Raw genomic sequence first — 57671 nt, 5'->3', positions numbered from 1 at the left:
GGCACACCACTGGACTCGACCTCACGGTAGACCCGCCCGGCCTGCTGATTGACCTCCCGCAGTCCGACAGTCCTGCTCCCCGGAGAAACCGGCACACCCGCTGCACTCATGACACGAGAATACGACAAAGGTTCTACATGTACTACTTTGTGGCTGCGGTGGCGGAGGCAGGGCCGAAGGCTCGAGGAGCAACGCAGCGCCGAACTACCCCCTGGTGTAGTGGGCGACGTAGTCGATCTGAATGTCGGAGACGGCCGGAGTGAGCGGGCCGGGGACACCGCCGTCGACGGTCTCGTACCGGTTCGCCTTCCCATTGGGATCCATCGCCCCAGTCTGAACCCCGAACCACATCCGCTTGTCAGTGATGCCCTCGCCGACATCGTCGCGGGTGACCCGCCCCCACTCCTGGCCATCGAAGGTGAAGACGATGTAGTCCTCCTCCACGATGACACCGTAGGTGTGCCAGCCGCCCATGTCCGTGTTGTCGAAGACCCGCTGGTCCTGCTTGTGCCCCTCCTCAGTGGAGTCACCCCAGTGGTAGGTGCCCGACACCCGCGGCCCGTTGACGCGTCCCTCAGCGAAGTCAACCTCCGGCGGCCAACTCTTATCCTCTGGCCACAGCAGCATCGCATAGCCGATCCCCTTGGCCCGGGGGAACTTGGCCCGCACCTCCCACCGGCCGCGCGAAGCCGCAAAGGCATCAGCGCTCGAGGCGCCACCGGCGCTCCACTGCCCATCCCGGTACTGGGTGCGGATAATGAGATTGCCGTTCTCAACAAGTGAGTTCTCATCCGACATGATTCCCATGGCGCCATGGTCGACGGCAGCCCTATCCAAGCCGTAGTGCCCCCACTTCGTGTCCTCGAAGGAGCCGTCGAAGCCCTCGAAGTAGTCGACGTTCCAGCCGTCGATCTCGACCTCGGAGCGCCCCCGCCCCGAGCCCTCGGAGGGCTGCGAGGGCGAGGCGGTTGCGGCGTCGGACGGGGAGGCGGCGGTCTCGCTCGGCAAGGCGGAGGGCTCACCGGACGGGGCAGCAGTGGTCGCCTCCCCCATGCTCGACGACGGTACCGCCGGTGCGGAGGCATTACCGGCCGGCACCGCCGAGGCCGCTGCACTGGCCGGGCCGCCGGGGGGTGCCTGCTCGGTGCCGACACTGGTCGACAGAGCAGCAGCCCCCGGGTCTGCACCCTGGGGCTGGACCGGGAAGCAGGCGGTGGCCGTCGCCACGGCAAGACCTGCGGTCATGAGAAGCTGGGTTGCTCGTGCGGGTTTCACGGTCGTCTCCTTTGATGCGGGAACCCTTCCAGCGGATACGAGGAGCCTAACCAGTCGGTCGTTATCGGACAAGACACCCGCGCTTATGAGAGGTCCGCGTGGCGCCGCGGCCCCGCCCGCCGCTACGGCCGGACGATCGAACTGTCGTCACTGACGTAGGCGACTGCAAGCCGCTGCGTCCAGGCCATCTGGCCGACGATCTTGACGAGCGCGTTCGCGTCCGACCAGCCGACACTGATGTAGATGTGGTCGGCGCCGATGGTGTATTCGGCGACCGGCAGCCCCTTGTCCTCCCGCTCTTCGAGCTCCTCCTCACTCAGCGCGTCGGGGCCGTTGAACGGGGGGAAGGAGCGGATGAGGTCTCGGTAGAAGGACCTGATCGCCGGGGTAGAGCCCTCGGTGGTGTCGTAGTCGCGCGGCTCCTCCCACCGGGAGACCTGTTCCCACCACTGCGGGAATTCCTCGTCTGAGACCGCCGCCGGCTCGAAAATCAGGATGTCGTAGCTCATGCCCCGAGGCTAGTAGCGCACCCACCGCCCGACCATGGACACCGCTCCCCACACGAGCCGCCCTATGCCGGGCGGTAGGTGAAGCGTTCCCAGCCCAGGGCCTCGATGCGCTCGGCCATGCGCTCGCACATCCCGTCCCAGCCGGGTGCCACGACGTCGAACTCGCCGCTCGTCCCCTCGGCGCGAGCCTGCTGGAGGGCGTAGACCCTCGCCCCCGCTGCGTACACCCGCCGGGCGACCTCGACGGCGTCGTCGGCCGTCACGTCCCCGGGCACCACGGTGGTGCGCACCTCAAAGTCCGGGCCGCCGCGGCTGGCCGCCTCGACGAGCACCTCCAGGCTCTCCCAGGCCTTCGTGGCCGCCTTCTCCCGGCCGACCACCTGCCCGTAGTGCTCGGGCAGGGCCTTGATGTCCAGCCCTACCCAGTCGACGAGCCCGGCCGCGATCATGTCGCGCAGCCGCCGCGGGTAGGGCCCGGCCGTGTGCAGCCCCACCTGGAAGCCCATGTCGATGACCTCGCGGGCGGCGTCGGCCAGGGCGTCCTGGCGCAGCGCCTCGCCGCCGGTGAGGACGACGCCGTCGAGCAGCCCCCGCCGACGGCCCAGCAGGGCGCGCACCTCCTCCCACGCCACCTGGCCGGGCGTGCGGGCGGGGATGAGGGCCTGGTTGTGACAGTAGAAGCAGTTCCAGGGACAGCCCTGGCAGAAGACCGTCGCGGTCAGGTGATCGGGCCAGTCGACCGTGCTCATGGGGACGAGCCCGGCGATCACCAAAGCATCAGCAGGGCAGGACAACCGGAATCTCGTCTCCTCAGTCTCAGGCATCGAGGCCGAGCGCCGCCGCGATCTCATCAAGGCGACGCGTCTTGATCTCACCGCGCCGCACCGCCTCCGCTTCCGCCTTCAGCGCGTACGCGTACTCCAAGTCATCGATGTAGGACTCGACGGCCTCACGTACGTAGAACGTTGCCGAACGACCAGTCTGGCTCCCGAGGTCATCGAGCCGACGCTTGAGGTCCTCTGGCAGCCGTACGCTCAGAACTGCTGTAGACATGTTTACAGCATAAGTGCCAGCCATTCTCTTCACAACCATCACGGACATAGAGTTCAGGCATCCCCGAGACAAGGCGTCGGGGCGTCCACCACAGAAATGATGGGCGCCCCGGCACTTCGGTGGCCCATTCACGAGCAATCCTTGTGATGTCACCGGCCATAGACAACCGAGCGGTGGCCAACATCGAGCGCGAGGATCACACATCGCTCGCCCTGGATGTCGATGATCACCCGATAATCCCCAACCCGGAGTCGGAACATTCCCGCGAGCGGACCTGTCATCGGCTTCAGGAAGTCTCGCGGATCGTCAACCCCCTGAATCTCCCGCAGCTTGTCGACCACACGCTTCTTGACACTGTGATCAAGTCGCTTCACAGCCTTCTCGGCGCGAGGAGTGAACTCAACGCTCCAGTCCGCCACCTACCCTTCCTTTCCTTCTCTGTCGCGGATCCTCAGGCGCTGACCGCGCTCAGGCGCGAGACGGCCGGGCCGTGGCCGCCGGCGGCGGCCTCGGTGAACATCTGCCGCTCCATGTACTCGCCCTTCTTGCCGATGTTGAACGAGCGCACCGGCCGGAAGTAGCCCATGACGCGGGTCCACACCTCGCACTCGACCGGTTCGGCCTCCGGGTGGAGCTCGGCGCACTTGTCGCAGGTGAGGTGCTCGCCCACGAGGTATCCGTGGACCGGGCAGATGGAGAAGGTCGGCGTGATGGTGATGTAGGGCGTGCGGAAGGCGGTCAGGGAACGGCGCACGAGCTCCTTGCAGGCGGCGGCCGAGGAGATGCGCTCGTTCATGTACAGGTGCAGGACGGTGCCGCCGGTGTACTTGGTCTGGAGCTCCTCCTGCATCTCCTGGGCCTCGAAGGGATCGTCGGTGTAGCCCACGGGGACCTGGGAGGAGTTCGTGTAGTAGGGGTTGGTCTCCGTGCCGGCCTGGAGGATGCCGGGGTAGCGCTTGCGGTCCTCCTTGGCGAAGCGGTAGGTGGTGCCCTCGGCCGGCGTGGCCTCGAGGTTGTAGAGGTGGCCGGTGGCCTCCTGGAACTCGATCATCTTGTCTCGCACGTGGTCCAGGAGGCGCACGCACATGGCGTGGCCGCGCGGGTCGGTCAGGTCGTAGGCGTCGTGGGTGAAGTTGCGGACCATCTCGTTCATGCCGTTGACGCCCAGGGTGGAGAAGTGGTTGTCCAGGGTGCCCAGGTACCGCTTGGTGAAGGGGAACAGGCCGGCGTCGATGTGGTGCTGGATGACGGTGCGCTTGAGCTCGAGGGTGTCGCGGCCGATCTCGAGCAGCTCGTCGAGCCGGGCGGTCAGGGCGGCCTCGTCGTCGGCGTAGAGGTGGCCGAGCCGGGCCATGTTGATGGTGACGACGCCGACCGAGCCGGTCTGCTCGGCCGAGCCGAACAGGCCGTTGCCGCGCTTGAGCAGCTCGCGCAGGTCGAGCTGGAGGCGGCAGCACATGGAGCGGATCATGCCGGGGTCGAGCTCAGAGTTGATGAAGTTCTGGAAGTAGGGCAGGCCGTACTTCGCGGTCATGGTGAACAGCAGCTCGGTGTTGGGGGCGTCCCAGTCGAAATCCCGGGTGATGTTGTAGGTGGGGATGGGGAAGGTGAAGACGCGCCCCTCGGCGTCGCCCTCGGTCATGACCTCCATGAAGGCGCGGTTGATGAGGTCCATCTCCGCCTGGAGGTCGCCGTAGGCGAAGTCGCAGACGTCGTCGCCGATGAGGGGGTGCTCGTCGGCCAGGTCCGCGGGGCAGGTCCAGTCGAAGGTGAGGTTGGTGAAGGGCGTCTGAGTGCCCCAGCGCGAGGGGACGTTGAGGTTGAAAATGAGTTCCTGCATGCACTGCTTGACCTGGGCGTAGGTCATGTCGTCCAGGCGGACGAAGGGCGCCATGTAGGTGTCGAAAGAGGAGAATGCCTGGGCGCCGGCCCACTCGTTCTGCAGGGTGCCCAGGAAGTTGACGATCTGCCCGACGGCGGAGGAGAAGTGCTTGGCGGGGCCGGCGGCGATGGCGCCGGGGACGCCGTTGAAGCCCTGCTGAAGGAGGTCCTTGAGGGACCAGCCGGCGCAGTAGCCGGCGAACATGTCCAGGTCGTGGATGTGGAGGTCCGCGTTGCGGTGGGCCTGGCCGGCGGCGGCCGGGTAGACCTGGCTGAGCCAGTAGTTGGCGACGACCTTGCCGGAGGTGTTGAGCATCATCCCGCCCAGCGAGTAGCCCTGGTTGGCGTTGGCGTTGACGCGCCAGTCGGAGCGGTCCAGGTACTCGGTGATGGTGGCGATGGCGTCCACGGTGGGGCGCTCGCCGCGGGCCACGGCCGAGTCGGCCGAGCCGCGGGCCACGAGGCGCGAGTCGGCGGCGGGCGCCGGCGTGGAAGCGGGGGTGGCGACCGGAGTCGAGGCCGGGCCGTCGACGGGGCTCGGGGTGGCAGTGTCGGTGGGGGCGGGGTGGTTCTCGAGCACGGGTCTCTCCGATGGTCCTTCTCGTTCCTGTTCGCGGCCCTGTCGAGCGTGGATGGGGCCGGTTCTTCCCGGCGCCGCCAGCGACTGCGCACTACCTGCTGAGAGCGGGTCGGTCGGCGGCACCGGTGCCGACCCTACGCCCGCATGCACCGCAGGAGCCGCATTGAGCCACATCATCTTGTGTCTTGATTGTATCTGGACCACAACATCTTGCGATAGAGGTAAGGACTTTTGTCCTGATAGGCAACACCTTCTCGCGCGATCCCGCGGATGCCGTCGAAGCTGGAACACGAGCCGGCAGAACCGCCCGGAGCGCACATATGAGGCCCAGATCACTCCTGCCCGGCGTGTTGGGACGGGGGCGGGAGCGCAACCCTCACCTCTACGCGTGATCGCTCTCCGCACGACCCACTTGCCCCAGCATCATTGCCGCCGGCCGCCTGCCATCCCCCGACGAAGAGGCATCACCAGAGCTGTGGAAGACCCTCCGAGGGAGGTTCATGTCCAAATCGGAGACAAAGGAGCCCAACCACTTTTCGCCGAGCCACGCGAACCGCGGAATCATGCGGTTTTTTCAAGCGCACTCAACGCCTGCAACCGCCTTTGTCACCGATTTGGACACTCCCCACCGTTCCAAGGCCCTCTGCACGTCCGGGACGACCTGATGCGCGTAGACATCCTTCCTCGTGAAGCGCAGTGGCAGGAAGCCGCGGGCAACAAGCCGGCGGTCGCGCCATCGGTCGAGGCCGAACTGGTACTCGTCGCAGTGGTAGGTGTAGCCGTCCAGCTCCACGACCACCCATCCCTCGACCACCAGGTCCACCTCGCCGACGCCCTCGATCTCCACCCCGTCCTCGAAGCTCAGTCCTGCAGCCTCGAGGTCCATTCGCGCCAGCGTCTCCAACGGGGAACGGGCCCGGTCGCTGGCACGATCGAGCCGAGCGAGCGCACGGGCCGAACCAGGGCCGCGAAGCAGGTCGCGAACCTGCCCGACAGTGACGCGCTCATCGTGAAGTGCTGCGTCAAGAGCGATGAGCGGAGACTCGTCATGAACGTGGCAGCGCAGAAAACGAGCCAGCGCCTCAGGAAGTGACTGCACCGGGTAAGAGGTTGGCGATAACCGAGTCCGATGCCGGTCTGCATGGAGCACCTCCCGCCCAACAACTGAGAATCGCCTACCTGTCGCGACCACAAGATGAACCTGTTCGGCCCCTTGTGTCACCGGCAGGTCGTAGTAGCGCATAGCGGCCTGACAGGAGAGAAGTCCACCGTGGATACGCGCCAGAACGACGGCACGTTCCACCCCCGGAAGACTGACGACACCGTGCTCATGGTCGATGAGCTCACCGACTCTCACAAGAGAGGCGATATGACGGCGCTGAGTGCGAGACAGGTCAAGGTCCCGAACGCGCACCGCGCCGTAGCAGCCACGAACAACGGCGAGCAGGTCTGTGTCCAAGGTGCTCATGGAGCCCATTGCCGCCCACCTGCGGAGTGGGCGCAACCCGGTCGCCGGCGCCCTGTGGACAACTGGCACATCCGTCAGCCTGTGGTCTCCAGGACCCATCGAAGTCCTGACACAGAACTGTCACCCATGTCCAGAGACATCACGCCCTGGTAGCCCGAGCATTGTGTCCAAATCGGAGACAAAGGAGCTCAACCACTTTTCGCCGAGCCACGCGAACCGCGGAATCATGCGGTTTTTTCAAGCGCACTCAACGCCTGCAACCGCCTTTGTCACCGATTTGGACACTCCCCACCGTTCCAAGGCCCTCTGCACGTCCGGAACCGCATGGGAGGTTGTTCATCAGCGTCCCCGTCACCGGCGCTCACCCAGATCAGGACGGGGCGCCCCATGTCACCCCGCCGACCTGCCCTCCTCGCGGACCGTCATTCTTTTGTCGGGCTGACCCGACATCGAGCGACCAGGTGGCCGGATCGTGTGGGCGATCACGCTCCGACAACCTGGCTCCATGAGCACTGACACCTCTCCCCTCCGCCGTTCCCGCCCTCCGTCGCAGCAGGTCAGACCCACGTCTCCCATCCGGTCACACGGCCTTCTGCCCCGCTGGGCCTGCGCGGTCCTGGCGGCCTGCCTGGCCTTGACGGTCTTTGCCGTCGGGCCGCACGCGCCGAAGGCCGACACCTCCTCCATCACGGGAGACAAGGACCTGGCCAAGCAGGTCATCGACCTCCTGCCCGATGACTACCAGGCCCAGGGCATCCACGTCTCCGTCATCACCGCCGAGGGCGCCCGCCACGCCGGCATCGGCACCGCCACCTCCGGCCAGCAGTACACGTCCACCACCCCCATGGAGATCGGCTCGATCACCAAGACCTTCAGCGGCCAGCTCCTGGCCGATGCCATCGCGCGCGGCGAGGTCAAGGCGAGCGACCCGCTGTCTACCCACCTGTCCGAGCTCGCCGGCACTCCGGCGGGCGAGGCCACCCTGGAGGAGGTCGCCTCGCACCGCTCCGGCATCCCGGGCGTCCCCTCACAGGACCTGAGCAAGTTCGTGCTGCGAGGCGACATCCTGGGGCTCAACCCCTTCACCGACAGCACCGACCAGCTCATCGAGAAGACCCGCACCACCGAGATGGGCAAGCGCGGCGAGTTCGCCTACTCCAACTTGGGCATCTCGCTGCTGGGTGAGGCCCTCAGGCGCGCCGCCGGGGCCGACTCCTGGAAGTCCTACGTCTCGGAGCGGCTCTTCACGCCGCTGGGCATGGAGCACACGACCCTCACCGCCAACCAGTCCGAGATTCCCGACGGCGCCATCCACGGGGTCCAGGCCAATGGGCGCCGCGGCCAGTCGCTCAGCGGCACGGCCTCCAACCCGGCCGGCGCCGGGGTGTGGAGCACCCCGGAAGACATGACCCGCTACGCGCAGGCGGTCCTGACCGACACCGTCCCCGGCGGGGTCGCTCCTCAGGAGGCTCGGTGGCCCGCGGAGGTCTTGGCCGGCTTCCAGCTGCCGGGCGAGAAGATCGGCTACACCTGGTACACCGACGTCGTCGACGGGCACACGATCATCAGCCACGGCGGCACCACGTCGGAGTACATGACGCACCTGGCCATCGACAAGGAATCGGGCAAGGCCGTCATGGTCTACACCGACCAGAACACGGACGGCACCGCCGCCGCGCTCGCCGCGACGCTCCTGACCGACGGGCAGAAGATCTCGACGGCGCACCTACCGGTGCCGGCCGAGATGCTGCTCCAGGGCATGATCCTCGGCATCTTCACCATCCTGGCGCTGGTCATGGGCCTGTACACGGCCGCCCGCGCAGCGAGCGCACCCAGCCGCATGGCGGTGATCTGCCGCGTGGCCGCACTCCTCGCCTGCCTGGCGGCGGCCGCGGCCTCGGGGCCCTGGGCGCACGTGCCCACCTGGATCCTGGCGGTGGCGTCGCTGCCCGGCCTGTACGGGATCGTCCGGGGCATGACGCTGTGGCCGGACCTGCCCACCCTGCCACGTCGCCGGGCCTGGCTCGGCTGGACACAGCTGGCACTGACTGTCGCCTTCGTCGCCGTCTGCCTGTTCGTCGCCTGGCCCAAGGCCTGAACCAGCCGACCCGATGCTTTCTCAACCGTTGCCCTCCCCCAGGTGGGGGAGCCGAGCCCCGCCCATTTCCACCTGAAGACCACCAACTTCGACCTCTCGACCGATCAACACGTCATTTTCGAGTTCCTAGGTTCCTTGCCATGACTACTCACCGTTTCTCCGTACCCGATCTCTCCCGGCGCCTGCTGGCCCCGATCGCTGCCCTGCTGGGACTGGTGGCGGGCCTGAGCGTCCTCATCCTGCCCTCCCCCGCACCGACCACCACCGACCCGACCGAGTTCTCCGCCGAGCGCGCCATGGCCTCCATCAACCGGCTCGCCGACGAACCCCACAGCGTCCTCAACCGAGAAGCGCACGACCGGGCGCGTGACGACGTCATCGGCATGTTCGCCGACCTGGGTTACACCGCCGACGTGCACTCCGACCCGCTATTCGATTTCAGCGAGCCGGTGGACAAGGAGACCTTCGACATGCTGTCCACCGAGCAGCAGGCGGCGGTCAAGGACGCGCCGGCCGAGACGATCGTCGTCGACGTGCCGGGGAAGTCGGAACGCACCATGGCACTCATGGCCCACTACGACTCGGCCACGGACTCAGACGGGGACAGAGCGCGCTTCACCACCTCCGGTGACTCCTACGGGGCTGCCGATGACGGCTACGGCGTGGCCACCATCGTCGAGACGCTCCGGGCCCTCAAGGCCGAGGGGCGCCAGCCGGAGAACTCGCTGAAGATCGTCATCACCGACGCTGAGGAGATCGGCCTCATCGGCGCCCGCAATGAGATGCGCCACCACCGCGCCGACTACGAGAACGTCGACCTCGTCCTCAACCTCGAAGCGCGCGGCATGAGCGGCCCGGCGTTCATGTTCGAGACCTCCCCGAACAACAGCGCCGTCGCCGGCTACTTCCTCAGCAACGTGAAACAGCCCGTGACCGGCTCGCTCTTCCCCTCGCTGTACGCACTCATGCCCAACTCCACCGACATGACGAACCTCATCCCCGAGGGCTTCACGGTGCTCAATATCGCGGCGGTCGGGGATGCCGACCACTACCACCAGTCCACGGACGCCCCGCGCTACGTCGACCACTCGACCCTCCAGCACTACGGCGACCAGGTCCTCGGCCTCACGCGGGCCTGGGCCTTCGACGGGCAGGCCCCCACGCTGACGGCCGACGGCGACCTCCACTTCTTCCAGCTGTGGCGGGGGCTGACGGTGCGCTACCCGGCGGCGGTCGGGACGGGGCTGGGCTGCCTGGCCGTCATCGCCGCGCTCGGCGTCGTCGTGGTACGGGTCAGGTCGCTGCGCTGGAAGCGGGTCCTGGGAACTGTCTGGGGCCTGACCTGGCGGGCCACGTCCGCATCCGCCGCGGCGGGGCTGGTGCAGCTCGGGGCCATGGCGATGAATTGGGCGCCGGAGAGCGGACTCGGACCGAACCCCCTACTGCCGTGGATGTTCGCCGGCGGAGCGCTCATCGGGGTTGGGCTCACGGCGCGCTTCGTGGTGCGGCGCTGGAAAGAGGGGCTCGGGCAGGAGACCCTCGCCGCGGTGCTGCTCCTGCTGGCGGCCGCCTGCATCCCGCTCATGGTGCTGGTGCCCGGCGCCGCCTATGTCCTGGTCCTCCCCACGCTCGCCCTGGCGCTGACCGCCCTGGCGCCACAGCGGATGCGGCCGGTGATCGGGGCCCTGGCGGCCTTCATCATCGTGGTGATCTTCGCCCCCACGATCCTGTTCATCCACGAGCTCCTCAGCCTCAGTGCGCTGTGGGCGACCGTGTTCTTCGCGATCGTGCCGGTGGCGCCGCTGGCACTCGTGCTCCTGCAGGCCGGTTCCCGGCGCACCGCCTCGGGCGCCGGCACCGTATCCGGGCCTGCTTCCGACGACGCCCCCGTTGCCGGTCCGGTCACCGCGACGGCGTAGGGCGACGAGGAAGGCGCAGCTGCGAGCACGAGAGGCTTCGGGGCCTCGGGACCACTCCTGGTGAGTGGCCCCGAGGCCCCGGACTGTTGAGCGACGGGCAGCGGGGACGTGCACAGCGGCCACATGGGGGAGGACGACGTCGTCCCTCTCCTCCAGCAGGTCGGCAGATTCTGGCCCACCGGCCGAGGAAGCCAGCACCGCCGCGCTCTTATCGTCGTAGAGGTCCGGACGCGTGAGAGCCCAGTCCGGACAGAGCCCCACCCGCAGGCACGAGCCAGACAGGAGGTACGCCTCCCGACGGCCGCCACGGGCGCGGCCGTCAGCACGCAGAAGTCGACGACGACCCCGGCACCCGAAGGAGCACAACCTCATGAGACCGACCCCCCTCACCACGCGGAAGGCGGCCGCGTCCCTGGCAGCACTGATGCTGTCGGCAACCCTGGCAGCGTGCCAGCCGCAGATCTCCGCCGCCGGCGCCGCAACCCCCACATCTGTACCAGTGCCCACCGACCAGACCAGCACCACAGCTAGCGGATCTCATGGGGACTCCACCGGTGGATCCACTGCCAGCTCCACCGGCGCCTCCGCCTCTCAGACCAGCGTCCCGCAAGGGCTGGAGAGCTTCTACAACCAGGACATCGACTGGCAGGACTGCTCAGACGGCACCTCACCCTTCCAGTGCGGGACGGTCACCGTCCCCCTGGACTACAACAACCCTGGCGGCCAAACCATCACGATCGCCCTGAAGAAGCTTCCCGCCTCCGACGGCAACGCCGAGCACGGCTCCCTGTTCACCAACCCAGGAGGCCCCGGCGGCAGCGGGATCCAGGAGCTGGAGGCCCAGGCCACCGCCCTGCCCGAGGAGCTCCGAGCCGGCTACGACGTTGTCGGATTCGATCCGCGCGGCGTGGGGCAGTCCACCCCGATCACCTGCTGGACCGACGAGGACATCAGCCAGGCCCTCGCCGACGCCCAGAACGGCAAGATCTCCGACGTCGTGCCATCCAACACCATCTCCTCCAAGAACCTCTCAGCCCAGGAGAAGATGGACCGGGGCGCGGCCGACGCCGCCAGGTGCGCCCAGCACTCGGAGGTCCCCGAGCTGCTTGACCACGTCGGCACCCGAGACGTCGCCCGCGACCTGGACGTCCTGCGCGCCACATCCGGGGACGCCACGCTGAACTACCTCGGGGTCTCGTACGGGACCCATATCGGAGCCGTCTACGCCGACTTCTTCCCCGACCGCGTCGGACGCGCCGTCCTGGACGGGGCCATGGACCCGTCGCAGCGCTGGTCCGACGGGGAGGCCGAGGTCACGGCTTTCAAGGAAAGCATCCTGCGCCAGTACGTCGAGCACTGCCAGGCCCATGATGGCTGCCCCCTGACCGGCTCCACGGACGAGGCGATCGCCCAGCTGGCGGCCTTCGTCGACGGCCTGGACCAGGCGCCTCTCACCGCCCCGGACTCCAGCGTCACCGTCAACACGCAGGAGGCCACCACCATCATCCAGCACTACGCGGTCGAGAAACCGGACTGGGACGCGCTGACCGCCATGCTCGCCCCGGCGATGAGTAACCGCGACGGCGCCCTCATGGTGGCAGCGAAGCAGAGCACGCTCGCATCTCAGCTGCCGACAACCGCCGAGCAGGCCGTCGCCGGGGCCAACACCCTGTTCATGTCTGCCGCGGTCATCTGCAACGACTACCCGGACACGGCCGACACCGTCTCCGACTGGGACGCTCAGGCAGCCGCCGAGAAGAAGACCTCCCCCTTCTTCGGCGGTACCTCACATGGTCTGGACGCCTACTGCCGCGGCTGGGGACACCGGGGGCAGACCCCGCCCCAGGAGACCCACGCCGAGGGCTCCGACCCGATCCTCGTCGTCGGGCTCACCAAGGACTCCCGGACCCTCTACCCCTGGGCCCAGAGCCTCACCGACCAGCTGGACAACGGCCACCTGCTCACCGTCGAGGGCTACGGGCACGTCACCTTCGGCAGCAACGCCTGTGCCACTGCGGCCATGACCGACTTCCTGGTCAACGGGACCGTCCCGGCAGAAGGCACCACCTGCGCCGCAGAGCCCCGACCAGCCGCTGGCAGAGCCGAGGGCTGACCGACAGCACTGCACCCGCGGGACACTTCGGGGCCTCGGGCTCACTCCTGGCGAGTGGCCCGAGGCCCCGGCCGGTTGGGCGGGAGTGGGTGCCGTCAGGCCGGCGGCAGCAGGTTCAGCGAGCGACGTCGTCGACGGCACACTCGGCCACCGCGACGGCGAGCTGGACCCGGTTGGTGACGCCGAACTTGTCCAGCAGGGCGGAGACGTGGGTCTTGACGGTGCTGGCTCCAACGACGAGCTCCTCGGCGATCTCGCCGTTGCCCAGGCCCTGGGCCACGAGCAGGGCGACCTGGCGCTCCCGGTCGGTGACGGTCTCGGGGAAGGCGCGGCGCTGCGGGGTGGCCTCGACGGCGGCCTCGACGAGCCGGTCCAGGACGGAGCCGGAGAAGGCCCGCTGGCCGTCGGCGGCGGCGTGCACGGCGCGGAAGATGATCTCGGGGGCGCTGTCCTTGAGCAGGAAGCCGGTGGCGCCGGCGCGTAGGGCGGCGGCGACCATCGCGTCGGTGTCGAAGGCGGTCAGCACGAGGACCTTGGTGTCAGGGCAGTCGGCGGCGATCTGGGCGGTGGCCCAGACGCCGTCGGTGCCGGGCATGTGCAGGTCCATGAGGACGACGTCGGGGCGCAGACTGCGCGCCGCGTCGTAGCCGCTGCGCCCGTCGGAACCCTCACCGAGGACCGTGACGCCGGAGTCGCTCTCCAGGATGAGACGCAAGGCAGCGCGTACGAGGGCGTCGTCGTCAACGATGACAACACGTACACGGCGCTGCGGTGAGTCCATGCCGATTCCTTTGCTTGTTCAACTACCTGGGGGTCTACTGTACGTCGGGGCGGGCCGGATCGGGCAGGAAGTGAACCTTCCGGGGTACGGCGGAGTCGTGACCCAGCAGCCTGGGCTCCTGGCCGCGCAGGGTGTGGTTGAAGAAGTCGCTCACCAGCGCCCGAATCGTCTCCTCGGTCTGCGGCTGGACCGTATTGCCGGTCAGAGCGGGGCTGATGAAGGAGAACAGGTCGTGGCTGACATGGTTGGTGTTCTCAATGGTGACGGCCCAGGTCGGTCCGGTACTGCGGTCGTGGAACTGCTCCTGAAACCGGGCATCCTCGATAGAACCCTCGTCCTGGGTTTGTTCCCCTTTACGGGCCTTGGAGATGTCAGCGACGTGATCGGTGGACAGAATATTGAGGCTGGGGACCGGCACGCCGGTGTCGCGGACCGTTCCAAAGTGGGTTCCGTCCATGTTGACGCCGGCATCGAAGCGGGGATCATCAGCCAGGGCCTGCTCCGCACTGGCGCCCCCGAGGGAGAAACCCATAGCACCCACCGAGTCGAGGTTGAGCCGATGATGGAACGGGCTGCCGGGATCCGCATTGAGCGCCGTGAGGTGGTCCAGGATGAAGGAGAGATCCGCGGAGTTGGTGGCGGTCCAACGGGCCGCCCTTTCGAGCCAGCTCTCGCGCTGGCCCGCCTCGGTAGCCGAGGGCTCACCCGGGTCACGGTCGACCTGGCGACCACTGCTCAGGGAGACAGGGGCACCGGAGGTGTAGGGGTGGTCCACAGCGACGACGACGTAACCCTGACTGGCCAGGTCCACCATGAGTGAGGTGTTGTCGAAACGGCCGGCCCTTAAGGCTGGGGAGTAGAAGATGACGGGGAATCCGCCCGGTACCTGGACGATCTCACCCCCGTGTACCGCATGGGTGTCGATCAGCCGGAAATGATCCAACGAGTTCTCCAGCGCGCCCCTGGCACGAGCGGTTCCAAACACGTCGTCGCCGTTCATCGCAGTGCTCTTGGCCAGCCTGCGATCCAGGGCAAGTGGCTTTCCCTGGGCCGTCGCCTCCGTCGGGTACCAGATTGAGAACTCGACCTCACGCAGGTCGTCCTCATCGGGCGTTGTCCACTCCTGGCGACTGGAGTCCGTCAGGTGCTCCTCGGTGTACCCGACGGCGTAGGGACCGGTCGGCGTCGGAAGCTTGAAAACCGGGAGCAGGAAGCCGGCCGCAGATGACACCGCCAGAGCGAGCGCCCCTGACATCATCGCGGTGATACGCCCCAGCACTCGCAGGGCGGGCCGCCCGCGCCGCGGAGCGTCGGCGGTACGACGAGCCCGGCGGAACCAGCGCGTCAGAAGGACACAGGCCAATGCCACTGTGACGACGTAGGCCGGGATCATGACGAACCGGTGCCGCTCGATGACGAGGTGGGCCAGAAGGGGAAGGAGAAGCCCCACCAGCAGGACGGGTTCGGCCCGCAGCCACCGTCGCATGCTCGACACCTTGGAAGCCACCTGCCACCAGCGGGGCGGCAGCCTGAAGACCGTGAGGAGCAGTACCACTGCATCCATGGCAACCACTGCGATCTCCAGCGTTCTCATCGGTGTTCCTCTCACTCCCCCGGCAGGTTCGGCACGGACATTAGCCGGGCGCCGGCCGCGGCCGCCTCCGCCAGGTGGGGGATGCCTTTCGGGCACACGTCCACCTCTCGGTCGCATGATGACGACGGTCAGTCAGCACGACCTCGGGCGGGGACGGCGGCCATGACGACGAAGCGGCGAGGCTGCTCAGTGCGGTCGGACCGATCCGGTGTCGCCGTCTGGCCGGCCGGCTGCGAGACGTGCAGCTCGCCTCCGAGAAGCCGCAGCCGCTCGCGAAGGCCCTCCAGGCCCAGGCCGCCGCCGGGCGCCGTCGGCCGAGGCTTGGACGGGCAGTCGTTGACGCACCGCACCACGAGGGCCGCGCCGTCGTCGCTGAGACCGTCGGAGGCCTCGACCTCGCAGTCGAGGTGGACCACGCCGCCGGCCCCGTGGCGACGGGCGTTGGTGAGCAGCTCCTCGATGGTGCGCAGGACCGCGTGCCGGCTGCGGGCGCCGGCGGCCTCGAAGGAATCCGCCCAGGACTCGGCCAGGTGCAGGTCGATCTGCTGTCCGGCCTCCCGCTCCCAGGACAGGACGTCCTCGACATCGGACCAGGTGGCGCGGGCGCCATCGGCGGAACCGTCGTCGTGCAGGACGGCGAGGATCTGGCGCAGCTCGCGTCCGGAGTCGGCGGCGAGGGTGTGGATGCTGTCCGCGATCCTGCGGACGCTGCCCATATCCAGGTCGGTGCGGGTCTGGAGCGCGCCGGCGTGGAGGGAGACCAGGGAGAGGCGGTGGGCGAGGGAGTCGTGCATTTCGCGGGAGATGCGGGCACGTTCCTCGGCGCGGCTCTGGGCGATGCGCGCCTCTTGCGTGGTGCGGATGAGGCGGGCCTCGCGGGAGGCTGAGCGCAGCAGCTCCTCGCGGGCCTGCAGGTTGACGCCCAGCATGACGCAGACGATGCAGATCGGGAGAGTACTGACCGCGTATGTGGTGACAAATAACAGCGCACCCTCTCCGCGACTCGGATTGAGGAGCGGAGACAGGCCCACACCTACGGTCGTGGCGACCACTACCACCGGTATCGTCCTCGCCCCTTTACGCATGCCGATAACAGTCGCAGCCACGTAAACCGCCACCTGCGGCCAAGAGGGAATGAGTCCCAGGACAACGATAAGGATCGGCAATGACGGGCGGGGTCCTCTGAGGACCGGGATGAGGAGGAGAAGGCAGGCTAAGGAGATGAGTAAGTGCCCGGCATACATCACCTGCCAGCGGGCCAGGCCCGGCACGACCGTGGAGCCGCCTTCCAGCTTGAGGTACGCAATCAGGGCGAGCAGCGTCTGCACCACGGTGATCGAAGCGGAGCCGCTCCAGACGAGGATCTGCACCCTGCGGGCGTGCGCGCTGGAGGAGACGGGGACGTCGGCCATGGGCCGACCCTACTGAGAGCGCCTGCGCGGGAGCCTCCCCCAGGTGGGGGAGGCAGTTCATCATCGTCAGCCGTGCGCGGTCGTGGGGTGGGTGTCGCGTTCGCCCCCCTCTACCCCTCGAACGGGGGACATAAGGTAGGACTACGACAACCGGGGTGCAGGCAATCGGAGAACGGTGTCTCACTGGACCTTCAACGACACCTTGCGCCTTCCAGTCCTGTCGGTGCTCTCGTTCAGCCCACCGTATCCACGGCCTGCTGAGGCTCCGGGGCGAGTGCAGAGGCGAGGTCCGCGAAATACGGATACTGCGCCCAGGCGGTGCGGTCACCGATAACGTAGAGACGACGCTTCGCTCGGCTCGCGGCGACATTGACGAGATTGACGGTCGACGAGGCCCAGGCCTTCGCCCCCGGAGCGGCTGGATCGCCGCCCAGAACAAGGAAGACCACATCCGCCTCCCGGCCCTGGGCGGTATGAATCGTACCGCCGCGCAATCCGGGATATCTCCCCTTGAGGGTCCCCAACGCGTTAGCTACCACCCGGAATGGCGAGATAGCGATGATTTGCGACGTGGCAACACCCTGAGCCTGGAGCTGATCGATCTGTTTGCGCAGCTCCTCGATCTGATTGCCCTGAAGATGTGTGCCAGGCGTTCTTGCTGGGACATCGATCCAACGGCTCGGTGATACCTTCTGCTCACGAGGCCCGTCAAAAAGATCGGGGCGATCGGGATCATCTAGGCGGCGCTGAACGCCGCTCACCATCATGCCCCCGTAGGCGATCTCATTACACAGTCTGAACATCGGATCGTCGCATCGACGATGCACCGTCAGTGGCGCACCCACCCACATGGGCTTCTCTCCGTGATACAGAGTGGTCCCATGGCGTGAAACGCGGTCAGCGAGAGTCTGGACCGAGGCGAGCGGCGGGATCCAGACCGATGAGACACCGAACGCAGCAGCGATGTCATACTGGGCCTTACGCGGCATCGTCACTACCGGCTGCAACTGCAACGGGTCACCAACGGCGACGACCCGCCGGGATCGCCAGATCCCTCCGACGGCGTACTGCGGGCAGGCCTGCCCGGCCTCATCAATAAGTAGCCATCCGAGAGACTCGGGACCAAGTCCTGCGAACATGCGCCCAAAGGACGCGAAAGTCGTCGAAACCATCGGCACGACCAGGAAGAAGGTCTGCCACGCTGCACGTACTTTTTCGGGCTCCAGGTTACGCGGGTATGCACCGGCAACCACCTCAACAGCTGCACGCAGCCCCTTCACCATATCCCCGGCCGTATTGGCCAGAAAGTCCTCATGGAGCCTCAACGCTGCCAGAAACAGGTCGGACCGAGCCTCATCGAGCTCTGCGTCGAGCCATGGGGCATACTTCTCGCGGTCCTCTCTATCCCGCCTCTCATCCGGGTACCCGCGCCCATAGTGCTCACGGTCCTCAGCTACCTGCCGGCGCAGGTCGGCCACTTCCTGGGAGAGGCACTTACGTCGATTCTCAGTGCTTGCCAACTCACCAGAGATGTACCGCGCTCGCTCGTCGAGGGACTGCGCATACTGACGCACCTGCTGCCAGTTCTGCTCCGCTGTCCGCAACTGCTCCTCGAGTGGCTCCAACCGTTCCCTCCACTCGCGAGCAGCTCGCCCCAAGGTGAAGAGCGTCTCGAGCACCCCGGGCCTGGTCTCGGCGTGCCGGTTCCGGATGCTGCCAGCCTCGGAGTACTCCGTCTGCGCACGCTCAACGATATTCGTGTACTTCCGCCTCTCGTCCGCAGCCTCGGTGGCCGCCACTGTGAGGTGCTGAGCCTGCGCAGCGAGCTCCGGTTCCTCCCTGAGGGCAGCCTTGAGACGTTCTATTCGCCACTGAGCCGCCTCCCGCTGAGCGAGGAGCTCATCGACATGCCGTTCGGCCCGACGGAAGTCTTCTCGTGCCTGCGACCAACTCTTATATGGCACCTTTCCGTCACGCCACTGATTCAGACGCGTCTGCATGCGCGGAGCAGTTCCCGGAATGGGTTTTTTGTCCCGGCCTGTGATGTCAAACCAGAAGGCTGAGCGGAAGGCTCCCCGATTCCGCTTGTTGCCTAGTCGAGCCGCCACCAGGCCCCAGGCCTTCCGCTCCGTTCCCTCGGCATCCTCACGTTTCTTTTCCCCGACCTCCGAGGCCGCCAGAGTCGCGGAGGCGATGTCAGCAAAATAGTCGGCGTCTCCCCGCCATTTGCCATCGATCGCACCAAGGGCGGGAATCTCAACGCTAATGTTCTCAACAGCGGTGTTGTTCGCTGAAGCGACGACCATCTCGAATCCAGTCAGCGTCGGCTGGAGCTGACGCACCTCACGTCGGAAGCCATCACCGGACTGCCAGCAGTGCGTGGTCGTGGTGAAGGCGTCGTCTGGGCTCTCCAATTCGGCGAGGCGCCGCGCACGTTCAACGACATTGCCGGCAAGGATGTCGCGCAGCATCGTTGTCTTGCCAGTACCGGGCGGTCCGTTGACCCCCATCAGACCACCTGCATCAGACAGATCATCCAAGGCCCGGTTGACGGCGAACTGCTGGCGCAGCGCCAGGCCGTGCTCAGGGTTGGAGGGCCACCGACCTTTCGGCAACCTGTCAACCTGGACTCCGGCGTCAGCAACGGCGTTATCCCGGATAACGTCCGCCCGCTGCCCCAAGGGGAGATCGGCGTCGGCGGTCAGGTACTCAGACAGTGCCGGCGGACAACTTCCATTTGACAGTTCTCTCGTGACGGCAGCGAGATCATCGAGGAAGAAGCTGTTGAGAAAGTCGATGTCCGCGATCGCATCATCAGTGCGACGACTGGAGACGGCGACCGACGAGATGATGATGCGCTCACTGGCCAGTCCGGACACTCCGGCAATTCCCGAGACCTTGTGAGCGATACGCAGCAGTTCCTGCAATGAGTCTGCCTCCTGAGCAGGAGGTTTCTCCGTACCAGCCGCCTCACGACGATCTCCCTCGAAGGCATCCACCGCTTTCGTGAACTCTTCTGCGGCCTGGGAGAACCCACCACCCCAGTGTGGACTCGGCACTTCACGGGTGCTCCGGATCCGGGCTACAGCCCACAGCGCAGAGGAGAGCGTCGCAGAGTCCACCATAAGCGTTCCACGCTCGTCGAGCATAACCGCGGCACAGGCACTGATTCCGGCCGTGCGCTCGTCATAGGCATCCTGGTCCTCTGCGAAAGCACAATGCAGATCCTGATAAATATCCTCGAGGTCGTACACGCCGAGGTAGATGGTGTGCTGCCATTTCATAGACGTGCCACTCACCGGAGCCGGCGGGCGCAGCACTTCCCAAGGCAGAGCCGCCCGAGGCTGCCAGTCGATGACCTGACGGTCCTTCGGACGCGTTGACGGCTTAGTCAGCTCAGGTACCTTCTGTGGGCTGAATAGCTCCAGCATCCACCAGTACTGCAGGATCCGCTGACGAGTCTCGGAGGAAGTATTCATTCCCATGGGAGGATTCTGCCAGGTCGCAGCAGTTCGAGTAGATGATTTGCACGGGATACTTCTGGCGAGGAGGGATCACCGCGCTCGGGCCCGGACACCGGCAGAGGCGAGTCGGACGCCGACGGCCACCGGTGGTGCACACTGTGCCCCATGGCAGACGGGACCAGACGCGACCTCACCGGGCTCCTGGAGTCCATCGGCGGACGCGACGGCAGGCTCGTCCACCTCCAACGCACCCCGGCCCGCCCAGGCTGCCACGCCGACTGGCCCAAGTGGGCGGACCCCGACCTCGTGGCCGCCTACCGCCGCATCGGCGTCGAGCGCCCATGGACGCACCAGGTCACCGCCGCACAGTCCGCCCACGCCGGCCACCACACGGTCCTAGCCACCGGCACCGGCTCGGGCAAGTCGCTGGCCGCATGGCTGCCGGCGCTCTCCGACGTCCTGGCCGCCCAGTCCCCCGGCGCCGACTCGCGCATCTCCGCCCACGGCCGACGCCCCACCACCCTCTACCTCTCCCCCACCAAGGCGCTCACCGCCGACCAGGCTGCAGCCCTCGATCGGCTCATCGGCGGGCTCGAGGCCGTCCAGCGCGAGGCCGGCACTCCCACGGGCTCGCTGCGCACGGTGCGCGCCGGCACCTGCGACGGCGACACTCCCCTGCCCGAGCGAGACTGGGTGCGTGCCCATGCCGACGTCGTCCTGACCAACCCCGACTTCCTCCACTTCTCGCTGCTGCCGGGCCACGAGCGCTGGACCCGTCTCCTGCGGGGCCTGCGCTACATCGTCATCGACGAGTGCCACGCCTACCGCGGGGTCCTGGGGGCGCACGTCGCCCTCGTGCTGCGTCGCCTCCTGCGGCTCGTGGCGCGACTGCGCCCACGCGGCCCGCAGCCGGTCGTCCTGTGCGCCTCGGCGACGGCGGCCGAGCCGGCCCTCACCGCGGCCCGCCTCATCGGCGCCGCACCAGACGACGTCGTGGCCGTCACCGAGGATGCCGCGCCCGCCGGGGAGCGCACCCTGGCCCTGTGGCAGCCGGCCCTGCGCGACCCCTGGGTGCTGCCTGCGCCTGACGACGAGCCAGCCCAGGACTCGGCCCGGGCGACCGAGCCGGACTCGGGCGATCCTGGTGAGGATCCTTCGGCGCGGCGCAGCGCCGTCGTCGAGGCCGCCGAGCTGCTCGTGGACCTGCTGAGCGTGGGTGCCCGGGCGCTGGTGTTCGTGCGCTCTCGTCGCTCGGCAGAGGTCGTGGCCGAGCGGGCCCGCCACACGCTGGGGCTCTCGCTGCCAGAGCTCATCGGCACGGTGTCGGCCTACCGCGGCGGCTATCTGCCCGAGGAGCGCCGGGCCCTGGAGGCTGACCTGCGCTCAGGTCGGCTGCGCGCCCTGGCCACCACCAACGCCTTGGAGCTGGGCATCGACGTCACCGGGCTGGACGCGGTCCTCATCGCCGGATGGCCAGGCACGCGCGTCTCGCTGGGTCAGCAGGCGGGCCGGGCCGGACGTGCCGGTGGCCGCGGCCTCGCCGTCCTCATCGCCTCCGACAATCCGCTGGACGCCTACCTGGTGCATCATCCCGAGGCGGTTTTCGCCGCCCCCGAGGCCACGGTCTTCGACCCGGCCAACCCCTACGTGCTCGCGCCCCACCTGTGCGCCGCCGCTTCCGAGGCGCCCTTGCGGGCCTCGGACCTGGCCCTGTTCGGCCTGCCCGACGACGCCCTGCTGCGCGAGCTGGAGGGCCGGGGCGCGCTGCGGCGTCGACCCACGGGCTGGTTCTGGAACGTGAACCTGCCCGGGCGGCCCCAGGATCTGACCTCCCTGCGCGGCGATGGGCCGCCCGAGGTGCCGGTGGTGGAGGCCGACACGGGCGTCGTCATCGGCACGGTCGACGGCGCGGCCGCCGACTCCACCATCCACGAGGGCGCGGTCTACGTCCACCAGGGGCGCGTCTACGTGGTCGAGGAGCTGGCCGACGACGTCGCCCTCGTGCGGCAGAAGGCAGCGGTCGGCTACCGCACACGGGCCCGGTCGCACTCGAGCGTGCGCATCATCGCCGAGCGCGAGCAGCAGGTCTGGGGCCGGCCGGGTGAGAGGACGCCGGACGACTGCCATGAGCCGTCAACGCACGAGCCCGAAGAGCCGGCCGGCTCCGGCCCCGGTCCTAGTCCGGCCGGCGGCAGGCGGGTCGCGTCGACCCTCGGCGACGGGCACGAGCCCCCGGGTACGGCGGCGATCACCTGGTCCTTCGGGTCGGTGGAGGTCACCAGTCAGGTGACCGGCTACCAGCGCATGGCGCTGCCGGGAGGGGAGGTCGTCTCCCAGCACGCCCTTGAGATGGACGAGCACGTCCTGCCCACCGCCGCCGTGTGGTGGACGATTCCGCAGGAGGTCTGCGAGGCGGCGGGCCTGGAGCCCACCGACCTGCCCGGGGCCCTGCACGCGGCCGAGCACGCGAGCATCGGGATGCTGCCGCTGCTGGCGACCTGCGACCGCTGGGACATCGGCGGACTGTCAACCGCAGCGCACCCACAGACGGGGGCGCCCACGGTCTTCGTCCATGACGGGCACGCCGGCGGGGCGGGTTTCGCCGAGCGCGGCTACCGGGCCGGGCGCGACTGGCTGGAGGCGACGCTGGCCGTCATCGAGGGGTGCGGCTGCGCGAGCGGCTGCCCCTCGTGCGTGCAGTCGCCCAAGTGCGGCAACAACAACGAGCCCCTGGACAAGGCCGGGGCCACCGTCCTGCTGCGGCTCCTGCTCGAGGCGGCGCCGACGGCGTCCCCCGAGCCCTCCGGCGTCGAGGCCGGTACCGGGGCCGCCGGCGAGCCGAACGCCGTCGACGCGGCGGGCTTCGACGGCTGAGGATCGCCGCACCAGGCACTGGCCCTCACGCTAGGTGAGGCTGATATGTTCCCGGCATGCTCCTTCGATTACTGCGCACGTACTTGCGCCCCTATACGGGGCTGCTGGTGTGCGTCCTGGTGCTTCAGTTCGCTGAGGTGATGGCCTCCCTGTACCTTCCCACCCTCAACGCCGACATCATCGACAAGGGTGTGGCCTCCGGGGACACCGGTTATATCTGGCGGATGGGCGCGTTCATGCTGGGGGTCAGCCTGGCCCAGGGCGTGTGCACGGTGCTGGCGACCTACCTGGCGGCGCGCGCGGCGATGAGCATGGGCCGGGACCTGCGCGGCGAGGTCTTCGACCGGGTCAGCGGCTTCTCGGAGCGGGAGATCTCCGCCTTCGGGGCGGGTTCGCTCATCACCCGCAACACCAATGACGTCCAGCAGGTCCAGATGCTGGTGATGATGAGTGCCACGATGCTGGTGACGGCGCCGTTCATGGCGCTGGGCGGCATCTTCATGGCGGTCACGCGCGCCCCGGGCCTGTCGTGGCTGATCGGGGTGTCGGTGCCGATCCTGCTCGTGGCGGTGGGGCTCATCGTGAGCCGGATGCTGCCCCTGTTCCGCTCCTACCAGGACAAGCTCGACACCATCAACCGGGTGATGCGTGAGCAGCTCACCGGCATCCGGGTCATCCGCGCCTTCGTGCGCGAGGAGGCCGAGACCGAGCGCTTCGAGGGTGCCAACACCGATATCGCCCGGGTCGGCGAGCGCGTGGGTCAGCTCTTCGTCCTGCTGTTCCCGCTGGTGATGCTGGTGCTGGACGTGACGATCGTCGGCGTCATCTGGTTCGGCGGCCACCAGGTCGGCGACGGCGACGTGGAGGTCGGCACCCTCATCGCCTTCATGTCCTACCTCATGCAGATCCTCATGGGCATCGTCATGGCGAGCTTCATGACGATCATGATCCCGCGCGCCGCCGTCTGCGCCGAGCGCATCAGCGAGGTGCTGGCGACGCCGCCGACCATCACCTCCTCCTCCGACGCCGTCGATATCTTCCCGGCTCCCGGAAAGGTCGAGATGCGGGACGTCACCTTCGTCTACCCCGACGCCGACGCCCGCGTCCTGGCGGAGGTGAGCTTCACGGTCCAGCCCGGTACGACGACGGCGATCGTCGGCTCGACGGCGTCGGGCAAGTCCACGGTGGTGCGGCTGCTGGCCCGGTTGCTGGAGGCCAGCAGCGGGCAGGTGCTCATCGGCGGCACCGACGTTCGCGAGGCCGACCCCGAGGCGCTGTGGTCGCAGATGGGGCTCGTGCCCCAGCAGCCCTTCCTGTTCGCCGGGACCGTGGCCTCCAACCTGCGCCTGGGGCGCGAGGAGGCCACCGACGACGAGCTGTGGGAGGCCCTGGAGGTCGCCCAGGCCAAGGATTTCGTCTCCGAGATGGACGGGGGCCTTCAGGCGCCCATCGCCCAGGGCGGCACGAATGTCTCGGGCGGTCAGCGTCAGCGCCTGGCCATCGCCCGGGCCCTGGTGCGCCGGCCCGACATCCTCATCTTCGACGACTCCTTCTCCGCCCTGGACGTGTCCACCGACGCGCGGCTGCGTGAGGCCATGGGGCCGGCCACGGCCGGCATCACGAAGGTGATCGTGGCCCAGCGGGTCTCCACCATCACCGAGGCCGACCAGATCCTCGTCCTGGACGGCGGCCACCTGGTGGGCAGCGGTACGCACACCGAGCTGCTGGCCACCTGCTCCGTCTACCGCGAGATCGTCACCTCCCAGCTCGGAGCGGAGGCCGCAGCATGAGCAGGAACGCGAGCAGCCACATGGGCAAGAAGGCCGGCAGGAACACCGGCGACAACGCCGGGAGCGGTGCGAGCGCCGCCGTCAGCCCCGACGAGCTCAGCGAGGAGGACCTCAAGCTGGCCGCTGAGGCGCAGGCAGCCTCGGGCGACTGGCACGACGGGCCGCCCCCGGGCGAGGCCGAGGCCTTCTGGCCCTCCTTCAAACGGATGGTCGGGCTGCTGGGCGCCTACCGGGTCTCCCTGGTGGTCGTGGCCCTGGCCGCCGTGGGCACGGTCGTGCTGGCCGTGGCGGCCCCCAAGGTGCTGGGCCAGGCCACCAACGTCATCTTCGAGGGCGTGGTCTCCACGATGCTGCCGGCCGGCACCACCAAGGCCCAGGCCATCGAGGCCCTGCGGGCGCGGGGGATGGATGACTTCGCCTCCATGCTCTCGGCGATGGACGTCGTTCCCGGCGCGGGCATCGACTACACCCGCCTGGGGCAGATCCTGACGGTGGTACTGGTCCTGTACGTGGGTTCGGGCCTGCTCAACTGGCTTGAGGGCTGGCTCATCAACCGCATCACCATCAAGGCCCTCTACCGGCTGCGCGCCCAGGTGGAGGACAAGGTCCACCGCCTGCCGCTGAGCTACTTCGACACCGTTCAGCGCGGTGAGCTGCTCAGCCGCCTGACCAACGACGTCGACAACGTCACCAACACCCTCCAGCAGTCCCTGTCCGGCGCCCTGACGGCGATCCTCACGGTGGTGGGCGTGCTGGGGATGATGTTCTCCATCTCCTGGAAACTGGCACTGGTGGCGCTCATCATGTTCCCGCTCATGGGCGTGGTCTTCGGGGTGATCGGGCCGCGCTCGCAGAAGGCCTTCACCCACCAGTGGGCGCGCACCGGCAAGATCAACACCCGAGTGGAGGAGTCCTTCTCCGGGCACGCCCTGGTGCAGGTCTACGGGCGCACGGAGTCGGTGCGCGAGGCCTTCGCCGCCGAGAACGAGGAGCTCTACCGGGCCTCGCTGCGCGCCCAGTTCCTCTCCGGCATCATGATGCCGATCATGCTGGTCATCGGGAACATCAACTATGTGGCCATCGCGGTGGTCGGCGGCGCCATGGTCGCCTCCGGGTCGCTGCGTCTGGGCGACGTGCAGGCCTTCATCCAGTACTCCCAGCAGTTCTCCCAGCCCCTGGGCCAGCTCGGCGGCATGGCCACGGCCGTGCAGTCCGGGACCGCGAGCGCCGAGCGGATCTTCGAGCTGCTCGACGCCGAGGAGGAGCGTCCCGACGACGTCGCACCGGAGAGCGCCGGCGCCACGGGCGCAGCGGGCGCCGCGACCGCCGATGCCGGCCGGACCTCGGGGACCCGCCCCGGCACCCAAGCGGATTCGCCGAAGAGCCCGGCGGGGCCGGGCGTCATCGAGATGGAGCACGTGCACTTCTCCTACAGCCCGGAGGTCGAGCTCATCCGGGACCTGTCGCTGCGGGTCGACCCCGGGCACACGGTCGCGATCGTGGGGCCCACGGGAGCGGGCAAGACCACCCTGGTCAACCTGCTCATGCGCTTCTACGAGCTCGACGGGGGACGCATCCTCATCGACGGGCGCGACATCGCCACTATGACGCGCCACGATGTGCGTCGTCGGACCGGCATGGTTCTGCAGGACCCGTGGCTGTTCGCCGGCACGATCCGCGAGAACATCCGCTACGGGCGGCCCGGGGCCACTGATGAGGAGGTCGAGGCCGCTGCGAGGGCGTGCTTCGTCGACCACATCATCAAGGCCCTGCCACAGGGCTACGACACGGTTCTGGAGGAGGACGCCGCGAACATCTCCGCCGGCGAGCGCCAGCTGCTCACGATCGCGCGGGCCTTCGTGGCCAACCCGGCCGTGCTCATCCTCGATGAGGCCACCAGCTCGGTGGACACCCGCACCGAGCTGCTGGTCCAGCAGGCGATGAACGCGCTGCGCGAGGGCCGCACGAGCTTCATCATTGCTCACCGCCTGTCGACGATCCGTGACGCCGACACCATCCTGGTGATGGAGCACGGTGACATCGTCGAGCAGGGCAGCCACGATGAGCTCATCGCGGCGGGCGGCGCCTACGCGCGCCTCCACGCGGCCCAGTTCGCGGGCGGCGCCACCGTCGCCGTCGAGGACTGAGGCCCGGGCCGATTCACAGCTCGGGCGGGGCGTCGACGGGGCCGGCTCGGGCCCGGGCGGTGGCCTGGCGGGGCAGGCCGAGGATCGTCGTCGGGACGACGACGCTGACGGTGACGTCCTCGCCGGCCACGGAGCAGGCACTCACCGAGGCGCCGTTGGCGTCCGCGACGCGCTGCGCCATGGCACAGGGGTCACCGGGGGCGATGACCGAGGACAGGACCGTGGCACCGGAGATGGCCGCGAGGTCGGCGGCGGCCCGGGCCCGACCGGTGGCGCTCTGGGCCTGGATGAGACCCGCGATGCCGACCGCCGCCGTCAGCAGCACCGCGATGACACCCAGGGCGTAAACCGTCCCCGAACCGCGCTCGTCCCTTCGTGGGCGGTTCATGGGCCGCTCGGTTCGGTGTAGGCGCAGGCGCGGGCGCGCGCCGTCAGGCCCAGCCCGCCCAGGGGTCCGGGAACGGGTCGGGCGGCGGTGACGCAGGTGAGCTCGCCCTGCTCGACGCCGAGGCTCACCCCGCCGGCCACGCGCTGGGCGGCGCCGGTGTAGTCGTCCTGGCCGATGGCGGCCTGGCGGGCCGCCGTGCGGGCGGCGTCGGCCACCCGCAGCTGGGTGACGCCGGCGCTGACCGCCGCCAGAACCATCAGCAGCACGAGGACGACGGCGGGCAGCGACAGCGCCGTCTCGGCCGTCACCATCCCCTGCTCTCCTCGTCCAGAGCACCCGTCCTGGTCGTTGACCCCGTGGCCTCGGTGGGGTCGACGACCAGGTGAGGGATGCGGTTGCGCGCGGCCTGAAGGCCGGCGGGAAGCGGGACCCGGGCGGCGACGTCGGCCACCGCCGGGCGCCCGGGCCACTCGGGGGCGAGCGCGCCCACGTGCTGCGATGACGCCGCACATCACACCGAGAGCGCCGACTCGATGATGGACTGCAACGCCCCGCTCAGGCTGCCCGAGCGCATGAGCGCCAGCAGCAGGCCGGCGAAGGCCGCGGCCGCCAAGGTCCCGATGGCGTACTCGGCGGTGGCCATGCCCTCCTCCCGGGACGTCAGGCGCCGCATGACGTCCGGCAGCGTTGACGCATCACCCGGACGGGCCAGCATCACACTGGTGCGCAGAGCGCGCAGGGCGGTCCTGGTGGGTCTCCTCATGGTGGTTCTCCTCTGATAGGTGGGGACCAGCACTCCGCTGCTCCCCAGCGGGCGCCGTGCCCGCACCACCAGCATCGGGCTGCCCCGAGTTCCCGCGCTCAGGGGCTTCTCAGCCCTGTGGAGACCACCTGCAGTCCCGGCTCTGTGGACCCGGGGACCGCCAGCGCCTTCGCCGATCCGCCGGGCCGCGCGGATGGGACCATGCAGGCACCGACGGAGCAATGGTCGGATGGCGCGGGGAGGACACCGAAGGGGAGGTGCAGACCGCCACGGTCACTCCCGGCCGGGGACATTCTGCGCGGCCGGGTGCGTCCCACTCCGGGCGGGGGCATTCGACGCCGTCGGGGACAGGATTCCTGTCCCCGTACGCGCACGATGTCCCCGGCCGGAAGAGAGTGTCCCCGAAGGCAGACTCCCGCACCTGTTCACGCGGATTGTCCCCAGCGCCGAGGGGAGGTGACACTGTCGGTCGCGCGGATGGACCCCACCAGGACACAGCCGAACGGGGTCCACAGTGCGGGGGTCGGGCGCAGGGGAGCTCAGACCGCGCTCGACCGCATTGAGAGCCTCAGCCCTCGATGAGCTCGCGGATCTCGGCGGCGGTGAGGGCCGCCGGACTGAGTCCACCCGCGCCCGTAGCCCCGGCCGTCCCTCCAGCACCTTCGCCGCCGGTCTCGACCTCGCCGGTCCCCTCAACGACCCGGGCGAAGAGCTCGGCCTTCTTCTCCTTGAGGGCCATGACCTTCTCCTCGATGGTGTCGGCCGAGACGAGCCGGTAGACCATGACCGGCTTGTCCTGGCCGATCCGGTGGGTGCGGTCGACGGCCTGCTCCTCGGCCTGCGGGTTCCACCACGGGTCCAGCAGGAAGACGTAGTCGGCCTCGGTGAGCGTGAGCCCGAAGCCGCCGGCCTTGAGGGAGATGAGGAAGACGTCGGCCTGGCCGGCCCGGAAGGCGTCGATGACCTTCTGTCGGTCGGGGGTGGAGCCGTCCATGTAGGCGGTTCGCACACCGGTGGCCTCCAGGTGCTCGCGCACGCCGGAGAGGTAGCGCGTGAACTGGGAGAAGACGAGGGCGCGGTGCCCCTCGGAGAGGATCGGCCCCAGGTGCTCGACCAGCACCTCGACCTTGGCCGACGGGCTCGGCCGTCGGCCCGGCCCCCTGTGGCCCGTCGCGGAGGCGGTGACGGCCTTGCCCTTCGCTCCCCTCGCGCCGCGGGCCGACCTCCTACCGGAGGCGCCCTTCCCGCCGGCCGTGTTCTCTCCGCTCTCGCGACTCTCGCCGCCCATGTCCGCTGAACCCTCAGTCCCGGGAGTCTCAACGTCCCCGGGCTCGGTTACGTCCCCGCCGTCGACGAGCGCCGGGTCGAGCGCCATCTGCCGCAGGGTGGTGAGCGCCTTGAGCGCGATGAAGCGCGACTGCGCCGTGTCCTCCTCCAGCAGCCCGAGGATCCTCTGCCGCTCGCGGGCCAGGCGCTGATCGTAGGCCTTGCGGTGCTTGGCGCCCAGCTCGACGGCCAGGACCTGCTCGGTCTTGGCGGGCAGGTCCGCGGCCACCTGCTCCTTGGTTCGCCGCAGCAGGAAGGGCCGCATCCTGCGCCGCAGCCGCCCCAGCGCCTCGGTGTCCCCGCGGTCGATCGGCGTGCGGTAGACCTGCCCGAAGCGTTCGGGATCGGGCAGCAGCCCCGGCGCCGCGATGCTCATGAGCGCCCACAGGTCCATGAGCGAGTTCTCCAGCGGCGTGCCCGTGATCGCGATGGTCGACGGCGACCGCAGCCGCCGCACGGCCTTGTAAGTGGCCGAGGTGTGGTTCTTGACGAACTGGGCCTCGTCGCACACCACCCAGGCCCAGTCCTGGGCGGTGAACTCCTCCTCACACAGTCGCACGATCGTGTAGGAGGTGACGACGATGTCGCAGCCCTCCGCGATCCGCGTCAGGGTCTCCTCGCGCTTGGCGGCCGTCCGCCTCACGGCCCGCACCCGCAGCCCCGGGCAGAAGCGCTCGGCCTGCTCCACCCAGGAGCCGACGACGGAGGTCGGCGCGATGACGAGCACCGGCCCGGCCCCCTCCGGCTCACCGGGGTCGCCGGAGCTGGTCGGCTCGTCGGCCGGGCCCTGCCCCTGGGCCTCCTCGCGCTCCTCGATGAGGCGCTGGACGGCGGCGAGCACCTGGACGGTCTTGCCCAGTCCCATGTCGTCGGCCAGGACCCCGCCGAGGCCCGCCTGGCGCAGGAAGTCCAGCCAGCGGTAGCCCTCGAGCTGGTAGGGGCGCAGCGTCGCCCGCATCCCCCGGGGCACGGAAAACCCGCCGGTTCCCTCGCCGGTGCCGCCCGCGTCGCCGCCCCCGGCGGACCGCCCATCGGCGTGCTCGGCGGTGGCCTCGGCGGCGCGCGCCCGCTCCAGCAGCCGCCCGACCCGCTCCTTCCAGCGGGCCGTGGCCCGCTCGATGACGCCGAGTGACTCCAGGACCTCGTAGTAGCCGGCGTGCAGGGCACTGACCCGCAGCTCGCCCTGCGCCTGCGGGTCGGCCAGCTCGCGCCCCTCCTCCATGAGGCGGGCCAGGGCCTCGATCTCCGGTCGGTCGATGCTCACCCACGTGCCCGACTCCAGGAGCACCTCGGGCTCCCCGGTGGCCACAGCCGCCATGAGCAGCGCCAGAGGGATCTCCTCCTGGCCCACGTGGACGCGCACGGACAGGGAGAACCAGTCGGGGCGGTCCTCGTCATCGCTGACGCTGGTGGTGATGACGGGGGCGGCGTCGGCCTCGCGGTAGTCGGGGACGTCGTCGTCGACCTCGACGTCGAAGGCCTCCAGCTCGCGCAGGACCGGCAGCGTCTCGGTCATGAAGCGAGCCGTGTCCATGCCTCGCAGGTCCAGGGGCTGCCAGAGGGCCGGGTGCCGGCCGGCCAGGGGCAGCAGGCGGTTGAGGACCTCTCGGGCCAGGCGGATCTCCCCCTCGATGTCCCGGCCGGCGGTCTCGCCCTCGATGCGGCCCTCGGCCGCCGAGGAGAGGTCGGGGAGGCCGTGACTGTGCCGGGCTTCGCCGTTCTCGCTGATGTAGCGGATGGACCACTCGGTGGTCAGGTGGTGCTCATCGGCGTCGACGTGGACCGCGAGCGCGGCGCGCAGCGTCGTGGGCCGGGGCAGGCGGATGGAGGCGTCGGCGGACAGGACCGGCAGCGCCCGGGTGAGGGCCTCGAGGTGCTCGGTCTCGAAGCGCTCGACGTCCCCGGCCGGGATGGTGATGGCCTCGCCGTCTCCCAGCAGCACCCGGGAGAGGGCCTCGCTGGGGCGCGGTTCGAGAGGCATGAGGAGCAGCTCGCGTCCGGGCATCCACGTGTAGAAGCCGTGGACGGGGTCGCCGATGGGCATGAGGGAGAAGTTGAGGCTCAGTCCGGGGACCTGGAGGCGCCGCAGCTCCTCGACGTCGTCGATCTCCACGGCGGGGGTGATGACGACGTCTCCTCCCTCCTCCCGGGTGAGGTGGATGCCGCCGCGCAGCCCCTCGGCGAGGTGGACGGGCATGCCGTGGCGCTGGGCGGTGGTGAGGGTCAGGCCGGCCGCCACCCCTCGGCGCAGCACGTCCCAGACGCGGGCGGGCGCGGTCGTCAGGGAGAGGCGGTCGTCGGCGTAGTAGAAGCCGTGGCCGCCGGCTATTCCGGCCAGCTCGCGCAGGACGCCCATGACGTCGGGGTCGACGTCGTCGTCAAGGCCACCGGTGGCGATCTGGCTCCAGGAGGCCCCCTGCCGGTTCCAGCCGCGCTTGCCCTCGATGAGCGGGAGCATGGACAGGCCGGCGGGGGTGCCCCACATGTTGCCGGGGTCATCGATGATCTCCAGGGCCATCCGACGGCGCGGGGCGTGCTCCACCCGCAGCAGGTCGGCCAGTCGGCTCTCCCAGGGGGCGACCCGGCCGGAGGAGGGGGCGGCGTCGGGCTCCTCCTGCGCCAGGGTGCGCGCGGTGATGAGCAGGGCGGCCACGTGCTTGCAGTTGCTGCCCACCGGGCACGAGCAGGTGCCGGCCCATGCCTCCGGGGCGCTCCGGGCGCTCTGCTTGCGGAAGACCATGGTCTGGTAGGTCCGCGTGCCCGAGCCCTTGGACTGGGCACTGATGATGTCCCCGTTCCCGGCGACGCCGATGCCCCGCACCCGGCCCTTGCGCGCGTAGTCCAGCCCGCGCTGAAAGGCCTGGTGACCGACCCGGCTGATGATCTGGTCATCGGTGAGCTCCACCGGCCAGTCGTCATGCCGAATCGCGCGAGCCATGCCCCCAGGTTAAACGCGGGGTGCGACACGTTCGGGTGTCATCTGGGCGCCGATCGAACGCCCAGCGCGAACGGCCCGGTCTCGCACCCGGTCAGGCGGGAACGGGGCGAGGGGCCGGCCGCATCCCGGTCGGGTGGGTGAATGCCTCCCCCTTGAGGAGGAGCCGGGCCGGGCCCGGATCTCGCACCCCAGAGGGATCACATTCTGATGACGGCACGTTGTACTGGAGTCATGAATGCGATGCTGACCTGTGAAGAACTGTTCCTCCTGTTGACCAAGGACTCCGGGAAGCCGGAGAGCCGCATGACGTACCCGGTCTACGGGCTCACCGGCGCGCTGCTCACCGACCTGCTGCTGGCCGGCCGTATCAGCCTGACCGAGGAGCGCAACCCCCGCATCTACATCGTCAGCTCCGAGCCGACCGGGCACCCCGTGCTGGATCGGGCTCTGGAGCTCCTGCCCGCCAAGGACGGCAAGCGATTCTCCTCCCTGGTGGCCTGGGGCAAGCTCAACCCCACCCGTCACATCGCCGAGTCCTTGGCGGCGGCCGGGGTGGTGCGTGTCCACACCGGCGGGCTGTTCGGTTCGCTGAACCCCAGTTACCCGACGCTCGACCCCGTCCCCGAGCGGCAGCTGCGAGCGCGCATCGACGGCGCCCTGCGCGGGGTGCAGCCACCGACCGGCGCCGACGTCGCCCTGCTGTCGATCCTGCAGGCGCTCGGTGTCGCACCGACCGTCCTGCCGCAGCAGGAGACCGGACTCAGCCGCGGCGAGCTCAAGCGTCGGATCAAGGAGATCGTGGGGGAGAATCCCGTGGGTCGTGCGGTGCAGCGGGCCGTGGAGGCCGTGACGATGGCCATCGTGGCGGCCGCGAGCGCCGGGGCGCTGGCCTCATCCAGCTGATCGGGGAGCCGACTCAACGGACACCGCCGGGGACATTCTGCGCGGCCAGGTGCGTGTCCTTCCGGGCGGGGACCATCGACGCCGTCGGGGACCGGAATCCTGTCCCCGAACGCGCGAGACGTCCCCGGCTGGAGTGGAGCGTCCCCGGCCGCGCGACATGTCCCCGTCGGCGAGTACCGTCATTCATCTCCGAGCGCACGCAGCAGCAGATCCTGATCGACGTCGGACAACGGCTCGGCCCCGTCACCGCCGGCAGCAAAGGCGACCCCGGCCAGGACCGCGCCCAGGACCAGTCGGGCTCCGGCGTGAGGTTCCACATCGGGGGCACCCTCTCCGCGCGCCCGAGCCCGGTCCCGAATCTGCTCCAAATGAGAGCGAGTGGCGGCGAGGAGCTGACCGAGAAACAGCTCCCTGAGCTCCTGGTCCTGAGGCAGCTCGCCCAGAAGCGACAGCACCGCCTGACCTGTGGCCCCTGACAGCGCCCGGTTCTTGTAGGCGATGAAGGCCTGCAGGTCCCCTCGCAGCGAACCGGTATCGAAACCCTCGGCCACGGCGGCACCGGACCCCACAGCCTCGTCGGCCACGCCGGTCTCGATCATGCGTCTGGTCGCGGCCAGGACGAGTTCGCGCTTGGTGGGCCACCGGCGGTAGAGGGTCGCGGTGGAGACGCCCGCGCGCCGAGCCACCGCTGCCGTCGTCAGCGCTGCGTAACCACTCTCGGCCAGGAGGTCACGTACGGCCAGCATGATCGCCGGCCCCAGAGCGGCGTCAACCGGCCGCCCCGGGGCGCGCTTGCTCCTCGGTGCTTGTGAGCCCACTGCGTTCATGGGGAGATCGTACCGACCAATAATGAAACTGATTGACTTCGTTTCCTAGGGGTGTCAGGATGCGGCCATGCAATCATCGGCAGCACACTCCAGTGACAACACTGACAGCACTGACAACTTCGACTCCACCATCGATCTGAGCGGCATCCCGGTAGACACCAGCAGCCCCGTCATGGTCACCGGCGCCACCGGCTACCTGGGCAGCTGGGTCACCAAGGGCCTGCTCGACGCCGGCCTCACCGTCCATGCCGCCGTACGCGACCCTCAGAACACGAGCAAGGTGGCCCACCTGAACCGCATCGCCGAGCAGGCGCCGAGTACTCTGCGCCTCTTCGCCGGCGACCTGCTCCAGCCCGGCTCCTACGACGAGGCGATGGAGGGCTGCGCGGTCGTCATCCACACCGCCTCACCGTTCATTCGCGCAGTCGACGATCCCCAACGAGACCTTGTCGCACCTGCACTGCAAGGAACCCGCAATGTTCTGGCCGGTGTCGGGCGCACACCATCAGTCACGCGAGTGGTCCTCACCAGCTCGATCGCCGCCATGTACGGCGACGCCACCGATATCCAGGGCTACCCGGGGCGAATCCTGACCGATACCTGCTGGAACACCACCTCCTCCCTGTCCCACGAGCCCTACCCCTACTCCAAGACCCTTGCGGAGAAGGAGGCGTGGCGACTGGCCGCAGAGCAGGATCGGTGGAGGCTGGTGACCATCAACCCGTCCATGATCCTCGGCCCCTCACTGAGCAGCGCCCCCACCAGCGAGAGCTTCTCCACGATCCGGATGATGATCGACGGTACTGCCCGCCTGGGAGCGCCGCGCGTGGGAATCAGCGTCGTCGATGTCCGCGACGTGGCCCAGGCGCATATCGCCGCCGCCTTCCTGCCTGAGGCCCACGGCCGCTACATCGCATCCGCGGAGGACACCGACATCTTCGCTCTCACAAGCACTTTGATTCCACGCTTCGGCAGGTCGCTCCCGTTGCCGCGGCGCGCCCTGCCCCGGCCCGTCGTCGTGGCCATGGCACCCCGGCTCGGTCAGACTCGAACCTATATTCGGCGCAACGTGGGCTACGCGGTCCGCTCCGACGCCTCCCGAAGCCGCCTCGAACTGAGCACCCGATACCGACCCGCCCAGACGTCCATGGAGGAGATGGTCGAGCAGATGCTCGCCCAGCAGGGATAATCACCCGCTCGCTCTCCCCCTCCACCGGAGGGGGACATTCTGCGCGGTCGGGGACACAACTCACCCGGCGGGGACCTTCGACGCCTCCGGGGACAGAAATCCTGGCCCCGGAGGCGCAACATGTCCCCCATTGGAGTGGAACGTCCCCGGCCGCGCGACATGTCCCCGTCGGCGAGAAGGGCGTCACTCGCCCCGGGGCCGACGACGCCGGGCCGCGCGGGAGGTGCCGCCGTGTCTGCGCAGGTGGTGCCAGCGCTCGCGCCACTGGGCGTGATCCTGCTCGATCTCGGCCAGGCGAGCGGCCAGGCGGTGCGACTCCTCCAGCGACAGCCCTCGGGCGTGCATCCCCAGCTCGGCCAGCCGCGCAATCGCCGGCGTCGCCTGCTCGCGCAGGTCGGGCAGGCCCACCAGGTCGGGCTGCGTCGGCCGTCTCACCCCTCCGGCCGGAGTGCGCTCCCCCACCGGCAGTCTGATACCGCTGGGCGGCGACGCCGGTCGGCGCGGCTCCGAGACCTGCTCACCGACCGGGACCGTCGCCTCCTCGGGGGTGCGCCCGTCGGGAGCTGCCGGCCCCTGGACCACGCGCATCACCTCGTTGGCCGGCACGTGGTCGCTGCGGTGGCCCAGCACCAGCCCGGCGGCCGGCAGGACGAGCACCGACAGCACCCCGGCCAGCACGAGGGTGGAGGCGAAGGAGGTCGACATGGCCTCGGCACTGACCGCCACCTGGGTGACGGCCACGATGATGGGCAGGGCCGTCGTCGAGTAGACGGCGATCTGGAGGCTCTGGCGCATCGAGTAGGCGCGTGAGCCGTCCCTGCGTCGCTCCGCCCGGGAGGCCAGCCACACCGGCACACCCCGCACGAGCACCAGCAGCACGAAGAAGGCCAGCAGGTTGACCAGGTCCCCGCCGTCGAGTCCGGCCTCGATACCCATGCCGGAGGTGACGAAGAAGATCGGGACGAAGAACCCGTAGGCCAGGCCGTCGAGCTTCTCCTCGAACTCGGCGTCACCCTCGGGCAGGGCGTGGCGCAGGACGAAGCCGGCGGCGAAGGCCCCCAGGACGACGTCGAGGTCGAAGATGGCGGCGATCGCGCACAGCCCCACCAGGAGCAGCACGGTGGCGCGGATGGTGGTCTGCGCCGTCGTCGAGGCCCCCAGGTGGATGGCCTCGACCAGACGGCGCCCCACGCGCTTGACGCGGCTGGTGAAGCGGACGATGAGCAGGGTGATGATGAGGAAGACCGCCAGGATCACCATGCTCGCCCAGGTGGAGCGCGAGCCCAGCAGCAGCGCCATGACGAGGATCGGCCCAACCTCGCCGACGGCGCCGTGGTTGAGGATCGAGGCGCCCACCGCCGTGGGCAGCAGACCGCGGTCGCGCAGGATCGGCAGGATCGTGCCGATCGCCGTGGAGGTCATGGCAGTGGCGATGGCGATGCCGTTGGCCGACGCCGCGCCTCCGGTCACCCCGATGACGCTGACCGCACCGAAGGCCAGCCCCAGCGAGAGCAGCCAGGCGACGGCGGCGTGGCGCCCGCCCGCCCCGCGCAGCTCGTTGATGTCGATCTCGTAGCCGGCCATGAGGAAGAGGAAGGCGACGCCGAGCTCGCGCAGCAGCTCGATCGAGGAGTCCTCGATGGCCAGCCCCAGGCCGTGGGGGCCGATGAGCATTCCGCCCAGGATGAGGAGGACGACCTCGGGCACGAGCCGCTTGGGAATGGTCCAGGAGATCAGCGGCGCCACGAAGGCCACCGCGACGATGAGCAGCAGAGAGGTGAAAACCTGGGCCATATCGTCTCCTTGTCTCCAGTCGGGTGCGGGCAGTGCGGGCGCAGGGCCGGGCCCGGCGCCCAGGTCCGTACGAGCCAGTGAGACTACCCCGACCTTGGCCGGCCGAGCCCGCCATCAGAATCCACAACAGTTCATCGGCTCATTGATGCCGTGATGCGCTGGTGCGATCATGATCGTATGAGGACGACACTTGAGATCGACGACCGGGTCCTGTCCCTGGCTCGTGAGCGCGCTCATCGCGACGGCGTGTCACTCGGGCGCGCCGTCTCCGATCTCGCGCTCCGGGGAATCTCCCACGGGGGCCGCACCAGTAGGCACGGGATCCCCTTGTTCTTCCCGCCCGCAGGCCAGCAGGCTCATGTGGTGACGCCAGAGCTCATCGAGCAGTACCGAGATGACGACCACTGATCGCCTGCGACTGCTTGACGTCAATGTCCTCGTGGCATTGTCGCTGCCCAAACCATGCGCACCACGAGGTGGTCAGCGCCTGGTTCGACGGAGTGGATCAGTGGGCGACCTGTTCCATCACCCAAGCCGCATACCTGCGTCTCCTCATGAATCCTCGAGTCACCGGATTCGAGATCGCGGCCGCTGATGTGCTCTCCGGACTCGATGAGCTGACATCGCTTGACGATCACGTGTTCCTTGTCGACGACGCCCCTCCTGCTAAGCCGTCCATCAGCTTCTCGAGACTGAAGGGCCCGAAACAAGTCACCGACCTGCACCTGGTGGACCTCGCAGCACGTCACAACGCTGTTCTCGCCACCATGGACGGACGCATGGTGCAGGCGCTCACGTCACAGGATCGACGACATATCGAGATCATTCCCCTGTAGGCAGGACTCGCCCCGTCCACAGAGGCCGGCCGGGCCCGCCATCAGGGCCGCCGGGCGCGCGGGAGGGTCACAACACGTCACAATGGGTGCATGCTCATGCCGTACTCCCCCTCCGCCGAACCACTCACGCGCCTGGCCGATGGGACGGTCAAGCAGATCAGCCCCTTCACCGGCACCGAGGTGTGGACCGTGCCGGGCCGCGCCAACCGGCCCATCTCGCACCCGGTGGCGGAGGTCCGCCCGCTGGAGGAGGCCGACCGCACCCACAGCTGCGCCTTCTGCTCGGCGCGCTACCTGGAGACGCCCCCGGAGAAGGCGCGCGTCGTGCGCGGGGCCGACAGCGGCTTTGAGCGCCTCGACGCCGTCGCCGCATCCGCCCTGTTCGACACGGTGGCCGAGTTCCGGCGGGTGCCCAACCTCTTCGAGATCCTCTCCTTCGACTACTGGCACATCAACCACGGCTACGAGATCCCCGACGCCGCCCGCGAGCGCATGGAGGCCTACCTCGCCGAGCCGGCCGGCGTCGAGCACGTGGAGCGGGTGGCGCGCACCAAGCTGGCGGCCGCGGGCGCGGACCCGGACTCCTGGGACTCGATGGACGAGCGGACCCGCCGCACCTTCCTGGCGGCCTTCTTCGCCGGGGGCCACGACGTCATCATCGGTCGGCGCCACTTCACCGACGACGCCGTCGACACCACGGGCCTGGCCGGCTCAGGGACGCTGAGCGTGGCCGAGCACCGCGCCTACACGCGCCTGGCGATCCACGCGATGCAGAGCCTGTACGAGGCCAACCGCTGGGTGCGCTACGTGGCCGTGTTCCAGAACTGGCTGCGCCCGGCCGGGGCGAGCTTCGACCACCTGCACAAGCAGCTGGTCGGCATCGACGAGCGCGGCGTGACCAGTCAGCTGGAGCTGCAGAAGGTGCGGGCCAACCCCAACCTGTACAACGAGATGGCGGTGGACTACGCCGCCTACCAGGGCCTGCTGGTGGCGAGCAACGAGCACGCGGTGGCCTTCGCCGGGTTCGGGCACCGGTACCCGACGCTGGAGGTGTACTCGACGTCGGCCGTCCCCGAGCCGTGGCTCATGAGCCGAGAGGAGATCGACGCCGTCGCCGACCTGGTGCACGCCCTACACGCGGCCACGGGCACGGACGTGCCCAGCAACGAGGAGTGGCACCACAAGCCGCTCGACGTGGACCAGCCCATGCCCTGGCACATCACGCTCAAGTGGCGGGTGTCGACCCTGGCGGGCTTTGAGGGAGGCACGAAGATCTACCTCAACACCATCGACCCGTGGACGCTGCGCGACCGCGTGGTGGCGCGCCTGGAGGACCTGCGGGCCGACCGGCTCATCGCGCCGATGGCCGTGGGCGAGGAGTGCCCGACGACGCCCAACCGGCTCCTGTACAACCCGGTCCTCACCGCCCGGCCGTAACCGGGAGGCGACGTCGGACCGCAGCGGCCTCAGCAGCCCAGGGCGCTGCGCTCCTCCGGCCCCACCCAGCCCGAGCGGCCCTCCAGGGCGCGGAACCAGCGGGCCATCGCCGGCCAGAAGGAGATCGACGGCGCCTCCCCGCCGGGGTAGTGCTGACGCCCGCCGTACTCGTAGGACTGGACGGTGGTGAACAGGCGGATGTCGCTGCCGGTGGGCTTATCACCGCACAGGTACTGGCCGATCGCGACGACGGCGGACAGGGCCGGCCCATCGAGCATCGTCAGGCCGTCCTCGCGAGAGGCCTCCATCCGCGTGGCCCGGGCCAGGAGGGTGTCGATGACGTCGAAGCCCACGAGGACACCGTTGGCCGCCGCCGCGGCCTTCTCCGGATCCTTGGAGTGGGTGGCCACCGCGTGGCCGATGTTGATCTGCGAGCCGATCCACGCGTCCCAGGCGTCGGTGGAGTTGCGGCGGTTGAGCGGGTAGAGGTCCGGGGCGCCCTCTCGGTGGAGGTCCCACCAGGCGGTGGACAGGTCGAAGAGCATGTCGCCGGAGTCGTCGCTGACGACCTGACCGGCGGTGGTGTCCACGAGGGCCGGAACGGTGGGAGCGGGCTCGTAGCCGGGGGTCTTCTCATAGACCTCGGCCAGGGAGCGGGCGCCGAGCGCCGGGTCGACGCCGGGCTCGCCGTCGGGGCCGGTCAGCTCCCAGTACCCGTCCGCACCCTTGCCGTAGGTCCAGGACACGGGGATCGCCTCGGTCAGGCCGAGCAGGCGCCGGGCGATGAGGACGCGGCGGCACCACGGGCACGCCCCCGACGCCACGAGTCGGTAGCGCCCCGCCTCCACGGGCAGGTCGCCGCTGGGTACGAATCGGTGTGAGACTGCGATGGCCAAGGGGTGCCTCCCGGAAGGGTCGTCGAGGGGTCGTGATGCCCAAGGCTTATCATTCCTCGCGCGCCGGCCACCGTCACCCGATTCACACGGGGCGGAATCTCGCACTCCGCGCCCGCCGACGGGGACATTCCCCACTCAACGGGGACATCCTGCGCGTGGGGGTGCACTTTCTCTCGGCCGGGGACATCCTACGCGTAGGGCGACAGGATTCCTGTCCCCGACGGCGTCGAATGCCCCCGCCCGGAACAACACGCCCCCGGCCGCGTCGAATGCCCCCGGTCACGGGGCAGGGGCAACATCACGGGTCAGGGAGGGACTGCATCACAGGCAGGCGGAACCCGCGCCACGGGTCAGCGCAGCGTCTCCTCCACGGAGGCCACGAACTCCAGGGCGTCATGCCCGTCCCAGTGCGGCTCACCCAGCAGGTCGCGCACGCGGGCGCAGGCGGCCAGTGCCTGGTCGCGCTCGCCGCGCTCGGCGTGCAGGCGGGCCAGCATGCACAGGGCGCGCGAGGCCGAGTCGCGGTCCTCGGTGTCCATGTAGCCGTCGTAGGCGGACTCGCAGTGCTGGACGGCCTGCCAGTTCTGGCCGGTGCGCCACAGGATCCAGGCCATGTCGTCGTGCCAGTCGCCGATCTCCCAGGCCGAGGAGTAACCCTCGGTGTCGGCCACGCCGGCGAAGGCCTGGCGGGCCTCCTCCATGATCTGGCGGGCCTCGTCGAGCCGAGCCCGGGCCATGGGCAGGGTGAGGTCGTCCACCAGTGCCCTGGCCGAGCGGCGCAGCGCCCGCCCCCGGTCCAGGCGGCCCTGGTCGGTGCGGGTGTCCTCCAGGTCGGCGGCCTGGCGGAACAGCGCGGCGGCGCGCACATTGTCCTTGAGGTTGGAGGCGGCCATCGCCGCGTGCGAGAGGTACTCCCCCGCCAGCGCCCGGCGTCCCTGGTCCTGCAGGATCCGGGCGGCGTTCAGCGAGTGCTCGGCGACGCTCTCCTCCTCACCCATGGCCATACCGGTCTGAGCCAGGAGCCGGTGCAGGTACAGGGCGATACTCTCGGCCCCGCTGCGCTGGGCCAGGGACAGCGCGGACTCCAGGACCTCGGCGCTCTCCAGGTAGCGCTCGGAGGCCTCCAGCGCCGACCCCAGGGACAACAGGGAGGCCACGGCGTACAGGGTGATGCCAGCGGCCAGCATGATGTTGGCCTGCTCACGGAACTGGGCGATGGCCTCGTCGAACTGGCCCACCTCCATGGAGGAGATGCCCAGCAGGCGCCGGCCGCGGGCGGCCAGGACCGGGGAGACCTTCTCATGGCGGCGCATGACCTCCTCAGCCAGGAGGCAGCCGTTGTAGACGTCACCGCACTCGGCCAGGACCTCGGCCCGCGCCATGTCGAGAATGTCGTCCATCCGCTCGGCGTGGCGGTCCTCGGGGACGGCGTCGGCGGCGCGGGCGACGACCTGGATCGCCCCGAGCGCCTCGTCCTTGGCGTGCAGGTCGGTGAGGACCGAGGCCCCCACGAGCAGGGCGTCAGCGGCCAGGACGAGGGTGTCGGTGCCCCCGGGGTCGAGCAGCTCGGTGGACACCAGATCCTCGACCTGGGCCTCGATCTGCCCGATGAGGGAGGTGGCCCGCTGCAGGCGCTGGTCGCGCACGGCGTCCTGGGAGCGCTCGGCGATGGAGTCGGCGGTGATCTCGTTGTCGAGGTTGAGCAGGTCCACGTAGTAGGCGCCCAGCGGCCCGAAGGCCAACTCGATGAGAGGGCGGATCCGCAGGCGCTCGGCGATGGCCTCGTCCATCTCGGTGCGGCAGGTCATAGCGGCGGCGCGCAGCAGTCCCGTGTGGTACTCCAGGCCCGGGATCTCCTCACCGATCGGGGGCAGCAGGTCGCGCGTGGCCACCTGGTCGACGACGTACCAGTAGTCCATCGTCGAGGAGCCGATGGTGCGACGGTGGTCGACGTAGCGGCGCACCGCCTCCTCACCATTGCGCACCGGCCGGGGACGCACGAGGTCCACCAGGGGGAAGGGCTCGTCGCCGCCCTGGTGGCTGGTAGCGGTGCGTCCGGCGCGGGCGCGACGGCCGGCCCCCTCCTGGCTCGACGACGTCGTGCGGGGCGCGTGCTCCTGGACCAGGCCATTGTCGTCGGCCACGAGGCCCAGGAGGGAGGCGACGTCGGGCTCGGCACCGTCCTCGTTCACGGTCAGGCTCGTCTGGGCCGGCTCGGGCAGCTCCTCGGAGGGCTCCAGGAGGTCGACCTCCACACCCAGCCCGTGGACCGCGCCGGGGGCGGCGTCGAAGGCGGCCCGGGCCAGGGAGCGCTCCAGGTGGTCGGAGATGGTGGAGTTGCCGTTGCGCGTATCGAACTGCTGGGCCAGGCGCCGGGCCCAGCCGGTCATCTCGGCATAGACGCGCGAGATGGTGGTGGAGGCCTCCAGCCCCGGCAGCGGGTACCACAGGTCGGCGGCCGGGACCTCGACGCCGAGCGCCTCCTCGCCGCGGCCGGCCCGCTCGGCCTCGCGCAGCACCAGGCTCATGCCGCGCAGGGCCGACAGCAGCACGTAGGCGGACTCGGCCTGAGCCAGCCAGGGCAGGTGACGGCGCAGGATCTCCAGGCCCCGGTCCACCCGCCCCACGAGAGCCAGGTACTCCAGGTGGTAGGACAGGGAGATGAGGGCCTTAGGACTGCGGCGGATCTCCCGATAGGAGCGCAGGTGCGCCTCCCAGGCCGCCCGGGGCCGACCGGAGGCCAGCAGGGGCAGCAGCGCGAGGGACTGCGTGGTCTGGGGCTGCACGTTGCAGCCGACGGCGCCGGTCAGCACGGGCACGGCCGTGGCCACGGCCAGCTCCCACGCCTCGGTGCGGTAGGCGAAGGCGACCTGACGCATGGGGTCGCAGCCCTCGCAGTCGGCGTTCTCGTCGCGGTGGGTGGCCCGCCAGGCGGCCAGCTCCTCGGCGGCCTCCTCCTCGAGCCCCAGCAGGCCGGCGACCGAGGCGCGCTCGCCGTGGACGACGTGCATGGAGGCGCCCTCGGCGCGATAGAACTCCTCGAGACTGGCCTCGAGCTGACGCACCTTGTCCTTGGAGACCCTGGGGTTGGCACCCGCCACGGCCACGGCCCACTTGAAGTGCCAGTGCAAGGTGCGCACCTGAGCGTCGTCGAAGGCCTCGGGGTGGCGCTGGTAGCGGCCGAGGTTCCACACGAAGGGGGCCAGCGCCTTCCATGCCTCGTTGCCCTGCTGGTAGGCCTCAGTCAGAGCCAGCCGGGCGGCGATCCGCAGGTCCTCATCACCCAGTGCGTCCGCCCAGCTGACGGCCTCCGCGATGAGGGCCGAGGTCTGGGGGCCGTGACCGAGGGCATCGGCGTAGGCCAGACGCTCGAGGATGTCTTCGCGTGTGGTCATGGAGTCTGTCCTTCCGGGCGGAGCCTGACGTTGCACCGTCATGAGGCGAAGGCTCCCACCGTGTGCTGCAAGAACGCACGGAATGCGGTCCGCGCACCCCAGGGACGCCGTGGGAGGAGCGTCGTCCCGCACCGCTCACCGGTGAACGGTGGCATGGGCATATCGGGCTCCTTTCGTCCAGAGGGCGGTCATCCGACGTCCAGTGTTACCGAACAGTTATAGAATCCGCTACCGCTGCGGCGAGCGGCAACTCGGTCGCGGGGCATGTCGGAGCCGGGCACCACGCCCGGGCCGACCGGCTCCAGGGCCGGCCGGCCTGATGGCGACTCCCATCGCACCAGTGTTCCCAACGGATGTCGCGGCGCCGGGTCCGCGAGACCCGCGTGCGCTAGGACACGAGCAGAGGCTTGGAGGTGTTGGTTGTCTCAACCCCGGTTCCGCCCTCAGCATCACCCGGGGCACCGGGGCCCGGCCCGTCGACAACGGCCGCCATCTCCACCGTTGCATCCGCCATGTCGGCGGGCACGCCCTCCGTCATCGCCCCCGCTGGAGTCTGCGCGCTCATGCGTGCGGGCCCTCCCGCCACCGCCGCGGCATTGCCGGCGGACCGGACGGGCTGGGGTGCCTCGGGCAGGGCGATCACGGTCGCCCCGTCGCCTTCACCGTCAACTCCCATCCCGGCCGTGATCCCCAGCTCGACGACGGGCCGCCTGTCGGCATCGGCCTCCTCGGCCACAAGAAGGCTGAGGACCTCGCGCAGGGCCTCCTCGACGCCGTCGATGATGAAGTCCAGGGTGCCGGCCAGCTGGGCGTCGTCGAGCCCGGCACCGATGTTGGTGAGGACCTCGGCGCACAGGCCCAGGCCGGCGTCGTCGACCTCGGTGTAGAGGGCAGGGATGAGCCGGCCGCTGGAGACCTCCTGGGCCACGGTTCGCACCCGCGAGAGCTCCGCGGTTCCCGGGAGGGCGGCGGCGAGCTGGTGGTGGGCGCGCACGGCGAGGATCCGGCGGTCGACCACCATGAGCGCGTAGTCGAATCCGGCCACCGAGAAGCGCACCACCCCCTCGGACAGGTCGATGTCGTAGCGGTGACCGCGTGCGGCCAGCCAGGCGGCGAGCCGCCTGAGGGTCACGGTCGGGGTCACCGACCCCTCCGGCTGATTCCACCAGGCCATCAGTCCTCCTCCCAGGTGACGAGCTCGGGGAAGCGCTCCTCCACGGTGGAGAAGAAGGCGCGGGTCATGCCCAGGCCCATGTCCATGAAGGTGTCGAGCTGGGCCTCGCTCATGCCTGCGCCGATGTAGGCCACGATCTGGGTGCTCAGCAGGAGCCGACTGGGGTCCTGGGCGGGGGTGACGGCCAGATCCGGGCCGTAGGTGGAGCGGTGCTGGGCATCGATGAAGGTGCGCATCTCATCGAGACGCTCGGCCGCCGGGCGCCCGCGCCACATGCCGGCCACGACGAGGGCGGCCTCCTCGTCGTGGAGGTAGACGCCGATGTCGCAGCCCGGGAATCCCATGAAGACGGCGCCGTCCTCCTCGGGGCCGGCGGCGATGCCGTGCCGGGACAGCCAGTTCTCAACCCTCTCCAGGGTCAGAGCCGGTTGCGCGCTCATGGGATCTCTCGCCTCCTTCCCGATGCGGGGCGTGATGCGGGTGCGGTGCGGATGGCGCCACCGGGGTGCGCGGCGCGGCTGGTTGTCCGGCTCGGGGCCGGTGGTGGCGCAGGACGGGCCTTCAGAACTCGATGTCGGAGGCGATGTCCGCGACCGTGTCGACCTGGCCGGCGCCGACCTGTGCACTGCGCACGCTACCCGCAGAAGCCCCCCGACCCCTAGTCGAGTCCGGGGCGCCGACGGCGTTGGGCCGGTTCCCCGCGGTCGCGCCCGTCGGTCCGGCAGGGCCTCTGGAGGAGGCGGGGGCGCCGGGGCCGTCCGGGAGTCGCCCCAGCGCCTGGTCCAGGGAGCGGCCCAGGACCCCGGAGGCCGATTCGGCCAGGGTCAGGCACCGTGAGTCCATCTCATCGGAGGTCTTGTAGCCGCGGCGGCCGGCGGCCAGGCCTCGTCGCCCTTTGCCGGCGCGTGCAGCAGGGTCGTTGCGCCCCGCACGGGCGCGCTGGGCAGCGCCCGAGGAGGCGGCCCCTGCTCGCCCCTCCGCCCTGGCGTCGGATGACCGGGAGGAGGAGCTGTCTTGGGACTTCTTGCGGAAGCCGACCATGGTGGTCCTTTCGGGAATGGTGTCGAACGGCGTCGGGCCGAACGGGGAACGAAGAACTGACACATCGACGGGACGGCGAAGGAGTCGCGCGGTGCGCCGTCGGACTCGAGCCGTCTGCGCGCCGCCTGAGAGCCAGGCCGGACGGACGGCGGGTAGGAACGCTAGCGGGGCACCTCGCAGGAGAGCTGGTCGGCGGCGTGGGCCTGCTGGCTCCACAGCTCCTCGGTGAAGGTGTTGTCCAGGATGGCGCGGGCCAGGGGCTCGTCGGGACGCATGATGTCGCGCACCGTCTGGAGGATGAGCTGACGGCGGTCGTCGAGGCCCTCCTGGCCCAGGATCTGGGCCGAGCGGCCCAGACCGCCCATGAAGTTGACGTACTCCATGGCGTGGTACTGGGGGGAGACCTCGTCGGGGCGCAGCTGGTGGGTGCGGGTCTCCAGCGCGTTGCGCACATCGCGGCGCAGAGCCTCCTGGCCGCCCTCGGAGCGCACGTAGAAGGGCAGCAGACGGTTCATCATGAGGTGGTGGGCAATGGCGTAGTCGACGTAGTAGAAGAAGGCCAGGCCCACCCCCTCCTCGGCGGACTGCTCCGACTCGGACTTCTGCCACTCGGCGTAGCAGGTGGTCTTGGCGACCTCCTTGGCCCAGGTGGGTGCGGCCGCCATGGCCTCGGTGGGCTGGAAGGCCACGCGCGACTTGCAGCGCGGGCAGGTGATGAACACCGGCATGTGGTAGAGCTCGGGAAGCGGCACCGGGTCGCCGCACTTGTCGCAGGTGAAGGAGAACTGGGCCTGACGCCAGTCGGTCATCGCCCGGTTCCACTCCTCGCGGGCCTGCTCGGCGCGGCCGGGGGCGAAGACCTCTTCGATGATGTTGCGCAGGCGCACCTCGAAGCCGGCCACGAGGTTGGCCGCGTCCTGGAGGCGGGCGGAGAGCTGGCGGTCCTCCTCGATGGACAGGTCGGCGTCGATGTCCAGGAAAGGGGCGAAGTGCTTGGCGAAGACCCGCTGGGCCTTGGTGTGCAGGAACATGATCTGGGCCTCGACCTCCGAACGGAAGGCGGAGACGGAGGCCGGGTCGGTGATCTGCATCTCCATCGCGGTGCGGGCCGAGCTGACGCCGAACTCCCGGGCGCGAGCCTCCAACCGGTCCAGGTAGGTGCTCAGGCGCTGAGTGAGTGCCTGAAGCCGCCGGTAGTAGCGGACGTAGGCGGACATGTCAGGCTCCTTGCGGTGGAGGATCGGGATTATCACTGAGGAAGGCGCCGATTGCCGAGGGTGTGGACACGCGACCCGAGGCCGGCGACGACGCCGACGCACAGGCCCAGCGCAGAGGCGCCGACGGCTGCCAGCACTGTGGATGCTACTCAACTGGAGACTTCAACTGCGACCTGTTCGTGATCTTTGGGCCTCGCAAGGCTCAGCATCCGGGCAGGACTCCCCCTTGCCATTCCTCCGACGACGCGGCTTCTCGTCCGCCCACAACGGCGACGCCATGCAGGAGAAAAGTCCCGGTGGGACCCGCACCGGAGCGGGCCGAGACATGTCGGTGAGTGATAAGGATCATAGTGTTGGTGCTGGCGCGAAAGCGCTGGTCATGACGCCGCCCGCAACCTCTCCGTTATCTAAAAGATCGGGTGGACGGTCGGCGGCAGAGAGTGCTTGAGCCTCCCCACCCAGGCCGATAGGTTGAGGCTGCCCGTCCACGGGTGTCAGTAGACCTTCAGGCACCCGGCCTTCTACCGGCCTCCTATGACGTCGTCGGCCCCTCAGGGCACGGTTTCCAGGCCCCACGTCAAGACGGCGCTGATCATCTGGTCAGTCCTGGCCATCGGCCTCATCATCTACTACGTCTGCCTGCGCCAGCACGTGCTTCGCCTCCGGGACCCACGGGGCGAGGTCTACGGGGCGGTCGCGCTCACAGCGGTGACGCTCGGAGGCATCCGAGCAACCCTGGTCATCCGCGTCATGACAGCGTTTCTGCACCGTCCAACCGGGGGCGGAAGTCCTCCAGCGCAAGCACCCGGAGCACTACCGGGCTTTCGTCGAGTCGACCTGAGGCAGCCCCGCGCGTTCGTAGGGTGGGTCGCACGTTCGCACCCTTTACCCCTCGAACGGGGCACTTAAGGTACGACCTCGACGATGGGGCCGACGATGGGGCCGACGACGGGGCCCGCTTTACAGGCGGGCGGCGCGGGCAGGGTCGAGGCTCAGGGCGACGTGCGCACCAGGAGTGAGGGGGCACTGAGTCAGGGCGGTGGCGCGGGCAGGCTCGCGCCCATCGGGGGCATCAGCCCCGACGCCGTCCGGGCCGGCCAACCCCACCAGCCCCACCAGCTCGGCAAGCCGCTCGGGGTCGAGCTCGACCTCGGCCTCCCACTGGCCGCGGCGCAGTCGCGAGGCCAGTACGGTGGCCGGCAGCGTCTCCGCGGGCTCCCCCTCCGCGGCCTCAGCCACGCGCAGCGCACCGGGCGCGAGGGCGAGGTCGCCGACGACGTCGAATCCCAGGAACCGCGCCACCTTGCTGCTGCCGGGGTCGGCCCACAGGCGCTGGGGGGTGTCCAGGCGCAGGAGCCGGCCGGCCTCCATGACGCCGACCCGGTCGGCCACGGTCATGGCCTCGTCCTGGTCGTGGGTGACGTAGAGCGCCGTGGTGCCGCCCTCACGCAGGATGGCGCGCACGTCGGTGGCCAGCTGCTCGCGCAGGGCCCGGTCCAGGGCGGACAGGGGCTCGTCGAGCAGCAGGAGCCTCGGCGCCGGCGCCAGCGCCCGGGCCAGGGCCACCCGCTGGGCCTGCCCGCCGGACAGGGTCGTCACGCGTCGCCGCTCGAAGCCGGGCAGGCCGACGAGGTCGAGCATCTCGCGCACCCGCTCGCCCCGCTGGGCGCGCGGCAGGTCGGTGAGCCCGTAGGCGATGTTGCTGCCGACGTTGCGGTGCTCGAAGAGCTGGCCGTCCTGGAACATGAGGCCGAAGCCGCGCTTGTGGACGGGCACACGCACCATGCTCCGTCCGTCCCAGGCGACCTCGCCGTCGGCCACGTCCTCCAGGCCGGCCACCGCCCGCAGCAGGGAGGACTTGCCGGAGCCCGAGGCCCCCAGGAGGGCGACGACCTCACCGGCGGCCACCTCCAGGTCGACGCCGTCGACGGCGCGCAGGTCCCCGTAGGTCACGGCGAGCCCGCGCACCGACAGGCCCGCAGAAGCACTGGTGTCACTGGTGTTCGGACTCATGGCCGCTCACCTCCATCCGTCCTGGGCCCACGTGACAGGGCCGTCTCGTTGTTCTCGTCCGCCGTGCGCCGGCCGGCGTCCGCGGAGGTTCCGCGCTCCGGGATCGGCTGATTCGCCGACGCCCTGCCCGGCCTCGACGTCGCACCCACGAGTCCGCCCCGCCCGGGACCGAGCCGGGTCTGGAGCCACTCGCAGCCGAGCATGACGGCGGCGCTGCCCACCGCCAGGACCACGCCCCCGGCCAGCGCCATTCCCTGGTTCTGGGATCCGGGGCTGCCGATGAGCCGGTAGACGACCACCGGCAGGGTCGGCTCCTGGGGGCGGGCCAGGAACGACGTCGCCCCGAACTCCCCCAGCGACGTCGCCAGGGCGAAGCCGGCCGCCAGCCCACCGGCGCGCAGCAACTGGGGACCGTCCACGGTCAGCAGCACCCGGCCGGGTCCGGCCCCCAGGGCGGCCGCCGCCTCGCGCTGACGCGGGTCGATGGCGCGCAGCGCCGGCAGCAGGGTGCGCACCACGAGCGGCACAGCCACGACGGCCTGCGCCAGCGGCAGGATCCACCAGGAGCGGGTCAGGGCCAGCGGCGGGCGCGCCAGGGTGATGAGGAATCCGAAGCCGACCGTCACGGCGGAGACGCCCAGCGGCAGCATGAAGGCGGCGTCGAGCCCGGTGATGATCCGGGCGAGCGCCCGACTGCGGGGGCGGCGCGAGACGACCAGGCACACGGCCACCCCCAGGGTCAGGGCGATGGCCGCGGCCGCCACGGCCACGCTCACCGAGTTCGCGGCCGCCTCCCACACGGTCACGAGCAGGGCGCTGCGCCCGCCGGTCGAGCCCAGGTCGGTGTAGTTGTCCAGCGTCCAGGCGCCGTCGCGCTGCAGGGAGCGCACCACCAGCACCGCCATCGGCGCCACCAGCAGACCCACGACCGTGGCGGCGGTGACCGCGAGGGCGGGGGCGTCGGCGGCGCGCAGCCGCCCGGCGGGCACCTCGGTGCGCAGCCGCAGGCGCGTCTGGGTGGCGGCGCGCGCCCGCTCGGCCACCCACAGGGCCAGGGCGATGACGCCGAGCTGGACGACGGACAGGACGGCGGCGCCCCGCAGGTCCAGGTACTGGGTGGTCAATCGGTAGATCTCGGTCTCGATGGTGCCGATCCCCACCCCGCCGAGCACGAGCACCACCCCGTAGGCGGTGGCGCAGAATAGGAAGGTCAGGGAGGCGGCCGAGGCGATGGCGGGGGCCAGCGCGGGCAGGGTGACGGTGGCGAAGGCCCGCATCGGCGAGGCCCCCAGCGCCCGGGCGGCCTCCACGGCGCGCGGGTCGAGCCGCGACCACATGGTGCCCACGGTGCGCACCACGAGCCCGTAGTTGAAGAAGGCCAGCGCGGCCACGACCGCGGTCAGCGTCCCGTCCAGGCTCAGGGCCTCCAGGGGCCCGCCGCGGGTGACCAGGGCGTGGAAGGCGACGCCGACGACGACGCTGGGCAGCACGAAGGGCACGGTCACCACCCCGCGCAGCAGGTCGCGGCCGAGGAAGCTGCGCCGGTAGAGGACGAGGGCCCCGGGGATGCCGAGGGCCACGCACACGGCGGTGCCGAGTACCGCCTGGGTGAGGGTCTGCGTGAGGATCCGCCAAGTGCGTTCGCGGGCCAGGACCTCACCGAAGCCGCTCAGGTCCAGGGCGCCGTCGGGGGCGAGGCCGCGACCCATGAGCGTGGCCACGGGCCAGGCGAAGAAGACCGCCAGGAAGGCCAACGGGCCGGCGACGGCCAGGGCCCAGCCGGCACGCTCGCCCCAGCCGGGCCGGGGGCCACCAGTCCGCCGAGCGACGCCTCGGCCGACCGGCAGTCCGGCCGCCCCCGATGCCGGTGCCGGCACCGGGGAGGCTCCGGCGTCGGCTGGCGCGGCGACGTCGGCCCCTGGAGTCTCCTCGCGCGGCGCGCTCACTTGCCGACGGCCCCGGTCCAGGAGTTGAGCCACTCCTCACGGTGGGCGGTGATCTCCTTGGGGTCGACCTTCACCGGCGACTTCGACAGCGGCCCGAACTTGGTGAGGGCCTCGGGCAGAGTGGCGTCGGGCAGGACCGGGTACATGTACATCTGGCCGGGGATGTCCTCCTGGACGGCCTTGGAGAGCATCCACGTCACGAAGGCCTTGCCGCCCTCGGGATTGGCGGCACCCTTGAGGACGCCGGCGTACTCGACCTGGCGGAAGGCGGTCTCCAGCAGGGCGGAGGTGGAGCTGGAGCTGTTGTCCTTCGAGACCGTGAAGGAAGGCGAGGAGGCGTAGGACACGACGATGGGGTAGGTGCCCTTGCCGCTGCCGGAGAAGTCGGTCTCGTAGGCGGCGGTCCAGTCCTCGGCGATCCGGGCTCCGTTGGCGATGAGCTGCTTCCAGTAGTCGGCGAAGGAGCCGGCGCCGAAGTGGCCGATGGTGGCCAGCAGCCAGGCCATGCCGGGAGAGGAGTTCGTGGGGTTGATAGCCACGAGGAGGCCCTTGTACTCGGGCTTGACCAGGTCCTCGAAGGTGGCCGGGGGCATGAGGCCCTTGCCGGAGAAGTAGCCGGTGTCAATGTTGAGGCAGACGTCACCGACGTCGATGGGCGCCAGGGCCGGGGTGTCGGCGACGACGTAGCTCTCGGCGCCCTTGGGCAGGGTGACGGTGGCGGAGGTGTCGATGACGCCCTGATCGAGGGCGCGGGTGGCGTAGGTGTTGTCGATGCCGAAGACGGCGTCGCCCAGGGGCGCATCCTTGGTCAGGACGAGCTTGTTGACCAGTGCGCCGGCGTCCCCGGAGGTGGCGACCTTGAGGGTGTAGCCGGTCTCGGAGGTGAAGGCCTTCTGGAGGTCCTCCGAGACATGGAAGGAGTCGTGGGTGACGACGGTGACGGTCTTGGAGTCGGTCTTCTTACCCTTGCCGCAGGCGGCCAGGCTCAGGCCGACGGCGCCGGCGGCGGTTCCGGCCAGCAGGGCGCGGCGGCTGAGAGCCGGATGGGGCCGGCCGGGACGGCGGGTGAACTGGATGCTCATGTGTGCCTCCTGGATGGTTCTCCGGAGGGCCCGGCGACCACCTGCGGCGCGCCGGGGAGATGGTCTCGACTTCCTTCGCCGGTACTAACCGGAGCAGGTTCGAGGGTCTGCGGGCTTCCGCACTCTCAGCGCCGTCGGCGGCGGCCCATCAGCCAATGCGGCCGGGCCGGCGACGGGGCGCTCCCCTGTCGTTGCAGGTCAACTGTAGTTCGAGGGCGCACACTGACACAAAATCAGATCACCAAAATAGTCGAACAGGATTATTTACGGAGGAAGTCAACCCACCTCCCGATAGCTCTACACCCTCCATCTCCGATGCGTCAGACCACAAATCCCGCAAGAGCAGCACATCTCCAATCTCCCCACCCAACGTCACACACCCACTCAAACCCACACCGCTGCGACGCACCCAAGTCAACCTTGAACTTCACAGCCACCCAGACAGCCAGACAACCAACCCCACACAATGCCGAGCCACTTAAGCACACGCAGCCTCAGCACAACTTACTCATTCATATGCACCTCTTACAGACCCAATAAACCACGAAGGCCGAAAGAGCGCGATCGACTGAATCCATCACTCACCTGAAGCGTCACAGGCACTACGGGATGCCACCCAAATAACCACCCTCCTACGCAACCACTGCCGTCGCAGACAAGAGCCACTAAGGCAAAGAGAAACCACAGTGCCAGCAACTGCACACCTGCGCCTCCGCCCGCAAAATACTCTTGAAGTTCAGACCCATCAACCACCCCACTTCCCACTACCCCACAACACCCCAACTCACCCCATACTTGGCGCACTGCGACAAAGGCCTATGCAAGCAGCAGAATGGTCAGCCTCAGACCTCAACGGACGCACGCAACCCCTTCAACGCCCTACCTACCTCGACACCCCCTAAATGACTAGTTAAACAAGCAATCCCTAACAACTAGTGAAACAGATCACCGGCAACTCCTCTTAAATAGAAGCCCCATGGATCGGCCACGCAGATATCAGAGTGACGTCAATACTAAAAAGATCACATTTGTATCACAGACCGTACATTCGGGTTGATTTTTTTCACCCCCTCTGATAGCATCAGTTCAACGCCTACGGGAGAGCCCTGAAGGCGCCTCGCACAGAAGGAGGAACCGAGATGAGGTCAACTCACTCGCGACCCTACGTCCAGACAAGTGCGAACAAAGGAAAGGAGGCAGTGACCATGCAGCGAAAGGAGGGGGTGCCGACACCTCAGCCCCACAAGGAAATAGTAAGCAAGTACACACAAAAAGGAATAAAATGTTGCATAACAATAATTCAATAAAACATAATGACTCATTAACCGCCCCACTGGAGAAACTACTTGATTTCGCTCAGAAGTTGAAGGCCTACGCCGATCTGTCAGTGTGGATTTGGAATATACTAACCTGGATATACCGGTATCGCTGGCAAATTTTTGCCACCGTGGGAAGTTACATCGGAATAGGTTCAGTAATTAAGATTCTGGTAATAATGATTATACTGACGATCATCACTAGAATCATGGGTTCACGAACACGTACATGATCATCAAAATCGCGTGGAAAGTCCCTGCCGGTTGGTAGGGACTTTCTACGTCAACACAATTGAATGTCAAGAGTCGACACATCGTAACGGTATTAGCATCCGGACGATCAAAGACTGATGTGATAGCCTGTCATCATCACACTATAACCAATGGGTGCGTAGTAGGCTGCTCGAGTACGCGGCCGTCCCCGACCTACCAGCACCGCTCCTCCCTCATTTGCGCCAACGTTGCCCAGGTCTTTGCCTTGATGTACACGCAGTTACTCCTCAACGCCTCGCCAGGGACCATCAGTTAAGTGGATAAGCAAAGTTGTTCGCGTTGGGAGGTCATGATGGCCGACGCCTGGACAGCGTCTAGTGTGCGGGGCGCTTGCCCTACTCTGCCCCAAAGCTTTCCAGCTAGGCACCGCACAAGCAGAGTTGGTGGCACATGTGCCGACATAGGGCCTTGAAACCCCTTTATCGCAGCGGCAGAATCCTTAAAATCACACAGATTTTCACGCTGGGACATTTACATTTGAGGTGTCATGTCTCTGGACATGGGTGACAGTTCTGTGTCAGGACTTCGGCAATAATTCGGGGGCTCCTGGTTAACATGTATGGCCTGGGATTAAGTGTTGACCCCTATGCCGGTCCAGCAATCGCCCAGTGGTCCAATGATGCACCTCGTGGGACGGCGGCGATATTCTGTACTTGGCACTGCTATTTCATACAAGACGTTCTACGCCCTGCGGCACCAAGCCTGTCAACAGACGACCTCGACAAGCAGAGCCAGCGATCCAGTGACGCTTGTCGCGGAGCCAGCTTTTGTCCGCACAACGCAATAAAGAGTAGAGACGCAGGGAGAATCTCCGCCTCAACAACACGGTGAACGATTTGGAGTGAGGTAGCAGCAATGCAAATGCAGGCACCGCAACAGACGCCAATGACAAGACTCTCCCTAGACCTGATTAGCTAACAGCGACAAATACCGCGGCGAATGTAGTGACAATGAAGTTGTATAGGGATGGCATTCAGTCCGCAGTTTTCTTGGAATATCCGCACACCCCCAAAAACGCAACGACTACTCTTCGGCAAATAAACTCACCAGTCGACACTCTCCGACTGTTCGGGCCCCATAAAGATCGAAGGACTTCTCAACCTCATCAAATTAGGTATCCGACGCACTCACGAACGCCAGACGCTTGCAATCCATTTTCTGAGAAATGTTTGTACATTGCCCGAAAAGTCACAACGATCCAAATCGTTAATGCTACACCCCCTCACTCTTACGTCTCAACTGTTCAGTAATTCTTTGCACCTCGCCGCCAGAGCTACGCACTCTCTGCAATGCCCCCAACCTTCATTCTTAACAACGTATTCCTCAAGATGCACCGAAAACTCAACTCCTGAACACTCCCCTATAGAGCAATGCCGGTACCCCCAGCCGTCCTATCCAGTCAGACGCCCCACGCCACGAAACTCAACACCTGCCCGCGCGTTCGTAGGGTAGGTCGCTGGTTCGTACCCTCTACCCCTCGAACGCGCGACCTAAGGTACGAACGCGCGGGGCCGACAGCCGGTACACGGCCTGTCCGGCCACCTCCCCCCAGGGAGGAACCGGATACGGCGCCTTCATCCGAAGGGCGGAGGAACGGCTCCCACGAATCATCCCCACGACGCTCCCGCTCACCGGTGGCCGCCTCCTAGCCTGATCGCGTGAGCGCAAGGCGGCACCCACCGGCCCCATACCTATGATGAGCGCCGGCCCGCCGGCACCCACCACCCCGCGCCGTGCCGGGAAGAGACCACCTCCCCCGCACCTAAGAAAATCCACCCCTGCCCTACGAGATGAGCCCACCCCTATGAGCACCCCCTGGCTCCTCCCCGCTCCGCTGATCGATATCACCGCCCTGGCGCTGTGGTGGGGGCTCCTCAAGCTCTCACGGCGCCGCGACAATCGCCGGCTGCGCAACGGTCTCCTTCTTATGCTCCTGGCCGGTACCGCAGTGAGAGCGCTGCTCCACCTCACCTCACTCATCCCCGCCCTCAAGGTCCCGGTGGGACTGGGCAGCGTCACCTTCTTCCTGCTCATCGCCCTCATGCCGTTCCTGCTCATGTTCAACGGCGTCGTCCTCATCCGCCGCGAGGGGCGGCGCCTGAGCAACCTGCTGTGCCTGGCGGCCGGTCTGGCCCTCATCGCCACACCGATGACCGCCGCCGCCCTGGTGGCCACCGCCAACCCCTGGGCCCTGCTGCTCGCCGCGCTCATGTTTTGCGCCTGCGCCTACCTGGGTGTCTTCCTCCTCATCTTCTTGGGCCAGACGGTGGTGCAGCGGATCTGGGGTGGGCGCCGGACCGTGCCGCACCCCGACGTCGTCGTGGTCCATGGCGCCGGGCTCATCAACGGGAAGGTCGGGCCGCTGCTGGGCTCACGAATCAAGGGAGGCATCGAGGCCTGGCACGATGAGGACGCTCTGCGCCCCGGAGCGCCGCTGCTGGTCATGAGCGGTGGACAGGGCCCCGACGAGCCGATCAGCGAGGCGCGCGCCATGGCCGACTACGCGATCGCCCGCGGCGTCCCACCCGAGCGGATCCTCCTGGAGGACCGTTCGACGACGACCCGCACGAACATCTCCTGCACCCGTGACCTCCTGGCTGAGCGCAGCATGGTCGACCCGCAGGTGCTGCTGGTGACGAGCTCCTTCCACGCGGTGCGCACCGCGATCCTCGCCTCCGACATGGGGGTTCCGTGGGCGGTGGCGCCGGCGCGCACGGCCTGGTTCTACATCGTCAACGCCTGGCTGCGCGAGTACGTCGCCGTCCTGACCTACCGGCGCCGCCCCGCCCTGGCCTGCGCCGCCGTCGCCGGCGTCTTCGCCGTGCTGTACGCGCTAATGGTCCTCGGCGCCCAGACGGAGCTCATCGGCTGAGCGGAACAGCATCCCCCGGCATCCCTCAGCCACAGATTTCAGAACAAACGTTCTTGACCGATCGTTCCAGAACGTCTATTCTGAATTCATGGGACGACGACGAACCTTCATCGAGAACGAGGCCATCAACTCTGCCACGGCGGTCTTCGCCGAGCATGGCTTCGCCGGCACCTCCGTGGACGACCTGGTGCGGGCCACCGGCGTCAACCGCGCCAGCCTTTACGGGGTCTTCGGCTCCAAGGACGGACTCTTCCAGCACTGCCTCACCAACGCGCTGACCGCTCTGATCCCCGGGGCCACCCGGAGCGAATCCGCCGACTCCGCAGGGGCGGGCCGTGACGAGCTCGACCTGGTCCTTGTGGCGCTCATGGAGCTCGCCCCCTGGGACCCGGCCGTGCGCGACGCCCTCGTCACCACCCTGCACCAGGCGGGCGTCACCGCCGAGGCGCTCGGCCGACGCCTGCTGGAGCGAGCCGGCGCTACGGCGTCGGACTCAACAGCACCGGTCTCGCCGCCGGCATAGCCTGCACCGACCCCGCCAGCACCAGCCAGAAGCACACCTCCCAGCCGACCTGCCCACGAAAGGAACAGACATCATGAGCCGCAACACCGTTACCATCACCGATACCTCCCTGAGCGTCGAGCCGCACGGGCTGGACAAGATCTGGTCCTTCACCTCCCGGCTGGAGTTCCCGCTCGTGCACGTGCGCGGCGCCACGCACGACCCCGGACTGCGTCACGAGCCCAAGGGGTGGAACGTGCCCGGGCTGCAGACGGGCAGCAAGGTCTCCGGGACCTTCCACGCCAACGGAACGGCGCAGTTCTGGAACATCTCCGGCTACGAGAACACGCTGGTCATCACCTTGGAGGACGAGCGCTTCACACACCTCTACCTCACGGTCGACGATCCCGCCGGCCTGGCCGTGGAGATCAATGCCGCCATCCGCCCCGCCCGGACGTGAGCCCGTTGCCTCGTCCAGTCAGGCGCCCCGCGCCACGAGACCCCTCACCCTCCCGTGCGTTCGCAGGACAGGTCGCCGGTTCGCACCCTCTACCCCGCGAACGCGCGACCTAAGTGTACTGATCG

The 57671-nt window shown here is 68.7% G+C and carries 42 protein-coding genes (1 of these 42 running past the window's edge); 14 read left to right on the top strand and 28 right to left on the bottom strand.

What is annotated here, in order from left to right:
- The 8 genes from BKH28_RS05105 to BKH28_RS13775 form a co-directional block, all read right to left on the bottom strand.
- A protein-coding gene (locus tag BKH28_RS05105) for a type II toxin-antitoxin system Phd/YefM family antitoxin (RefSeq protein ID WP_075417782.1) crosses the window boundary here: on the bottom strand, window positions 1-110 show its 5' end (the start). It extends 202 nt beyond the left edge of the window; only the first 110 of its 312 coding nucleotides appear in the window; the start codon lies at window positions 108-110; its stop codon lies off the left edge, out of view.
- 94 nt (window positions 111-204) lie between these two features.
- Window positions 205-1275 (bottom strand): glycoside hydrolase family 16 protein, encoded by a 1071-nt coding sequence (locus BKH28_RS05100; protein WP_075417781.1) that lies wholly within the window; start codon window positions 1273-1275, stop codon window positions 205-207.
- A 122-nt stretch (window positions 1276-1397) separates the two neighbouring features.
- The gene (locus BKH28_RS05095; protein WP_075417780.1) at window positions 1398-1784 is read right to left on the bottom strand and encodes a hypothetical protein; all 387 of its coding nucleotides are present in this window, start codon (window positions 1782-1784) and stop codon (window positions 1398-1400) included.
- A 62-nt stretch (window positions 1785-1846) separates the two neighbouring features.
- On the bottom strand, window positions 1847-2608 hold the full coding sequence (locus BKH28_RS05090; RefSeq protein WP_075417779.1) for an anaerobic ribonucleoside-triphosphate reductase activating protein: 762 nt from the start codon (window positions 2606-2608) through the stop codon (window positions 1847-1849).
- Complete coding sequence (gene relB / locus BKH28_RS05085) at window positions 2601-2837, bottom strand: type II toxin-antitoxin system RelB family antitoxin (RefSeq protein ID WP_008732106.1); 237 nt, start codon at window positions 2835-2837, stop codon at window positions 2601-2603. The genes BKH28_RS05090 and relB overlap by 8 nt, the downstream gene beginning before the upstream one ends.
- Before the next feature lie 149 nt (window positions 2838-2986).
- Window positions 2987-3256, bottom strand: coding sequence for a type II toxin-antitoxin system RelE family toxin (locus tag BKH28_RS05080; protein ID WP_075417778.1), 270 nt, complete (start codon window positions 3254-3256; stop codon window positions 2987-2989).
- Between the two features lie 32 nt (window positions 3257-3288).
- Complete coding sequence (locus BKH28_RS05075) at window positions 3289-5298, bottom strand: ribonucleoside triphosphate reductase (protein ID WP_075417777.1); 2010 nt, start codon at window positions 5296-5298, stop codon at window positions 3289-3291.
- 574 nt (window positions 5299-5872) lie between these two features.
- Window positions 5873-6184 carry an endonuclease domain-containing protein gene (locus BKH28_RS13775; protein WP_256695495.1) on the bottom strand — a complete coding sequence of 104 codons (312 nt, stop codon included), beginning with the start codon at window positions 6182-6184 and terminating at the stop codon, window positions 5873-5875.
- 1087 nt (window positions 6185-7271) lie between these two features.
- Here BKH28_RS13775 and BKH28_RS05060 point away from each other — a divergent pair.
- The 3 genes from BKH28_RS05060 (at window position 7272) to BKH28_RS05050 (ending at window position 12896) form a co-directional block, all read left to right on the top strand.
- Window positions 7272-8864: a serine hydrolase domain-containing protein gene (locus BKH28_RS05060; protein WP_075417775.1), complete on the top strand. Its 1593-nt coding sequence runs from the start codon at window positions 7272-7274 to the stop codon at window positions 8862-8864.
- Between the two features lie 140 nt (window positions 8865-9004).
- Complete coding sequence (locus BKH28_RS05055; protein ID WP_075417774.1) at window positions 9005-10783, top strand: M20/M25/M40 family metallo-hydrolase; 1779 nt, start codon at window positions 9005-9007, stop codon at window positions 10781-10783.
- A gap of 370 nt (window positions 10784-11153) precedes the next feature.
- Window positions 11154-12896, top strand: a complete 1743-nt coding sequence (locus BKH28_RS05050; protein ID WP_075417773.1) for an alpha/beta hydrolase — start codon at window positions 11154-11156, stop codon at window positions 12894-12896.
- 115 nt (window positions 12897-13011) lie between these two features.
- On the opposite strand, the gene BKH28_RS05045 is transcribed toward BKH28_RS05050, so the two are convergent.
- The 4 genes from BKH28_RS05045 to BKH28_RS05030 all read right to left on the bottom strand — a co-directional run bounded on the left by BKH28_RS05045 (window position 13012) and on the right by BKH28_RS05030 (window position 20168).
- Window positions 13012-13677, bottom strand: coding sequence for a response regulator transcription factor (locus BKH28_RS05045; RefSeq protein WP_075417772.1), 666 nt, complete (start codon window positions 13675-13677; stop codon window positions 13012-13014).
- A gap of 34 nt (window positions 13678-13711) precedes the next feature.
- Complete coding sequence (locus BKH28_RS05040; protein WP_075417771.1) at window positions 13712-15271, bottom strand: alpha/beta hydrolase family protein; 1560 nt, start codon at window positions 15269-15271, stop codon at window positions 13712-13714.
- Window positions 15272-15399: 128 nt separating this feature from the next.
- Window positions 15400-16683 carry a sensor histidine kinase gene (locus tag BKH28_RS05035; protein WP_075417770.1) on the bottom strand — a complete coding sequence of 428 codons (1284 nt, stop codon included), beginning with the start codon at window positions 16681-16683 and terminating at the stop codon, window positions 15400-15402.
- A gap of 233 nt (window positions 16684-16916) precedes the next feature.
- Window positions 16917-20168 (bottom strand): DEAD/DEAH box helicase, encoded by a 3252-nt coding sequence (locus BKH28_RS05030; protein ID WP_075417769.1) that lies wholly within the window; start codon window positions 20166-20168, stop codon window positions 16917-16919.
- A gap of 144 nt (window positions 20169-20312) precedes the next feature.
- Here BKH28_RS05030 and BKH28_RS05025 point away from each other — a divergent pair, with 144 nt between their 5' ends.
- The 3 genes from BKH28_RS05025 to BKH28_RS05015 are packed head-to-tail and all read left to right on the top strand — an operon-like array spanning window position 20313 to window position 26958.
- Window positions 20313-23021 (top strand): DEAD/DEAH box helicase, encoded by a 2709-nt coding sequence (locus tag BKH28_RS05025; protein ID WP_256695494.1) that lies wholly within the window; start codon window positions 20313-20315, stop codon window positions 23019-23021.
- 56 nt (window positions 23022-23077) lie between these two features.
- Complete coding sequence (locus tag BKH28_RS05020) at window positions 23078-24811, top strand: ABC transporter ATP-binding protein (protein WP_075417768.1); 1734 nt, start codon at window positions 23078-23080, stop codon at window positions 24809-24811.
- Window positions 24808-26958 carry an ABC transporter ATP-binding protein gene (locus tag BKH28_RS05015; RefSeq protein ID WP_075417767.1) on the top strand — a complete coding sequence of 717 codons (2151 nt, stop codon included), beginning with the start codon at window positions 24808-24810 and terminating at the stop codon, window positions 26956-26958. The genes BKH28_RS05020 and BKH28_RS05015 overlap by 4 nt, the downstream gene beginning before the upstream one ends.
- A gap of 13 nt (window positions 26959-26971) precedes the next feature.
- Here the strand turns inward: BKH28_RS05015 and BKH28_RS05010 are convergent, their stop codons facing one another.
- The 5 genes from BKH28_RS05010 to BKH28_RS04990 all read right to left on the bottom strand — a co-directional run bounded on the left by BKH28_RS05010 (window position 26972) and on the right by BKH28_RS04990 (window position 32373).
- Window positions 26972-27346: an Rv3654c family TadE-like protein gene (locus BKH28_RS05010; RefSeq protein WP_075417766.1), complete on the bottom strand. Its 375-nt coding sequence runs from the start codon at window positions 27344-27346 to the stop codon at window positions 26972-26974.
- Window positions 27343-27657, bottom strand: coding sequence for a TadE family type IV pilus minor pilin (locus BKH28_RS05005; protein WP_075417765.1), 315 nt, complete (start codon window positions 27655-27657; stop codon window positions 27343-27345). The genes BKH28_RS05010 and BKH28_RS05005 overlap by 4 nt, the downstream gene beginning before the upstream one ends.
- Window positions 27651-27836: a hypothetical protein gene (locus BKH28_RS05000; protein WP_075417764.1), complete on the bottom strand. Its 186-nt coding sequence runs from the start codon at window positions 27834-27836 to the stop codon at window positions 27651-27653. Before BKH28_RS05000 ends, BKH28_RS05005 begins: the two co-directional genes overlap by 7 nt.
- 21 nt (window positions 27837-27857) lie before the next feature.
- A complete protein-coding gene (locus tag BKH28_RS04995; RefSeq protein WP_081380044.1) occupies window positions 27858-28109 on the bottom strand; it encodes a DUF4244 domain-containing protein in 252 nt (83 codons plus the stop codon).
- 568 nt (window positions 28110-28677) lie between these two features.
- Complete coding sequence (locus BKH28_RS04990; protein WP_075417763.1) at window positions 28678-32373, bottom strand: DEAD/DEAH box helicase; 3696 nt, start codon at window positions 32371-32373, stop codon at window positions 28678-28680.
- A 240-nt stretch (window positions 32374-32613) separates the two neighbouring features.
- Between BKH28_RS04990 and BKH28_RS04985 the strand changes: the two genes are divergently transcribed.
- Window positions 32614-33276, top strand: coding sequence for a GOLPH3/VPS74 family protein (locus BKH28_RS04985; RefSeq protein WP_075417762.1), 663 nt, complete (start codon window positions 32614-32616; stop codon window positions 33274-33276).
- 179 nt (window positions 33277-33455) lie between these two features.
- On the opposite strand, the gene BKH28_RS04980 is transcribed toward BKH28_RS04985, so the two are convergent.
- The gene (locus tag BKH28_RS04980) at window positions 33456-34103 is read right to left on the bottom strand and encodes a TetR/AcrR family transcriptional regulator (protein WP_143224068.1); all 648 of its coding nucleotides are present in this window, start codon (window positions 34101-34103) and stop codon (window positions 33456-33458) included.
- 67 nt (window positions 34104-34170) lie between these two features.
- On the opposite strand from BKH28_RS04980, the gene BKH28_RS04975 reads away from it, so the two are divergent.
- Entirely contained in the window at window positions 34171-35292 is a 1122-nt protein-coding gene (locus BKH28_RS04975) for an NAD-dependent epimerase/dehydratase family protein (RefSeq protein ID WP_075417761.1), read from the top strand.
- A gap of 183 nt (window positions 35293-35475) precedes the next feature.
- Here the strand turns inward: BKH28_RS04975 and BKH28_RS04970 are convergent, their stop codons facing one another.
- The gene (locus BKH28_RS04970) at window positions 35476-37086 is read right to left on the bottom strand and encodes a cation:proton antiporter (RefSeq protein ID WP_075417760.1); all 1611 of its coding nucleotides are present in this window, start codon (window positions 37084-37086) and stop codon (window positions 35476-35478) included.
- 177 nt (window positions 37087-37263) lie between these two features.
- On the opposite strand from BKH28_RS04970, the gene BKH28_RS04965 reads away from it, so the two are divergent.
- From BKH28_RS04965 to BKH28_RS04955, 3 genes are all read left to right on the top strand, one after another.
- Window positions 37264-37494, top strand: coding sequence for a DUF2191 domain-containing protein (locus tag BKH28_RS04965; protein ID WP_010615473.1), 231 nt, complete (start codon window positions 37264-37266; stop codon window positions 37492-37494).
- A 68-nt stretch (window positions 37495-37562) separates the two neighbouring features.
- Window positions 37563-37922 carry a VapC toxin family PIN domain ribonuclease gene (locus tag BKH28_RS13170; RefSeq protein ID WP_256695492.1) on the top strand — a complete coding sequence of 120 codons (360 nt, stop codon included), beginning with the start codon at window positions 37563-37565 and terminating at the stop codon, window positions 37920-37922.
- A gap of 90 nt (window positions 37923-38012) precedes the next feature.
- Window positions 38013-39359 (top strand): DUF4921 family protein, encoded by a 1347-nt coding sequence (locus tag BKH28_RS04955; protein ID WP_075417759.1) that lies wholly within the window; start codon window positions 38013-38015, stop codon window positions 39357-39359.
- 29 nt (window positions 39360-39388) lie between these two features.
- Here BKH28_RS04955 and BKH28_RS04950 read toward each other — a convergent pair whose 3' ends face one another.
- The 9 genes from BKH28_RS04950 to BKH28_RS04905 all read right to left on the bottom strand — a co-directional run bounded on the left by BKH28_RS04950 (window position 39389) and on the right by BKH28_RS04905 (window position 52123).
- Window positions 39389-40255 (bottom strand): glutathione transferase, encoded by an 867-nt coding sequence (locus tag BKH28_RS04950; RefSeq protein WP_075417758.1) that lies wholly within the window; start codon window positions 40253-40255, stop codon window positions 39389-39391.
- Window positions 40256-40605: 350 nt separating this feature from the next.
- Window positions 40606-43650: a tetratricopeptide repeat protein gene (locus tag BKH28_RS04945; RefSeq protein ID WP_075417757.1), complete on the bottom strand. Its 3045-nt coding sequence runs from the start codon at window positions 43648-43650 to the stop codon at window positions 40606-40608.
- Window positions 43651-44038: 388 nt separating this feature from the next.
- Window positions 44039-44824 carry a hypothetical protein gene (locus BKH28_RS04940; RefSeq protein WP_075417756.1) on the bottom strand — a complete coding sequence of 262 codons (786 nt, stop codon included), beginning with the start codon at window positions 44822-44824 and terminating at the stop codon, window positions 44039-44041.
- The gene (locus tag BKH28_RS04935) at window positions 44824-45264 is read right to left on the bottom strand and encodes a YbjN domain-containing protein (RefSeq protein ID WP_075417755.1); all 441 of its coding nucleotides are present in this window, start codon (window positions 45262-45264) and stop codon (window positions 44824-44826) included. The genes BKH28_RS04940 and BKH28_RS04935 overlap by 1 nt, the downstream gene beginning before the upstream one ends.
- 121 nt (window positions 45265-45385) lie before the next feature.
- Window positions 45386-45865, bottom strand: a complete 480-nt coding sequence (locus BKH28_RS04930) for a hypothetical protein (RefSeq protein WP_075417754.1) — start codon at window positions 45863-45865, stop codon at window positions 45386-45388.
- Between the two features lie 161 nt (window positions 45866-46026).
- Window positions 46027-47082, bottom strand: a complete 1056-nt coding sequence (locus BKH28_RS04925; RefSeq protein ID WP_075417753.1) for a hypothetical protein — start codon at window positions 47080-47082, stop codon at window positions 46027-46029.
- Window positions 47083-48042: 960 nt separating this feature from the next.
- Window positions 48043-49095 (bottom strand): ABC transporter ATP-binding protein, encoded by a 1053-nt coding sequence (locus tag BKH28_RS04915; RefSeq protein WP_075417752.1) that lies wholly within the window; start codon window positions 49093-49095, stop codon window positions 48043-48045.
- Window positions 49092-51041: an ABC transporter permease gene (locus tag BKH28_RS04910; RefSeq protein ID WP_334070631.1), complete on the bottom strand. Its 1950-nt coding sequence runs from the start codon at window positions 51039-51041 to the stop codon at window positions 49092-49094. The genes BKH28_RS04915 and BKH28_RS04910 overlap by 4 nt, the downstream gene beginning before the upstream one ends.
- The gene (locus tag BKH28_RS04905; protein ID WP_075417751.1) at window positions 51038-52123 is read right to left on the bottom strand and encodes a thiamine ABC transporter substrate-binding protein; all 1086 of its coding nucleotides are present in this window, start codon (window positions 52121-52123) and stop codon (window positions 51038-51040) included. Before BKH28_RS04905 ends, BKH28_RS04910 begins: the two co-directional genes overlap by 4 nt.
- A 3393-nt stretch (window positions 52124-55516) precedes the next feature.
- On the opposite strand from BKH28_RS04905, the gene BKH28_RS04900 reads away from it, so the two are divergent.
- The 3 genes from BKH28_RS04900 (at window position 55517) to BKH28_RS04890 (ending at window position 57546) form a co-directional block, all read left to right on the top strand.
- Window positions 55517-56584, top strand: coding sequence for a YdcF family protein (locus tag BKH28_RS04900; protein WP_075417750.1), 1068 nt, complete (start codon window positions 55517-55519; stop codon window positions 56582-56584).
- Window positions 56585-56672: 88 nt separating this feature from the next.
- The gene (locus BKH28_RS04895) at window positions 56673-57107 is read left to right on the top strand and encodes a TetR/AcrR family transcriptional regulator (protein WP_075417749.1); all 435 of its coding nucleotides are present in this window, start codon (window positions 56673-56675) and stop codon (window positions 57105-57107) included.
- A gap of 73 nt (window positions 57108-57180) precedes the next feature.
- Entirely contained in the window at window positions 57181-57546 is a 366-nt protein-coding gene (locus BKH28_RS04890) for a hypothetical protein (RefSeq protein WP_075417748.1), read from the top strand.
- Window positions 57547-57671: the final 125 nt, after the last annotated feature.

It is taken from the genome of Actinomyces oris (assembly GCF_001937665.1).
Lineage (GTDB): Bacteria > Actinomycetota > Actinomycetes > Actinomycetales > Actinomycetaceae > Actinomyces > Actinomyces stomatis.
This window is presented reverse-complemented; position numbering and strand designations above follow the sequence as displayed.

What these genes read in the sequence shown, in the direction of transcription:
- BKH28_RS05095 (WP_075417780.1), bottom strand. Translation starts at nt 1,784, where the DNA reads ATGAGCTACGACATCCTGATTTTCGAGCCGGCGGCGGTCTCAGACGAG.
- BKH28_RS05090 (WP_075417779.1), bottom strand. Translation starts at nt 2,608, where the DNA reads ATGCCTGAGACTGAGGAGACGAGATTCCGGTTGTCCTGCCCTGCTGAT.
- relB (WP_008732106.1), bottom strand. Translation starts at nt 2,837, where the DNA reads ATGTCTACAGCAGTTCTGAGCGTACGGCTGCCAGAGGACCTCAAGCGT.
- BKH28_RS13775 (WP_256695495.1), bottom strand. Translation starts at nt 6,184, where the DNA reads ATGGACCTCGAGGCTGCAGGACTGAGCTTCGAGGACGGGGTGGAGATC.
- BKH28_RS05060 (WP_075417775.1), top strand. Translation starts at nt 7,272, where the DNA reads ATGAGCACTGACACCTCTCCCCTCCGCCGTTCCCGCCCTCCGTCGCAG.
- BKH28_RS05055 (WP_075417774.1), top strand. Translation starts at nt 9,005, where the DNA reads ATGACTACTCACCGTTTCTCCGTACCCGATCTCTCCCGGCGCCTGCTG.
- BKH28_RS05050 (WP_075417773.1), top strand. Translation starts at nt 11,154, where the DNA reads ATGAGACCGACCCCCCTCACCACGCGGAAGGCGGCCGCGTCCCTGGCA.
- BKH28_RS05045 (WP_075417772.1), bottom strand. Translation starts at nt 13,677, where the DNA reads ATGGACTCACCGCAGCGCCGTGTACGTGTTGTCATCGTTGACGACGAC.
- BKH28_RS05040 (WP_075417771.1), bottom strand. Translation starts at nt 15,271, where the DNA reads ATGAGAACGCTGGAGATCGCAGTGGTTGCCATGGATGCAGTGGTACTG.
- BKH28_RS05035 (WP_075417770.1), bottom strand. Translation starts at nt 16,683, where the DNA reads ATGGCCGACGTCCCCGTCTCCTCCAGCGCGCACGCCCGCAGGGTGCAG.
- BKH28_RS05030 (WP_075417769.1), bottom strand. Translation starts at nt 20,168, where the DNA reads ATGGGAATGAATACTTCCTCCGAGACTCGTCAGCGGATCCTGCAGTAC.
- BKH28_RS05025 (WP_256695494.1), top strand. Translation starts at nt 20,313, where the DNA reads ATGGCAGACGGGACCAGACGCGACCTCACCGGGCTCCTGGAGTCCATC.
- BKH28_RS05020 (WP_075417768.1), top strand. Translation starts at nt 23,078, where the DNA reads ATGCTCCTTCGATTACTGCGCACGTACTTGCGCCCCTATACGGGGCTG.
- BKH28_RS05015 (WP_075417767.1), top strand. Translation starts at nt 24,808, where the DNA reads ATGAGCAGGAACGCGAGCAGCCACATGGGCAAGAAGGCCGGCAGGAAC.
- BKH28_RS05010 (WP_075417766.1), bottom strand. Translation starts at nt 27,346, where the DNA reads ATGAACCGCCCACGAAGGGACGAGCGCGGTTCGGGGACGGTTTACGCC.
- BKH28_RS05005 (WP_075417765.1), bottom strand. Translation starts at nt 27,657, where the DNA reads ATGGTGACGGCCGAGACGGCGCTGTCGCTGCCCGCCGTCGTCCTCGTG.
- BKH28_RS04995 (WP_081380044.1), bottom strand. Translation starts at nt 28,109, where the DNA reads ATGAGGAGACCCACCAGGACCGCCCTGCGCGCTCTGCGCACCAGTGTG.
- BKH28_RS04990 (WP_075417763.1), bottom strand. Translation starts at nt 32,373, where the DNA reads ATGGCTCGCGCGATTCGGCATGACGACTGGCCGGTGGAGCTCACCGAT.
- BKH28_RS04985 (WP_075417762.1), top strand. Translation starts at nt 32,614, where the DNA reads ATGCTGACCTGTGAAGAACTGTTCCTCCTGTTGACCAAGGACTCCGGG.
- BKH28_RS04980 (WP_143224068.1), bottom strand. Translation starts at nt 34,103, where the DNA reads ATGAACGCAGTGGGCTCACAAGCACCGAGGAGCAAGCGCGCCCCGGGG.
- BKH28_RS04975 (WP_075417761.1), top strand. Translation starts at nt 34,171, where the DNA reads ATGCAATCATCGGCAGCACACTCCAGTGACAACACTGACAGCACTGAC.
- BKH28_RS04970 (WP_075417760.1), bottom strand. Translation starts at nt 37,086, where the DNA reads ATGGCCCAGGTTTTCACCTCTCTGCTGCTCATCGTCGCGGTGGCCTTC.
- BKH28_RS04965 (WP_010615473.1), top strand. Translation starts at nt 37,264, where the DNA reads ATGAGGACGACACTTGAGATCGACGACCGGGTCCTGTCCCTGGCTCGT.
- BKH28_RS04955 (WP_075417759.1), top strand. Translation starts at nt 38,013, where the DNA reads ATGCTCATGCCGTACTCCCCCTCCGCCGAACCACTCACGCGCCTGGCC.
- BKH28_RS04945 (WP_075417757.1), bottom strand. Translation starts at nt 43,650, where the DNA reads ATGACCACACGCGAAGACATCCTCGAGCGTCTGGCCTACGCCGATGCC.
- BKH28_RS04940 (WP_075417756.1), bottom strand. Translation starts at nt 44,824, where the DNA reads ATGGCCTGGTGGAATCAGCCGGAGGGGTCGGTGACCCCGACCGTGACC.
- BKH28_RS04935 (WP_075417755.1), bottom strand. Translation starts at nt 45,264, where the DNA reads ATGAGCGCGCAACCGGCTCTGACCCTGGAGAGGGTTGAGAACTGGCTG.
- BKH28_RS04930 (WP_075417754.1), bottom strand. Translation starts at nt 45,865, where the DNA reads ATGGTCGGCTTCCGCAAGAAGTCCCAAGACAGCTCCTCCTCCCGGTCA.
- BKH28_RS04925 (WP_075417753.1), bottom strand. Translation starts at nt 47,082, where the DNA reads ATGTCCGCCTACGTCCGCTACTACCGGCGGCTTCAGGCACTCACTCAG.
- BKH28_RS04915 (WP_075417752.1), bottom strand. Translation starts at nt 49,095, where the DNA reads ATGAGTCCGAACACCAGTGACACCAGTGCTTCTGCGGGCCTGTCGGTG.
- BKH28_RS04905 (WP_075417751.1), bottom strand. Translation starts at nt 52,123, where the DNA reads ATGAGCATCCAGTTCACCCGCCGTCCCGGCCGGCCCCATCCGGCTCTC.
- BKH28_RS04900 (WP_075417750.1), top strand. Translation starts at nt 55,517, where the DNA reads ATGAGCACCCCCTGGCTCCTCCCCGCTCCGCTGATCGATATCACCGCC.
- BKH28_RS04895 (WP_075417749.1), top strand. Translation starts at nt 56,673, where the DNA reads ATGGGACGACGACGAACCTTCATCGAGAACGAGGCCATCAACTCTGCC.
- BKH28_RS04890 (WP_075417748.1), top strand. Translation starts at nt 57,181, where the DNA reads ATGAGCCGCAACACCGTTACCATCACCGATACCTCCCTGAGCGTCGAG.